The sequence below is a fragment of the Hasllibacter halocynthiae genome (assembly GCF_003003095.1).
Lineage (GTDB): Bacteria > Pseudomonadota > Alphaproteobacteria > Rhodobacterales > Rhodobacteraceae > Hasllibacter > Hasllibacter halocynthiae.
This window is the reverse complement of record NZ_PVTT01000002.1, coordinates 54,259-109,154: the sequence shown is the minus strand read 5'-3', so window position 1 is coordinate 109,154 and position 54,896 is coordinate 54,259. Positions and strand designations below refer to the sequence as shown.

At 74.1% G+C, this 54,896-nt stretch carries 54 protein-coding genes and 1 riboswitch (2 of these 55 only partly in view); of the genes, 29 read left to right on the top strand and 25 right to left on the bottom strand.

Annotation, left to right across the window (positions count from 1 at the left end):
- Window positions 1-33, top strand: partial view of an ATP-dependent DNA helicase gene (locus tag BCF33_RS07475; RefSeq protein ID WP_245883771.1) — the end only. 1,497 nt of this gene lie to the left of the window's left edge; the window shows 33 of its 1,530 coding nt (coding positions 1,498-1,530); its start codon lies off the left edge, out of view; its stop codon occupies window positions 31-33.
- Here the strand turns inward: BCF33_RS07475 and pcaD are convergent.
- From pcaD to fabA, 5 genes are read right to left on the bottom strand one after another with little or no spacing between them, the layout of a single operon-like run.
- The gene (gene pcaD / locus BCF33_RS07470; RefSeq protein WP_106160348.1) at window positions 30-815 is read right to left on the bottom strand and encodes a 3-oxoadipate enol-lactonase; all 786 of its coding nucleotides are present in this window, start codon (window positions 813-815) and stop codon (window positions 30-32) included. The genes BCF33_RS07475 and pcaD overlap by 4 nt on opposite strands.
- Window positions 812-1,807: a threonine ammonia-lyase gene (locus tag BCF33_RS07465; protein WP_245883770.1), complete on the bottom strand. Its 996-nt coding sequence runs from the start codon at window positions 1,805-1,807 to the stop codon at window positions 812-814. Before BCF33_RS07465 ends, pcaD begins: the two co-directional genes overlap by 4 nt.
- A complete protein-coding gene (locus tag BCF33_RS07460; RefSeq protein ID WP_106160347.1) occupies window positions 1,804-2,601 on the bottom strand; it encodes an enoyl-ACP reductase FabI in 798 nt (265 codons plus the stop codon). Before BCF33_RS07460 ends, BCF33_RS07465 begins: the two co-directional genes overlap by 4 nt.
- Window positions 2,602-2,605: 4 nt before the next feature.
- A complete protein-coding gene (locus BCF33_RS07455; protein ID WP_106160346.1) occupies window positions 2,606-3,859 on the bottom strand; it encodes a beta-ketoacyl synthase N-terminal-like domain-containing protein in 1,254 nt (417 codons plus the stop codon).
- Complete coding sequence (gene fabA / locus BCF33_RS07450) at window positions 3,856-4,374, bottom strand: bifunctional 3-hydroxydecanoyl-ACP dehydratase/trans-2-decenoyl-ACP isomerase (RefSeq protein WP_106160345.1); 519 nt, start codon at window positions 4,372-4,374, stop codon at window positions 3,856-3,858. Before fabA ends, BCF33_RS07455 begins: the two co-directional genes overlap by 4 nt.
- Before the next feature lie 135 nt (window positions 4,375-4,509).
- Here fabA and irrA point away from each other — a divergent pair, with 135 nt between their 5' ends.
- Window positions 4,510-4,935: an iron response transcriptional regulator IrrA gene (gene irrA, locus BCF33_RS07445; RefSeq protein ID WP_106160344.1), complete on the top strand. Its 426-nt coding sequence runs from the start codon at window positions 4,510-4,512 to the stop codon at window positions 4,933-4,935.
- A 57-nt stretch (window positions 4,936-4,992) separates the two neighbouring features.
- Window positions 4,993-6,048: a PAS domain-containing protein gene (locus BCF33_RS07440; RefSeq protein ID WP_106161449.1), complete on the top strand. Its 1,056-nt coding sequence runs from the start codon at window positions 4,993-4,995 to the stop codon at window positions 6,046-6,048.
- Window positions 6,049-6,052: 4 nt separating this feature from the next.
- On the opposite strand, the gene BCF33_RS07435 is transcribed toward BCF33_RS07440, so the two are convergent.
- Window positions 6,053-6,925, bottom strand: a complete 873-nt coding sequence (locus BCF33_RS07435; protein ID WP_245883769.1) for a hypothetical protein — start codon at window positions 6,923-6,925, stop codon at window positions 6,053-6,055.
- Between the two features lie 107 nt (window positions 6,926-7,032).
- Between BCF33_RS07435 and miaB the strand changes: the two genes are divergently transcribed.
- From miaB to metK, 8 genes are all read left to right on the top strand, one after another.
- Window positions 7,033-8,331, top strand: coding sequence for a tRNA (N6-isopentenyl adenosine(37)-C2)-methylthiotransferase MiaB (gene miaB / locus BCF33_RS07430; protein ID WP_106160343.1), 1,299 nt, complete (start codon window positions 7,033-7,035; stop codon window positions 8,329-8,331).
- Between the two features lie 139 nt (window positions 8,332-8,470).
- Window positions 8,471-9,061 carry an OmpA family protein gene (locus tag BCF33_RS07425; RefSeq protein WP_106160342.1) on the top strand — a complete coding sequence of 197 codons (591 nt, stop codon included), beginning with the start codon at window positions 8,471-8,473 and terminating at the stop codon, window positions 9,059-9,061.
- Between the two features lie 11 nt (window positions 9,062-9,072).
- Window positions 9,073-9,375, top strand: a complete 303-nt coding sequence (locus tag BCF33_RS07420; RefSeq protein ID WP_106160341.1) for a hypothetical protein — start codon at window positions 9,073-9,075, stop codon at window positions 9,373-9,375.
- Between the two features lie 149 nt (window positions 9,376-9,524).
- Window positions 9,525-10,529: a PhoH family protein gene (locus BCF33_RS07415; RefSeq protein ID WP_106160340.1), complete on the top strand. Its 1,005-nt coding sequence runs from the start codon at window positions 9,525-9,527 to the stop codon at window positions 10,527-10,529.
- 247 nt (window positions 10,530-10,776) lie between these two features.
- On the top strand, window positions 10,777-11,262 hold the full coding sequence (gene ybeY, locus BCF33_RS07410) for an rRNA maturation RNase YbeY (RefSeq protein WP_106160339.1): 486 nt from the start codon (window positions 10,777-10,779) through the stop codon (window positions 11,260-11,262).
- Window positions 11,259-12,095 (top strand): transporter associated domain-containing protein, encoded by an 837-nt coding sequence (locus BCF33_RS07405; RefSeq protein ID WP_106160338.1) that lies wholly within the window; start codon window positions 11,259-11,261, stop codon window positions 12,093-12,095. The genes ybeY and BCF33_RS07405 overlap by 4 nt, the downstream gene beginning before the upstream one ends.
- Entirely contained in the window at window positions 12,088-13,611 is a 1,524-nt protein-coding gene (lnt, locus tag BCF33_RS07400) for an apolipoprotein N-acyltransferase (protein ID WP_106160337.1), read from the top strand. Before BCF33_RS07405 ends, lnt begins: the two co-directional genes overlap by 8 nt.
- Before the next feature lie 11 nt (window positions 13,612-13,622).
- Window positions 13,623-13,671: riboswitch (SAM-SAH riboswitch) on the top strand.
- Between the two features lie 5 nt (window positions 13,672-13,676).
- Entirely contained in the window at window positions 13,677-14,870 is a 1,194-nt protein-coding gene (gene metK, locus BCF33_RS07395) for a methionine adenosyltransferase (protein ID WP_106160336.1), read from the top strand.
- Window positions 14,871-14,878: 8 nt separating this feature from the next.
- On the opposite strand, the gene BCF33_RS07390 is transcribed toward metK, so the two are convergent.
- Window positions 14,879-15,367 (bottom strand): SH3 domain-containing protein, encoded by a 489-nt coding sequence (locus BCF33_RS07390; RefSeq protein ID WP_170073286.1) that lies wholly within the window; start codon window positions 15,365-15,367, stop codon window positions 14,879-14,881.
- An 874-nt stretch (window positions 15,368-16,241) separates the two neighbouring features.
- On the opposite strand from BCF33_RS07390, the gene BCF33_RS14025 reads away from it, so the two are divergent.
- Window positions 16,242-16,985: a leishmanolysin-related zinc metalloendopeptidase gene (locus BCF33_RS14025; protein WP_158259375.1), complete on the top strand. Its 744-nt coding sequence runs from the start codon at window positions 16,242-16,244 to the stop codon at window positions 16,983-16,985.
- Here the strand turns inward: BCF33_RS14025 and BCF33_RS14020 are convergent.
- From BCF33_RS14020 to panC, 3 genes are all read right to left on the bottom strand, one after another.
- Entirely contained in the window at window positions 16,982-17,572 is a 591-nt protein-coding gene (locus tag BCF33_RS14020) for a M48 family metalloprotease (protein ID WP_158259374.1), read from the bottom strand. The two genes, BCF33_RS14025 and BCF33_RS14020, sit on opposite strands and share 4 nt — an antisense overlap.
- Window positions 17,573-17,856: 284 nt before the next feature.
- Complete coding sequence (gene panB, locus BCF33_RS07375; RefSeq protein ID WP_106160333.1) at window positions 17,857-18,675, bottom strand: 3-methyl-2-oxobutanoate hydroxymethyltransferase; 819 nt, start codon at window positions 18,673-18,675, stop codon at window positions 17,857-17,859.
- Window positions 18,672-19,541, bottom strand: a complete 870-nt coding sequence (gene panC / locus BCF33_RS07370; RefSeq protein WP_106160332.1) for a pantoate--beta-alanine ligase — start codon at window positions 19,539-19,541, stop codon at window positions 18,672-18,674. The genes panB and panC overlap by 4 nt, the downstream gene beginning before the upstream one ends.
- 86 nt (window positions 19,542-19,627) lie before the next feature.
- On the opposite strand from panC, the gene BCF33_RS07365 reads away from it, so the two are divergent.
- Window positions 19,628-20,263 carry a DUF2268 domain-containing putative Zn-dependent protease gene (locus tag BCF33_RS07365; protein ID WP_106160331.1) on the top strand — a complete coding sequence of 212 codons (636 nt, stop codon included), beginning with the start codon at window positions 19,628-19,630 and terminating at the stop codon, window positions 20,261-20,263.
- 439 nt (window positions 20,264-20,702) lie between these two features.
- Window positions 20,703-23,228, top strand: a complete 2,526-nt coding sequence (locus BCF33_RS07360) for a GcvT family protein (protein ID WP_106160330.1) — start codon at window positions 20,703-20,705, stop codon at window positions 23,226-23,228.
- A gap of 30 nt (window positions 23,229-23,258) precedes the next feature.
- Here the strand turns inward: BCF33_RS07360 and BCF33_RS07355 are convergent, their stop codons facing one another.
- From BCF33_RS07355 to xdhA, 10 genes are all read right to left on the bottom strand, one after another.
- A complete protein-coding gene (locus tag BCF33_RS07355; RefSeq protein WP_106160329.1) occupies window positions 23,259-23,699 on the bottom strand; it encodes a hypothetical protein in 441 nt (146 codons plus the stop codon).
- Between the two features lie 173 nt (window positions 23,700-23,872).
- Entirely contained in the window at window positions 23,873-24,559 is a 687-nt protein-coding gene (trmB, locus tag BCF33_RS07350) for a tRNA (guanine(46)-N(7))-methyltransferase TrmB (RefSeq protein WP_106160328.1), read from the bottom strand.
- 61 nt (window positions 24,560-24,620) lie between these two features.
- Complete coding sequence (locus tag BCF33_RS07345; protein WP_106160327.1) at window positions 24,621-25,694, bottom strand: BMP family ABC transporter substrate-binding protein; 1,074 nt, start codon at window positions 25,692-25,694, stop codon at window positions 24,621-24,623.
- Between the two features lie 107 nt (window positions 25,695-25,801).
- Entirely contained in the window at window positions 25,802-26,731 is a 930-nt protein-coding gene (locus BCF33_RS07340; RefSeq protein ID WP_106160326.1) for an ABC transporter permease, read from the bottom strand.
- Between the two features lie 31 nt (window positions 26,732-26,762).
- Window positions 26,763-27,035, bottom strand: a complete 273-nt coding sequence (locus tag BCF33_RS07335; RefSeq protein WP_106160325.1) for a hypothetical protein — start codon at window positions 27,033-27,035, stop codon at window positions 26,763-26,765.
- A complete protein-coding gene (locus BCF33_RS07330; RefSeq protein ID WP_106160324.1) occupies window positions 27,032-28,156 on the bottom strand; it encodes an ABC transporter permease in 1,125 nt (374 codons plus the stop codon). The genes BCF33_RS07335 and BCF33_RS07330 overlap by 4 nt, the downstream gene beginning before the upstream one ends.
- 343 nt (window positions 28,157-28,499) lie before the next feature.
- Complete coding sequence (locus BCF33_RS07325) at window positions 28,500-29,999, bottom strand: ABC transporter ATP-binding protein (RefSeq protein WP_106160323.1); 1,500 nt, start codon at window positions 29,997-29,999, stop codon at window positions 28,500-28,502.
- Window positions 29,996-30,889, bottom strand: a complete 894-nt coding sequence (xdhC, locus tag BCF33_RS07320; RefSeq protein ID WP_106160322.1) for a xanthine dehydrogenase accessory protein XdhC — start codon at window positions 30,887-30,889, stop codon at window positions 29,996-29,998. Before xdhC ends, BCF33_RS07325 begins: the two co-directional genes overlap by 4 nt.
- Window positions 30,890-30,892: 3 nt before the next feature.
- Complete coding sequence (xdhB, locus tag BCF33_RS07315; RefSeq protein ID WP_106160321.1) at window positions 30,893-33,304, bottom strand: xanthine dehydrogenase molybdopterin binding subunit; 2,412 nt, start codon at window positions 33,302-33,304, stop codon at window positions 30,893-30,895.
- A complete protein-coding gene (gene xdhA / locus BCF33_RS07310) occupies window positions 33,301-34,803 on the bottom strand; it encodes a xanthine dehydrogenase small subunit (protein ID WP_106160320.1) in 1,503 nt (500 codons plus the stop codon). The genes xdhB and xdhA overlap by 4 nt, the downstream gene beginning before the upstream one ends.
- Before the next feature lie 138 nt (window positions 34,804-34,941).
- On the opposite strand from xdhA, the gene BCF33_RS07305 reads away from it, so the two are divergent.
- The 3 genes from BCF33_RS07305 (at window position 34,942) to BCF33_RS07295 (ending at window position 39,518) form a co-directional block, all read left to right on the top strand.
- Entirely contained in the window at window positions 34,942-35,304 is a 363-nt protein-coding gene (locus BCF33_RS07305; protein WP_106160319.1) for a VOC family protein, read from the top strand.
- A 120-nt stretch (window positions 35,305-35,424) separates the two neighbouring features.
- Complete coding sequence (gene dnaE, locus BCF33_RS07300; RefSeq protein WP_106160318.1) at window positions 35,425-38,937, top strand: DNA polymerase III subunit alpha; 3,513 nt, start codon at window positions 35,425-35,427, stop codon at window positions 38,935-38,937.
- Window positions 38,938-39,008: 71 nt separating this feature from the next.
- On the top strand, window positions 39,009-39,518 hold the full coding sequence (locus BCF33_RS07295) for a vitamin K epoxide reductase family protein (RefSeq protein ID WP_106160317.1): 510 nt from the start codon (window positions 39,009-39,011) through the stop codon (window positions 39,516-39,518).
- Here the strand turns inward: BCF33_RS07295 and BCF33_RS07290 are convergent.
- Entirely contained in the window at window positions 39,515-40,630 is a 1,116-nt protein-coding gene (locus BCF33_RS07290; protein ID WP_158259373.1) for a sensor histidine kinase, read from the bottom strand. The two genes, BCF33_RS07295 and BCF33_RS07290, sit on opposite strands and share 4 nt — an antisense overlap.
- 101 nt (window positions 40,631-40,731) lie before the next feature.
- Window positions 40,732-40,923 carry a SlyX family protein gene (locus BCF33_RS07285; protein WP_106160315.1) on the bottom strand — a complete coding sequence of 64 codons (192 nt, stop codon included), beginning with the start codon at window positions 40,921-40,923 and terminating at the stop codon, window positions 40,732-40,734.
- Between the two features lie 79 nt (window positions 40,924-41,002).
- On the opposite strand from BCF33_RS07285, the gene hisS reads away from it, so the two are divergent.
- Genes hisS through hisG form a run of 3 tightly spaced genes read left to right on the top strand, consistent with a single transcriptional unit; the run spans window position 41,003 to window position 44,132 of the window.
- Entirely contained in the window at window positions 41,003-42,445 is a 1,443-nt protein-coding gene (gene hisS / locus BCF33_RS07280; protein ID WP_106160314.1) for a histidine--tRNA ligase, read from the top strand.
- 2 nt (window positions 42,446-42,447) lie between these two features.
- On the top strand, window positions 42,448-43,470 hold the full coding sequence (locus tag BCF33_RS07275) for an ATP phosphoribosyltransferase regulatory subunit (RefSeq protein WP_106160313.1): 1,023 nt from the start codon (window positions 42,448-42,450) through the stop codon (window positions 43,468-43,470).
- A gap of 29 nt (window positions 43,471-43,499) precedes the next feature.
- The gene (hisG, locus tag BCF33_RS07270) at window positions 43,500-44,132 is read left to right on the top strand and encodes an ATP phosphoribosyltransferase (protein ID WP_106161442.1); all 633 of its coding nucleotides are present in this window, start codon (window positions 43,500-43,502) and stop codon (window positions 44,130-44,132) included.
- A gap of 42 nt (window positions 44,133-44,174) precedes the next feature.
- Here hisG and BCF33_RS07265 read toward each other — a convergent pair whose 3' ends face one another.
- Window positions 44,175-44,606, bottom strand: coding sequence for a DUF1489 family protein (locus tag BCF33_RS07265; RefSeq protein ID WP_106160312.1), 432 nt, complete (start codon window positions 44,604-44,606; stop codon window positions 44,175-44,177).
- A 41-nt stretch (window positions 44,607-44,647) separates the two neighbouring features.
- On the opposite strand from BCF33_RS07265, the gene BCF33_RS07260 reads away from it, so the two are divergent.
- Window positions 44,648-46,936, top strand: a complete 2,289-nt coding sequence (locus BCF33_RS07260; protein WP_106160311.1) for an adenosylcobalamin-dependent ribonucleoside-diphosphate reductase — start codon at window positions 44,648-44,650, stop codon at window positions 46,934-46,936.
- A 6-nt stretch (window positions 46,937-46,942) separates the two neighbouring features.
- On the opposite strand, the gene BCF33_RS07255 is transcribed toward BCF33_RS07260, so the two are convergent.
- Window positions 46,943-47,746, bottom strand: coding sequence for a glycosyl transferase (locus tag BCF33_RS07255; protein ID WP_106160310.1), 804 nt, complete (start codon window positions 47,744-47,746; stop codon window positions 46,943-46,945).
- A 248-nt stretch (window positions 47,747-47,994) separates the two neighbouring features.
- On the opposite strand from BCF33_RS07255, the gene rpsD reads away from it, so the two are divergent.
- The 6 genes from rpsD to BCF33_RS07225 all read left to right on the top strand — a co-directional run bounded on the left by rpsD (window position 47,995) and on the right by BCF33_RS07225 (window position 53,018).
- Window positions 47,995-48,615, top strand: a complete 621-nt coding sequence (gene rpsD, locus BCF33_RS07250) for a 30S ribosomal protein S4 (RefSeq protein ID WP_106161440.1) — start codon at window positions 47,995-47,997, stop codon at window positions 48,613-48,615.
- A 447-nt stretch (window positions 48,616-49,062) separates the two neighbouring features.
- Entirely contained in the window at window positions 49,063-49,662 is a 600-nt protein-coding gene (locus BCF33_RS07245; RefSeq protein ID WP_106160309.1) for an NAD(P)-dependent oxidoreductase, read from the top strand.
- A complete protein-coding gene (locus BCF33_RS07240; protein WP_106160308.1) occupies window positions 49,659-50,252 on the top strand; it encodes a thioredoxin domain-containing protein in 594 nt (197 codons plus the stop codon). Before BCF33_RS07245 ends, BCF33_RS07240 begins: the two co-directional genes overlap by 4 nt.
- Before the next feature lie 107 nt (window positions 50,253-50,359).
- Window positions 50,360-51,451 (top strand): histidinol-phosphate transaminase, encoded by a 1,092-nt coding sequence (hisC, locus tag BCF33_RS07235; RefSeq protein WP_106160307.1) that lies wholly within the window; start codon window positions 50,360-50,362, stop codon window positions 51,449-51,451.
- Window positions 51,448-52,371 (top strand): prephenate/arogenate dehydrogenase family protein, encoded by a 924-nt coding sequence (locus BCF33_RS07230; RefSeq protein WP_106160306.1) that lies wholly within the window; start codon window positions 51,448-51,450, stop codon window positions 52,369-52,371. The genes hisC and BCF33_RS07230 overlap by 4 nt, the downstream gene beginning before the upstream one ends.
- Window positions 52,368-53,018, top strand: a complete 651-nt coding sequence (locus tag BCF33_RS07225) for an extensin-like domain-containing protein (protein WP_106160305.1) — start codon at window positions 52,368-52,370, stop codon at window positions 53,016-53,018. Before BCF33_RS07230 ends, BCF33_RS07225 begins: the two co-directional genes overlap by 4 nt.
- 22 nt (window positions 53,019-53,040) lie before the next feature.
- Here the strand turns inward: BCF33_RS07225 and BCF33_RS07220 are convergent, their stop codons facing one another.
- Window positions 53,041-54,024, bottom strand: coding sequence for a DUF2125 domain-containing protein (locus BCF33_RS07220; RefSeq protein ID WP_106160304.1), 984 nt, complete (start codon window positions 54,022-54,024; stop codon window positions 53,041-53,043).
- 59 nt (window positions 54,025-54,083) lie between these two features.
- Here BCF33_RS07220 and BCF33_RS07215 point away from each other — a divergent pair, with 59 nt between their 5' ends.
- Both BCF33_RS07215 and BCF33_RS07210 read left to right on the top strand, forming a co-directional pair.
- Window positions 54,084-54,653 (top strand): gamma-glutamylcyclotransferase, encoded by a 570-nt coding sequence (locus BCF33_RS07215; RefSeq protein ID WP_106160303.1) that lies wholly within the window; start codon window positions 54,084-54,086, stop codon window positions 54,651-54,653.
- A gap of 35 nt (window positions 54,654-54,688) precedes the next feature.
- Window positions 54,689-54,896: the start of a biopolymer transporter ExbB gene (locus tag BCF33_RS07210; protein WP_106160302.1), read on the top strand. Its footprint extends 971 nt past the window's final position; only the first 208 of its 1,179 coding nucleotides appear in the window; its start codon is at window positions 54,689-54,691; its stop codon lies off the right edge, out of view.

Here is a 54,896-nt window from a genome sequence, read left to right as displayed (position 1 = left end):
CCGCTCGAGCTGGAGGAGCCGGCGGAGGGCTAGGCCACGTGCCCCGTCGCGCGCAGGAACCCCGCGAGCGCGGCGGCGAACGCCTCGGGCCGCTCGACGCAAGGCAGGTGGCCGGCGCCGCGGATCAGCTCGAACCGGCTGCCGGGGATAAGGTCGGCCATCTCGCGGACGAGGTCTGGCGGCGTGGCCCGGTCCTCCGTCCCGGCGAGGGCCAGCACGGGCAGCCGCAGGTCCTGCGCGACCGAATGGAGGTCCGTGCCCGCGATGGCGGCGCAGGTGCCCGCATAGCCCTGGGCGAACTGCGTCTCGATCATGCGTCGCCAGGGAGGGACGGCGTCGCCCGCGCGGAAGGCGGGGGCGAACCAGCGCTCCAGGATGGCGGGTGCCATGGCCGCCAGCCCCTCCCGCCGGACCGCGTCGATCCGGTCCTGCCAGAGCCGCCGCGTCCCGATCTTCACCCCGGTCGAGGAGAGGGCCAGCACCCGCACGAGGTCCAGCCGCTTCGCCGCCAGCCCCTGCGCGATCATGCCCCCGACCGACAGCCCGACGAAGGCCACCTCTCGCGCGCCCGCCGCGTCGATCACCGCCTCGGCGTCCGCGACCAGCGTCCCCATCGCGTAGGGGCCCGGCGGCGCCTCGGACAGGCCGTGCCCGCGCTTGTCGTAGCGGATGATCCGCAGGCCCCCCGGCAGATGCGGCAGCACCGGGTCCCACAGGCGCAGGTCCGTCCCAAGCGAGTTCGCGAACACGACCGGCGCGCCGGAAGGGTCGCCGTCCTCGCGCCAGTGAAGGCCCCGGGCGGCGATCCACCTCATGCGATGGCCCGCGCGAAGAGGGCGGGATCGACGTTGCCGCCCGACAGGGTGACGATCACCGTCTCCGGCAGGTCCCCGCGGAAGAGCGCGGCGGCCAGCGCCACCGCGCCCCCGGGCTCGACCACGAGGCGCAGCCGCTCGAAGGCGTGGCGCACGGCGTGCATCGCTTCGCCATCCGTGACGACGAGGCCGGGGCCGGCGAGGCGGGCGAGGATCGGGAAGGTGATAGCGCCCGGCATGGGCGTCAACACCGCGTCGCAAAGGCTGCCCGCCGCCTCCGCGTTCGCCACCCGCACCCCGGCGGCGAGCGAGCGCGCCATGTCGTCGAAGCCATCCGGCTCGGCCGTGCGGACGCGGTGGCGGCCTTCGGTGGCCAGCGCGATCCCGGCCGCGAGGCCCCCGCCGCCGGCGCAGACGACGATCTCGGCCCCCTCGGCCCCGGCCCCGGCCCCGGCCCCGGCCGCCTGCTCGGCGATCTCGAGCCCTGTCGTGCCCTGGCCCGCGATGACGTTCGGGTGGTCGAAGGGCGGGATGAGGACGAGGCCCCGCTCGTCCGCGAGGGCGGCGGCGAGCGCGTCGCGATCCTCGGACGCCCGGTCGTAGGCGACGATCTCGGCGCCGAGGGCTTCTGTGGCGGCGCGCTTCGCGGAAGGCGCGTCCGTGGGCATGACCACCGTGCAGGGCAACCCGTGCGCCGCGGCGGCCCGCGCGACGCCCTGCGCGTGGTTGCCGGAGGACATCGCGAGGATGCCGGGCGGACGCCCCTCCTCGCAGAGCGCCGCGACGGAGTTCCAGCCGCCGCGGGCCTTGAAGCTGCCCGTGACCTGGAGGTTCTCGCATTTCAGCAGGATGCGCCGGCCGGCGAGGGCGTTCAGCCCCTCGTCCTCCAGCATGGGCGTGCGGCGGACATGGCCGCGGATGCGGGCGGCGGCGGTCTCGATGGCGGATCGGCGGCACCCCTCGGGCCCGGCGCGGGGCGAGGGCGGCGTCAATGCCCCGAGAGGTTGTCGAGGACGGGCATTCCCATGACGTGGTAGCCCCCGTCGATCATGATCGTCTCGCCCGTCGTGTGCCGTCCCCAGTCCGAGCAGAGCCAGACCGCCGTGCCCCCGATCGACCCGAGGGACGCGTTTTCGCGCAGGGGCGCGTTGGCTTCCGTGTGCTTGTAGGTCCGGCGCGCGCCGCCGATGGCCGACCCGGCGAGCGTCTTCATCGGCCCGGGCGACAGGGCGTTCACCCGCACCCCCTGCGGGCCCAAATCGTCCGCGAGGTAGATCACCGATGCCTCCAGCGCGGCCTTGGCCACGCCCATCACGTTGTAGTTGGGGGTGACCTTGTGGCTGCCGGCATAGGTCAGCGTCAGCAGCGCGCCCCCGCCCTCCATCATCGGCGCGAAGCGGCGCGCGGTGTCGATGAAGCTCCAGGCGCTGATCTCCATCGTCTTGAGGAAGTTCGCGCGGCTGGTCTCGCGGAAGGCGAAGCCGGAGGACAGCTCGGACTTGTCCGTGTAGGCGATGGCATGGACGACGAAATCGACCCCCGACCAGGACGAGCGGGCGTTCTCCAGCAGGGCGTCCATCGAGGCGGGATCGGTCACGTCCACATCGAAGGCCACCGCGTCCAGCGAATGGGCAAGGGGGGCTGCGCGCTTGCCGAACGTCTCGCCCTGGTAGGTGGTGATCAGCTCCGCACCCTCGGCATGGAGGGCGCGGGCGATGCCGTAGGCGATGGAATGGTCGTTCGCGACGCCCATCACCACGCCGCGCTTGCCGTCCATCAGCCCCATCGTCTCACTCCGCCTTCGAGAGGATCATCGACCCGTTCGTGCCCCCGAAGCCGAACGAGTTGGTCATTACGTGGGCCAACTCGGCCTCCCGCGTCTCGGTGACGATCTCCGAAGGGTCGAGGCCGGGATCGAGGTCGAAGACGTTGATCGAGGGCGCGATGAACCCCTCCCGCATCATCAGGAGGCAGTAGATCGCCTCCTGCGCGCCGGTGGCGCCCTGGGAATGGCCCGTCATCGACTTGGTGGACGAGATCGGCGGGCCGGACCCCCGGTCTTCGGAGCCGGCGCCGAAGACGCGGCGCACGGCCTCGACCTCCGTGACGTCGCCGACGGGGGTGCTGGTGCCGTGGGCGTTGATGTAGTCGATCCCCGGGGTCCCGGCCATGTCCCGGGCGATCCGCATCGCGCGCTCGCCCCCCTCGCCCGAAGGGGCGACCATGTCGGCCCCGTCGGAGGTCGCCGCGAAGCCCGTCACCTCCGCATGGACGGTCGCGCCGCGCGCGCGCGCGCGTTCGAGGTCCTCCAGCACGACCATCGCGCCGCCGCCTGAGATGACGAACCCGTCGCGGCCCGCGTCGAAGGCGCGGCTGGCGGTCTCGGGGGCGTCGTTGTACTTCGAGGACATCGCCCCCATCGCGTCGAAGAGGCAGGAGAGGGTCCAGTCCAGCTCCTCCCCCCCGCCGGCGAGCATGACGTCCTGCTTGCCCATGGCGATCTGTTCGGCGGCCGAGCCGATGTTGTGCAGCGAGGTCGAGCAGGCCGAGGTGATCGAGTAGCTCATGCCGCGGATGCCGAACGCCGTGGCGAGGTTCGCCGAGACGGTCGAGGACATGCATTTCGGCACTGCAAAGGGCCCGATCCGCTTGGGGCTGCCCTTCTGCGTGACGATGTTGTGCGCGGTGAAGAAGGTCGAGGTGGAGGGCCCGCCCGATCCCGCGATGAGGCCCGTGCGCTCGGAGCGGACGTCCGCCTCCCCCAGCCCCGCGTCCTCGATGGCTTGCCGGGCGGCGATGTAGGCATAGGCCGCGCCCGGGCCCATGAAGCGCAGGACGCGCTTGTCGATATGCTCGGCCGGGTCGAGGTCGATCGCCCCGTGGATCCGGCTGCGGAAGCCGTGCTCGGCGTAGCTCTCCGCGCGCACGATGCCGGAGCGGCCCGCGCGCAGGCTCTCCGTGACCGCCTTCGCGTCGTTGCCGATCGAGGACACGATGCCGAGGCCGGTGATCGCGACCCGGCGGCCGTTGGGCGTCAGGCTCATGCGCGAGCCTCCTCGCTGGACAGGCCGACCTTCATGCCCGTGACCTGGGCGACGACCTCGCCGTCGGCCCTCACCGTGCCGTCGGCCACGCCCATCTTCAGGCGCCGGTCGATGACGCGGGTGAAGTCGACCTCGTAGCTGACCAGCTTGCGGTCCGGCCGGACCATGCCCTGCAGCTTCACCTCGCCCGCGCCGAGCGCGAAGCCTTGGCCCTGCCAGCCGCGCCAGCCCAGGTTGAACCCGGTGAGCTGCCAGAGGCCGTCCACCATCAGGCAGCCGGGCATCACCGGGTTGCCCGGGAAGTGGCAGGGGAAGAACCAGAGGTCCGGACGGATGTCGAGCTCGGCGCGGATGTGGCCCTTGCCGTGCGCGCCGCCATCGGCCGAGACATCCGTGATCCGGTCCATCATCAGCATGGGCGGCTCGGGAAGCTGGGCGTTTCCGGGCCCGAACAGCTCCCCCCTGGCGCAGCGGAGGAGGTCCTCCCGATCGAAGGAAGTCTGCCCGTTCGTCATTCTCGGCCCCTGCCTGGCGTTTCCCCGCACCTAGCAGCGGCATCGGGCGAGGCCAAGGCGGGGGCCCGTTGTCGGGCGCGCATTGAAGTCGCGCCCGCATTGAAAACGTCTCGCAGGCGCGGCATATTGGGGGGGATGGACCGGAACGACGACATCGAAGCGACCCGCGCCGCCCGCTGGCTGGCCGGCGCCGACCTTCGCCCCACGCGCCAGCGCGCCGCGTTGGCCGCCCTTCTCGTGGGCGACGGGCGCGACCGGCACGTCACGGCCGAAGGCCTCCACCAAGCCGCCGCCGAGGCGGGCGAGGGGGTGTCGCTCGCGACGGTCTACAACACGCTGAAGGCCTTCTGCGCGGCCGGCCTGATGCGCGAGGTGACGGTGGACGGCGCGAAGAGCTGGTTCGACACGCGCACGGACGACCATCCCCATTACTTCTGGGAAGGGGAGGGTCGCCTCTCCGACGCACCGGCCGAGGACCTGCGCATCGCCGCGCTGCCGGATGCCCCCGAGGGCACGGAGATAGCCAGCGTGGACGTCGTGATCCGCCTTCGGGACGCCTGACGTTACGCGACGTTTCAGCAGATTGCGCTTTCCATATCAGTCCACTTTATGGGGCCCATGGCCGACGATTTCCCCTCTTTCGCCGCAGCGGATTTCCCCGACGGCATCGCGCTCAGCGCGTTGACGCGGGCGCCGTTCTCGCTGGTGATCACGGACAGCTGGCAGGACGACAACCCGATCGTCTACGTGAATCGGGCCTTCACCGACGTGACGGGCTATGGCGACAACTCGGCCCTGGGGCGCAACTGCCGCTTCCTGCAGGGCGATCTGACCTCTCGCGAGGCGGTCCAGCGCCTGCGCGACGCCATCGCCGGAGGCGACAACGTGACGGTCGAGCTGGTGAACTACCGTGCCGACGGGTCGCCCTTCCGCAACCGGCTGATGATCGCGCCCCTCGTCTCCGAGGGCGCCGAGCAGGAGGACGAGGGCGAGCCGCGCTACTTCCTCGGCGTGCAGATGGCGCGCAGGATGGAGGAGGAGACGGCCGAGGGGCGTGCCGACACGCTCGACCGGGCGCTGTCCGAGGTCCAGCACCGGGTGAAGAACCACCTCGCGATGATCGTCGGCATGATCCGCCTGCAGGCCCGGCAGGACGGCGCCGACGGCAAGCCGGCCGGCGGCTACGATGCCCTTTCGCGCCGGATCGAGGCGCTTCAGCTCCTCTATGCCGAGATCACGGAGGCGTCCGCCGCGGACGGCCCGGTGCCGCTGGGCGCGTACCTCTCGCGCATGGGGGCGGCGATCGCGAAGATCGACGGGCGGCCCGGCGTGCGCTTCGACATCGAGACGCTGCACGTGGAGGCGCCGTTCCAGACGGCGACGCACCTGGGCCTCCTGATCTCGGAGGTGCTGACGAACGCCTTCCAGCACGCGTTCGAAGGGCGCAGCCAGGGCCGCGTCGCGCTGCGGATGGAGCAGCGGGAGGGTCGTCTCTGCATCGTCGTCAGCGATGACGGCAACGGCCTCGGCGAGGACGTGGAGTGGCCGCAGCAGGGCAGCCTCGGAAGCCGCATCGTCCACGGGCTGCAGGCCGATCTGGGGGCCGAGCTGACGGTGGACACCGGCGACGGCGGAACCACGGTCACCTTGCTGCTGCCCGAGGACGCGCCCTAGCTTCTCAGAACCATTGCCCCGGCTCCATCAGGCCGAGGTCCAGCAGTTGCTGCGCGTCCCAGCGGAACGGCTCGGACCCGTGCCAGGCGAACCGCTCGATCTCGTACATCGAGCCGGGGTTGGTCTTCAGCGCCTTCGCCGTCCGGAACGAGCAGATCGCCGCCGTGGGGTTGTTGTGCCACGGGCAGGCATAGGTGTTCAGTTCCGGCTCGGAGAGGGTGTGATCCGGGTTCAGCCGCAGCCCGGGCAGGGCGCGGAAGAGGCCGATCCGGTCTATCCGCCGGCGTTTCCTCGGCACGTGCTCCTCGAAGCGCCAGCGAAGCCCGCCGTGGAAGTCGAGCTGCCGCTCCAGCGGCTCGCCGTCAGGCCCCCGCCGGGCCTGCGCGTAGTAGCCGAACCCGTCGAGCAGCGCGCCCTCGACGTCCACGGCGTCGGGATGGGCGCCGAGGTCCCCGGCGTAGAGGTCGACGACGTAGCACAGCACGCTGCCGCGCCTCTCCTCGGCGACGAAGGAGAGCATCTCGCCCACCGTGCGGCTGCCGTGGAAGGGATGGAACAGGTACTCGGCGTTGAAGCAGTAGTGCAGCCACTGGCCCGGGCAGGCCGCCGCGACCCGCGAGACGACGGCCGCGAAGTCCATGCCGCGGGGCCAGGGTACCTCGTCCGTGCCGGAAAGGGCCGGCCCCTCCACGCCCCGAGCCAGCACGGCGACGACCCGGCCGAACCCGTCCGCCAAGAGGTGCCGCAGCGTGCCCGCGACCTCGGCCCCGTCCTCGCACAGGACGATCGCGGCCGGCCCCGTGCCGAGGGGCGCGCGGCCCCCCAGGAGGGCGTCGAGGCTTTCGTGCCGCGCGGCGGGACGGTCGGGCGAGGGCATGCGCCCTTCATCGCCGGTCGGCCCGGGGGCGGCAAGCGGCCGCCGTTGCGGAAGGGCGCCCGGCGCTGTAGTGCCGCCGCACCCCCCACCGGCGCGGAACCGAGGTCATGAAGAAGGTCCACCTCAAGGCCTATGGCTGCCAGATGAACGTCTACGACGGCGAGCGCATGGTCGAGGCGTTGGTTCCCTCGGGCTACGCGCCGACGGACGATCCGGCCGAGGCGGACCTGATCCTGCTGAACACCTGCCATATCCGCGAGAAGGCCGCCGAGAAGGTCTATTCCGACCTCGGCCGCCTGAAGCCCCTCAAGGCGGCGAGGCCCGATCTGAAGGTCGGCGTCGCCGGCTGCGTCGCCCAGGCCGAGGGCGGCGAGATCGTGCGCCGTCAGCCGATGGTCGACTTCGTCGTCGGCCCGCAGAGCTACCACCGCCTGCCGGACCTCGTGGCGAAGGGCGGCGTCGACACGGACATGCCCGAGGAGAGCAAGTTCGACCACCTTCCCGCGCGCCCGAAGGTCCGCCGCGCGCCGGCCGCCTTCCTTACAGTGCAGGAGGGTTGCGACAAGTTCTGCGCCTTCTGCGTCGTGCCCTATACCCGCGGCGCCGAGGTCTCGCGCGATCCGGGCCGGATCGTGGCGGAGGCGGAGGAGCTGGCCGCGCGCGGCGTGCGCGAGGTCACGCTGCTGGGCCAGAACGTGAACGCCTATCACGGCGGCGGCGCGACGCTGGCCGACCTGATCGGGCGGCTCGCGCGGATCGAGGGGATCGCGCGCATCCGCTACACGACCTCGCATCCCAACGACATGGGCGAGGATCTGATCGAGGCCCACGCCGCCGAGGCCAAGCTGATGCCCTACCTGCACCTTCCCGTGCAGTCCGGCTCGGACCGGGTGCTGAAGGCGATGAACCGCAAGCACACGGCCGAAGCCTATCTGCGCCTTCTCGAACGCATCCGGGCCGCGCGCCCGGACATCGCCCTGTCCGGCGATTTCATCACCGGCTTTCCGGGCGAGACGGCGGAGGATTTCGAGGCGACGCTCGCCCTCGTGCGCGAGGCGCGCTACGCGCACGCCTTCTCGTTCCGCTACTCGCCCCGGCCCGGCACCCCCGCGGCCGAGCGCGCGGGGCGGGTCGACCCGGAGGTGGCCGCCGAGCGTCTCCACCGTCTCCAGGCCCTCCTGACCGGGCAGCAGCGCGCCGCGCAGGAGGCGATGGTCGGGCGCGAGGCAGCCGTGCTGGTCGAGAGGGACGGCCGCCTGCCGGGCCAGCGCGCCGGCAAGTCCGAGCATCTGATGGCCGTCCACGTCGAGCCCGACGGCGCCGAGCCCCCCGCCATCGGCGCGATCGTCCCGGTCAGGATCGCCGCCGCCGGGCCCAACAGCCTGTCGGCCGTGCGGACGGGCTGATCGGGCGGCCGGCGGGGGCCCGGATGCGGCGCCTTCACTCCCCCGCCGCATCCGCTACTATCGGGGGAGAGTCGGATCGAAGCCGCGCCGAGCGCCCGGCGTGGCGCCGCCCAGGGACATCAACGGGGGACAGGAGCGCATGAAGCTCGCAATCACAGCATCGGCCGCGGCCGCCGTCATCGGGGCCGCCGCCGCCGCGCATGAGATGGATGGCATCTCGCACCACCACATGCCGGGCGGCGCGGGCGTCTACACCTTCGCCCAGGGCACGGCCGCGCCGGGCGGCGCCGTGCAGGGCGAGCGCTACACCGCCACGGTCTGGATCGACCCCGACGGGTGCGAGCACTGGATCATGGACGACGGCTTGGAGGGGTACATGTCCCCCCATCTCGACCGGGAGGGTCGGCCGGTCTGCCGCCGGGGCGGCGCCTGCGGCAGCTTCGCCACCGCGCAGCTGCTGCAGGGCTCGGGCCTCACCCAGGCCGGCGCCGCCCGCCTTCAGGCCTTCCTGGCCGCGAACCCGTCGCGCGGCTACGTGGTCACGGGGCACAGCGCCTCGGGGCGCAGCGACGGCGCGCGGATGGACCTCTCGCTGCGGCAGGCGAACGCGGTCGCCGCCGCGCTCTCCTCGGCGGGCGCGCGCATAGCCGGGGTCCGCGGCCAGGGCGGCAGGGCCCCCGGCACCCGGGGAGAGCCCGGCGACCGGGTCGAAATCGTCTGCCTGCGCTGAGGAAATACCACATGAACATCAGGATCGACATCGCCCTCGCGGCCGGGGCGCTCGCGCTCACTGGGTGCGCGGGGACCACGGACCAGACCCGGGACGGCGGCCTGCTCGACCGGGGCGACGACCTCTCGACCCTGCAGGCCGGCATCTGGATCGACCCGAACGGCTGCGACCACTGGATCATCGACGACGGGGTCGAGGGCTACCTCTCGCCGCGCCTCGCACCCGATGGCCGTCCGGTCTGCTCCGGCGCCGGCCAGCCCGGCTTCGCCGTGGGTCCGTTCCGCCAGGGCTTCGACCGCGGCCGGCTCTTCTGATCCACGCCCTGGGCGCCCCGGGCGCCGCGGGGGGGGCGCCGGACCGCACCGGCGGCTCCTCCGCACGGCGGTTTCGCGCCCGCCCCCTTGATCCGTCCGTGGCCCGGGCCCACCATCGTCTGCAGAAGCACCGCTGACGGGAGAGCCGCTTGGCCGACGCCGCCACCCGCAAACCGCCCGAGACCACCGCGCTCGAGTTTCCCGACAACCGCCTGCTGCCCGCGCTGACGGGCGCCTACGGGGCCAACCTCGCCCTCGTCGAGGACCGGCTGGACCTGCAGATCGTCCAGCGGGGCAATCAGATGGTCCTGCACGGGGACGAGGGGGCCCGCACCCGCGGGGCCGAGGTGCTGAACGCCCTCTACGCCCGGGCGGAGGCGGGCCGCCCGCTCGAGCCCGCGGACGTCGAGGCCGAGATCCGCATGATGCGCCCGGAGGACGGGATCGGCGTCCGGCCCGGCGACCAGCAGGAGCTGCTGCCCCGGGGGCGCGTCCAGATTGCCACGCGCAAGAAGACCGTCGAGCCGCGCACCGAGGCGCAGGGCGAGTACGTCCGCTCGCTCTACGAGGCGGAGCTGAACTTCGGCATCGGCCCGGCGGGGACAGGCAAGACCTATCTCGCCGTCGCCGTGGGCGTGTCGATGTTCGCCGCCGGCCAGGTGGACCGGATCATCCTGTCGCGCCCCGCCGTCGAGGCGGGCGAGCGTCTCGGCTTCCTGCCCGGGGACATGAAGGACAAGGTCGATCCCTACATGCAGCCGCTCTACGACGCGCTGAACGATTTCCTGCCCGGCAAGCAGATGCTCAAGCTGATGGAGGACAAGCGCATCGAGATCGCGCCCCTCGCCTTCATGCGCGGGCGCACCCTGTCGAACGCGTTCGTCGTGCTGGACGAGGCGCAGAACGCGACGACCATGCAGATGAAGATGTTCCTGACCCGCCTGGGCGAGGGATCGCGCATGGTGGTGACGGGCGACCGCTCCCAGGTGGACCTGCCCCGGGGCGTGCAATCCGGCCTGCGCGACGCCGAGCGCATCCTGCGTGGCATCCCGGGGGTCGGCTTCTCCTACTTCACGGCGAAGGACGTGGTCCGCCATCCGCTGGTGGCACGGATCATCGAGGCCTACGACCGGGAGGACCCGGCGCGGGGCTAGGGATTCCCAAGGGCCGTCCGGAGGACCGAGGGCGCCGCCTACGTCTCCCGCGACGGGCCGCGCGGAGGCGTCCGGAACCGCCGGTTCATCGGGCAGGGCAGGGCAGGGCGCGGCCCGGTCCCTCTGCGCGCGGCCACGAGGAGGTCGCCCGCATCCCGGGCTACTACGGGCCGGGCGAGGCGAAGGCGATCTTCCGCGCCGCCCTGTGACTTGACCCGGGCGGCGGCGGGGTCCACCCGCCGCCGCCATGACCGTGGACGTGATGATCGAGGACCCGCGCTGGGCCGGCCTGCCCGCCATCGCCGAGCCTGCCGTGCAGGCCGCGCTGGAGGGGCTGGGGCTCGACCCGGACGATCACGACGTCGCTCTGCTCGGCTGCGACGACGCGCGCATCGCGGCGCTCAACGCCCGTTTCCGGCGGAGGGACGGCCCTACCAACGTCCTCTCCTTCCCCGCCGCCGACCTCGCCCCCGGCGAGACCCCGCCGGAGGAGATGGGGGACGTCGCGATCGCCTGGGACACCTGCGCGCGCGAGGCCGAGGCGCAGGGCAAGCCCTTCGAGGCCCATGTCGCCCACCTCGTCGTCCACGCGGTGCTCCACCTCGCCGGGCACGATCACGACTCGGACGGGGAGGCGAGGTTGATGGAGCGGCTCGAGCGTCGCATATTGGCTGGGATGGGCGTGCCCGACCCCTACCGGGACGGCGCCGGCGCCCCGGATGAGGAACGATGACCGACCCTGCCGCGCCGGACGCCCCGGCGGACGAAGAGCCACAGTCTAGGAACCTGATGCGACGCCTGATCGCCGCCCTCTCCCACGAGGAGGAGGGGGGCGGGGCCGCGGCGGCCTCGCCGCTCGGGATGCCGGGGCTCGCCAACCTCGCGCGGATGCGGGTCGAGGACGTCGCCCTGCCCAAGGCCGAGATCGAGGCCGTCGGCGACGACGTGACCCTTCCCGAGCTGATCGAGGTGTTCCGGCGCACGCAGCTGTCGCGCATCCCCGTGTTCGAGGGCACGCTCGACAGCCCGCTGGGGTTCCTCCACCTCAAGGACGTCGCCCTGCGCCACGGCTTCGGCGCGAACGGGGCCTTCGACGCCCGCGCCGAGGTCCGGCCCCTGATCTACGCGCCCCCCTCCATGCCCATCGGGGTGCTGCTGGCCAAGATGCAGGCCGACCGGATGCACATGGCCCTCGTCATCGACGAGTACGGCGGCGTCGACGGCCTCGTCACGCTGGAGGACCTGGTCGAGCAGGTCATCGGCGAGATCGAGGACGAGCACGACATCGCCGAGGGCCTGACCTTCGTGGAGGAGGGGCCGGGCGTCTGGCTCTGCCAGGCGCGCACCTCGATCGAGGAGCTGGAGGCCGCCGCCGGCCGTCCCCTCGTCCCCGAGGACGCCGACGAGCAGCCGGACACGCTGGGCGGCCTCGTGTTCCTTCTGGCCGGGCGCGTGCCCGCGCGGGGCGAGATCGTCCCCCATCCGTCCGCCGGCGCCGAGATCGAGGTGGTCGACGCCGACCCGCGCCGCGTCAAGCGGCTGCGGCTGCGGCTGAAGGATGGCTGAGGAGGGGGCGGCGGCCGGGCGCCTGCGCCCCCTGCTGCCCCTCGCCCTCGCCCTCGGCGCCGGCTTCGCGCTGGGCCAGGCGCCCTGGGGGCTCTGGTGGCTCGCCATCCCGGCCCTCGCCGCCGCCTTGTGGCTGGCGGGCCGCGCGCCGCCGCGGCGGGCGGCGTGGATCGGCCTGGGCTTTGGGATCGGCTGGTTCGCCCTCGCGCTGCACTGGATCGTCTTTCCCTTCCTCGTGGATCCCTGGCGCCATGGCTGGCTGATCCCGCTGGCGCTGCCGGCGCTGGCGGGGGGGCTCGCCCTCTTTCCCGCGGCGGCTTTCGGCCTCGCCGCCCGATACCTGCCCCGGGGGCCGCTCTCGCCGGCGCTCGCGCTCGCGGCGGCGGAGGTGCTGCGCGGGCATCTCTTCACGGGCTTTCCGTGGGCCGCGCCGGGCCATGTCTGGATCGACACGCCCGCCCTTGCGCTCGCGCCCCTCGCGGGGGCGGAGGGGCTGACCCTGCTGGCCGTGCTCGCCGCGGCGCTCCTCGCGGCGCTCTGGTCGCGGCTCCCCGCCCTCGCGGCGGCGGGCGGGGCGGCCCTCGCGGCGGGGCTTCTCCTCACGCCCTCCCCGGCGCCTCTTCCCGCGGCCGCCGCCGCGCCCTCGGTGCGCCTCGCTGCCTCGGGGGTCGCGCAGACGCTGAAATGGGATCCCGAAGCGGCCGCCGCCCGCGTCTCGGCGCTGACGGCAGCCGCGCGCGGCGCGCCCGGCCCGGTGATCTGGTCCGAGACGGCGCTGCCCTGGGACCCCGCCCTCTTCCCGGAGGTCGCCGCCACCGTCGCCGAGGCCGCCGGCCGGCCCGTCCTGACCGGAACGGTGCGGCGCGAGGGTGGCCGGCCCTACAACGCGGTCGTCGCGATCGGGGCCGGGGGGGGCGTCCTCGCGACCTACGACAAGCACCACCTCGTCCCCTTCGGCGAGTACGTTCCCCTGGGCAACCTTCTGGGGCGGATGGGCATCCGCGGCCTCGCCGACACGGACGGGATGGGCTTCGGCGCCGGCCCGGGGCCGCAGGTGATCGAGGTGCCGGGCCTGGGGTCGGTGCTGCCCCTCATCTGCTACGAGGCGATCTTTCCGCGGAACCTCCGGACGGACCGGCGCGCTGACGTGATCGTCCATCTCACCAACGACGGCTGGTTCGGCCGCGGCGCGGGGCCCGACCAGCACTTCGCCCAGGCCCGGCTGCGCGCGGCCGAGACGGGGCTGCCCATGCTGCGGGTCGCGAACCGGGGCTGGACCGGGGCGATCGACGCGCGCGGCGGGGTGGTGCGGGCCGCGAAGGCGACGCCGGGCGGCATCGGGGGCGGCTTCGGCGGCGCGGTGATGGACGTCGCGCTGCCGCCGGCGCTGCCGCCCACGCCCTATGCCCGCCTAGGCGACTGGCCCTCGCGGGCGCTGTTGCTCCTCGCCCTCGGGGGGTTGGCGATCGGCGGCGCGCGGGAGGGGCGGCTTGTCCCCGCCCGCGAGGAGGGCTAGCCGGCGTCCTCAGCCCGCGCCAACGGCTTCCTGGCGGCGCGGGGACACCGCAACGGAGCACCCCCATGAACATCCCGGCCCTTCGCAAGAGCTACGTCTTCACGTCCGAATCCGTGTCGGAGGGCCATCCCGACAAGGTCTGCGACCGCATCTCGGACGCCGTCCTCGACGCCTTCCTCGCCGAGGAGCCCGAGGCACGGGTCGCCGCCGAGACCTTCGCCACCACCAACCGCGTCGTCCTGGGCGGCGAGGTGGGGCTGACCGACAAGGCCCGGCTCGGCACGATGAGGGACCGGGTCGAGTCGATCGTGCGCGGATGCGTGCGCGACATCGGCTACGAGCAGGACGAGTTCCACCACGCCACCTGCGAGGTCACGAACCTCCTGCATGAGCAGTCCGCCCACATCGCCCAAGGGGTGGACGCGTCGGCCGGCAAGGACGAGGGGGCGGGCGATCAGGGGATCATGTTCGGCTACGCCACGGACGAGACCGAGCAGATGATGCCGGCGCCGATCCACTACGCCCACGCGATCCTTCGGCGGCTCGCCGAGGTCCGCAAGGACGGCACCGAGCCGACGCTGCGCCCGGACGCCAAGTCGCAGCTGAGCGTCCGCTACGAGGACGGCCGCCCGGTCGGCGTCACCTCGATCGTCCTGTCGACCCAGCACGAGAGCGAGAGCCAGACCAGCGCCGACATCCGCGCCATCGTCGAGCCCTACATCCGCGAGGTCCTGCCCTATGGCTGGATCACGGAGGACACGGTCTGGCACGTGAACCCCACGGGCGTCTTCGTGATCGGGGGGCCCGACGGCGACGCGGGGCTGACGGGGCGCAAGATCATCGTCGACACCTATGGCGGCGCGGCGCCCCATGGCGGCGGGGCCTTCTCCGGCAAGGACCCGACCAAGGTCGACCGCTCGGCCGCCTATGCGGCGCGCTACCTCGCCAAGAACGTCGTCGCCGCGGGGCTGGCGCGGCGCTGCACGCTGCAGCTCTCCTACGCGATCGGGGTCGCGCGGCCCCTGTCGATCTACGTCGACACCCACGGAACGGGCGAGGTCCACGACGGCGAGATCGAGCGCGCCGTGACCGGCTTGATGGACCTGACCCCGCGCGGCATCCGCACGCATCTGGACCTGAACCGGCCGATCTACCAGCGCACGGCCGCCTACGGCCATTTCGGCCGCGCGCCCGATGCCGACGGCGGCTTCTCATGGGAGCGGACGGACCTGGCGGAGGCCCTGCGGGGGGCCGTCTGAGGCGGCGGTCAGTCGAAGGTCTCGCCCGGCCGCACCCCCCAGAGCGCACCCGCCGGCAGCCAGCCCGTCTGGCCCGCGACCCGCACCCGGCAATGGACGGGCGCGCATTCGGGAACGCGCACGACGACCCCGGCCTCGAGGCGGGCGACCTCGCGCCCGCCGCCGGGATGGGTCCGCATGGCGGCGAGGTCGTCGAGCACGATGGCCGTCCGCACCCCCGAGAGGAGGGCGTAGTGCACCCAGCCGCCCACGCCGTCGATGTCGCGCACGCGGCGCCAGTGCTCGTACTCGGCCACGACCTCGAGGGGCATGCCGGCGCGGCGGAACACCCAGTCCACCGCATGCGCGGTAGAGGGGCCGCGGCGGGCGTTGGCCTCGCCCGCCTTCAGCGAGACGAAGCGCGGCATGGGAAGGCCGGTCACGGGGCCCTCGGCCGGCTCGGCCGGCGCCGTGCCCGCGACGAGGGCGAGGACGAGGGCGATGATCCGCGCGCGCATCGTCCCTCCCCGTCGCCGGCTCCGCATGCGGCCCTTCTGCGCCATGCCGCCGCGGGGAGGGAGGGCCGGCGCCGCGAGAAGGGTGGCGGTGTTGTCGCGGGGCGACGTCGCGCGGAAGGCGGCGGGGCCGGGAGAGGCGGGCGAGGCGCGCCGCCCGGCGTGAGGGGTTCGCTTCCCGATCAACGGGATACGCCGGAACCGGACCCTGCGCGCGCTGCGTTAACCGCCCCGCAAGGTTCGTGGTGTCCAATGGCCCCCGTGAACCGCGTCGGCCGAATCCCGCGCCGCCCGCACGGGCGACGAAGCACCCCCATCGCGGGGCCTTTCTTCCCGGCCCGGGGCAGGGCGGCGGCGGAGCCTTGCGCGCCCGTCCGGCGGGGCGCGGCGATCGGGGATGGGTCCGGCCCATCGGCGGGGCGCCGCCTCGGTCCCTCGCGCCGTGGATCGCGGCCTGCCATGTGGCCGGCCCGGCCCGCCATGCGCCCGGTCCGGCCCGTTCGCCCGACATGGCCCCCCATGCGCCCGACTCGGCCCGCCATGCGGCGGGTGCGGCTGGCCGGCGGGGCGCGGTGCGACATGGATGAAGGGCGGGACGCGGTGCCGGGCGCTGCGTGGCGGATTGCGCCCTGGGGCCCCTGGGGCCGTGGGTGGTCGCCGCTGGCCGGCAGGGCCCGCCTCGTGCGCGATGCGGGCCGGTGCGCGGCCGGCACGGCCCGCAGCCCGGCTGCGGCCGGGCGCGGCCGCCTCCCCATGCGCGGCCCCTGCGCCCGCGCCGGGCGGCGGGGCGCGGCGTGCGGCGGAACCCCGCCGCGGGCCGGCGGGGCGGCCTTCGGAGCGGGCTGCGGCCGGGGCCATGGACGTGCTAGGCAGGGGCATGATCGATCTGCGACTCGAAGGGGCGTTCACCCCTGCCCGGACGGACGCCTTCAAGGCGGCGGCGGCGCGCTGGGACGCGCTGCTCGACACCTCCTTTCCCGTGCTGGAGACGTCTCTGGGCCCGCTCTCCGGGCTGCGGATCGAGGCGCGGGTCGCGCCGCTCGACGGGCCGGAGGGGGTGCTGGGGCAGGCCGGGCCGACCCTCCTGCATCCCGGGGACGAGCGGCCCGTGGCCGGGATCATGGAGTTCGACAGCGCCGACCTGGGCCGGCTGGAGGCGGAGGGAAGCCTCTCGGACGTGATCCTGCACGAGATGGGGCACGTCCTGGGCTTCGGCACGCTCTTCGCGCGGCGCGGCCTCGTCGAGGGGTCGGGCGGCTTGGACCCGCGGTTCACGGGGGCCGCGGCGGGCCGGGAATGGCACGCTCTGGAGGGGGCGGACGGCGCGGGCGCGCCCCTGGCGAACACCGGCGGGGCGGGCACGCGCGAGGGGCACTGGCGCGAGCTGGTCCTGGGCGACGAGCTCCTGACCGGGTTCCTCTCGGGGGCGAGCCGCCCGATCTCGCGGCTTTCGCTCGCCGCGTTCGAGGATCTGGGCTACCGCGTGGACTACGCCCGCGCCGACCCCTACCGCCTGCCCGACTTCCGCGCCCTCGTCCTGATGGGCGTGGTCGAGGCCGTGCGGAGTTGCGAGCTCTGCCGCGTGCTGCGCCCGATCCCGCGCGTCGTGGGGGAGGGCTAGTCCGCCCGCGCTGTCGCCATAACCGTCGCGACCCGGACGTCGTCGGGCGGGTGGGTGCCCCAGAAGGAACGGTGTCCGGACGGCGCGCTCACGGGTTCGGGGCGGGCGAAGAACCGCGCGCCGCGCACGGGGTCGTAGCCTGCCGCGGCCGCGATCCGGGCGCCGAGGGTATCGGCCTCGAGCTCGTAGGCCTGGCTGTAGGCCCGCTCGCCCACCGCCGCCCCGAGATGGAAGGCACCCTCGACCGCCCGCCGCTGCGCGGCCGTCTGCGTGCCGTAGGGGTCGGCCGAGGCCTGCCCGTAGGCGACCGCCAGGCCGAGCACCAGCGCGCCGGCCAGGGCCTGCCGCTCGCCCTTGGCGATGTGCCGGGCGACGTGGTGGCCGTACTCGTGGCCGATGACGAAGGCCATCTCGTCGTCGTTCCGGAAGTCGGCCGCCATCGGGAGGGTCATGGTGATGACCGGCGCGCCGCCGACCTCGTGCGCGAAGGCGTCGCGGTCCGGGACGGTCCGGTCGAGGCGGACGGCCACTTCGCAGCGCAGATCGGGAAGCGCCTCGATCTGCGAGAGGCAGAAGCCTTCGGCCACGGGGCGCACGCGGCGGACGACGCGCGCGAACCGAGCCTCCGCCGCGGCGGCCGGGACGGGTGCGCGGGACGACGCGCGCTCCTCCGCGAAGAGCTGGCGTGCGGCGGCGAGGTCGGCCTCGCTCGCGGGGGCACGTCGAAATGGGTGCCGCAGGCGGCGAGCGCGAGGCAGCCCAGAAAGGCGGCGGGGGACTTCATAGGCATGCGATTCTCCTTCACGGAGAGGTGCATAGCGCCGCTCGGCGGCCCGCGGCAGCCACCGAGGCCGCCGATCCAGTCCGTGTCCTATCGGTAAACTTGGTCCTCGCCGGGGAAGGCGCGGGCGCGGACGTCCTGGGCGTAGCCCTCGATCGCCTCCTCGATCATCGGGCCGAGGCGGCCGTAGACCTTCACGAACTTCGGCACCCAGGGGTTGAGGCCGAGCATGTCCTCGAGGACGAGGATCTGGCCGTCGCACCGGGCGGAGGCGCCGATGCCGATGGTGGGGATCGGCACCGCGTCCGTGATGCGCCGCGCGAGCGGCTCGACCACGCCCTCGACCACCACCGCGAAGGCGCCGGCCTCGGCGACCGCGACGGCGTCGGCGACGTGGGCGTCCCAGGTCTCCTCGTCCCTTCCTTGCGTCTTGAAGCCGCCCATCACGTGCGTGCTCTGCGGCGTCAGGCCGATATGGGCCATGACGGGCACGCCGCGCTCGGTCAGGAAGCGGATGGTCTCGGCCATCTGGGCGCCGCCCTCCAGCTTCACGGCGCCGCACTGGGTCTCCTTCATGATGCGGGTGGCATTGCGGAAGGCGATGGCCGGGCTCTCCTCGTAGGAGCCGAAGGGCATGTCGACGACGACCAGCGCCCGCGAGGTGCCGCGCACCACCGCCCGGCCGTGCAGGATCATCAGCTCGAGCGTGACGCCGGTCGTGTTCTCCATCCCGTGCATCACCATGCCGACGCTGTCGCCGACGAGGAGGAAGTCGCAGTGCCGCTCCGCCAGGGCGGCGGTGTGGGCGTGGTAGCTCGTCAGCGCGACGATGGGATCGCCCCCCTTGCGGGCCGCGATCTGGGGCGCGGTGATCCGGCGCTTGGGCGTGTCCTCGGGCTGGGTGCTCATGAGGGGGGCTCCTCGGGGGTGGGCGGCTCTGCCGTCATCTGGTCGATCAGTAGCACCTCGCCGAAGCGGGCCGCCAGCAGGAGGACGACCTCGGACGCGGGGCGGCCATCCACCGGCGCGAGGGTCGCGGCGTCGCGGCAGTCGGCGGACGCGAGGGCGGCGCGCGGCTCGGACGCGACCACGCGGGCCATGGCCCCCTCGGCCGCGGCGGCGGCGGCGCCCCGCTCGACGGCGGCGCGCCCGGCGAGGAGGGCGCGGTGGAGGACGGGCGCGGCGGCGCGGTCCGCGGCCGAGAGGCGCGCGTTGCGCGATGAGAGGGCGAGGCCGTCGCCCTCGCGCACGGTGGGCACGCCGTGGATCGCGACCGGCATCAGCAGGTCGCGGACCATCTTGCGGACGAGGGCGAGCTGCTGGAAGTCCTTCTCGCCGAACCAGGCCGCGTGGGGCCCGACCCCGTTCAGGAGCTTGGCGACCGCCGTCGCGACGCCCCGGAAGTGGCCGGGCCGGGTGGCGCCCATCAGGATGCCCTCGAGCGAGGGGACTGCGACGAAGGTGTCGGGGCCGCCGGGATACATGTGATCTATCGTGGGGAGCCACGCCGCGTCGACGCCCGCGGCCCTGAGCATGGCGAGGTCCGCGTCCTCGCGCCGGGGATAGGAGGCGAGGTCCGCGGCCTCGCCGAACTGGGTGGGGTTCACGAAGATCGTGGCGACCACGCGGTCCGACCCTTCGCGCGCGGCGCGGATCAGGGCCATGTGCCCCTCGTGCAGCGCGCCCATCGTCGTGACGAGGCCGACGCGCGCGCCCGCCGCGGTCCAGCCGGCGACGAGGGGGCGGAGCGTGTCGAGGTCGCGGGCGATCTTCATGCGCGCAGGCATGCCCGGCGCGGGGGGCAGGGTCCAGACGGGGGAACGCGGTTCCCGGCCCGCCCGGCCACCGGTAGGATCGGGGGATGTGGAGCGTCGACGAGGTCCCGCCGTCCGTGCGGCCGATCCTGCCGGAGGTCGAGGCGGCGCTGGAGGGCGTGTGGGGACGGATCGCCGCCCTGCGGGAGCCGCCGCCGATCCGGTTCGCGCTGGTGGCGGACCCGAGCCGCGCGCTGCCGGGCTACGGGTTCGGGGGGTTCTGCGGGTCCGCCGGCCGGGTCCGGCTGAGCTTCGACATGCGCAGCCCGAACCTGGAGGCGCATCTCGGCGAGGCGCTGGAGCGGACGGTGGCGCACGAGGTCCACCACGCGCTGCGATGGGCGGGCCCGGGCTACGGCACGCGGCTGGGCGCGGCCCTGGCGACCGAGGGGCTGGCGGGGCGGTTCGTCGGGCAGCTCTACGGCTCGCCCCCCGAGCCGTGGGAGGCGCGGGTGCCGCCCGGCGGCCTCGGGCCGTGGCGAGCCAGGGCGGATGCCGCGTTCGAGGACGCGGGCTACGACCATCCGGCATGGTTCTTCGGGACGGGCGAGCCGCCCCACTGGATCGGCTACGCGCTGGGCTATGACATGGTAGGCCGGCACCTGGAGCGGCACCCCGAGGCGACCGCGCTGTCGCTGGCGGACGCGCCGCACGGGATCTTCCGTGACGCGCTGCGGGGCTGACGCGCGGCCCGCACCCGCCCCGCACCCGTCCCGTACCCGCCCCGCACCCGCCATGGGGCGGGGCCGGGGCGGGGGCCGGGGCCGGGGCGGGGGCGGGGGCGACGGCGAGGGGTCCGGCGGCATGGCCGAAGCCATGGGAGGGCCGCGGCGCGTTCCCAGCCGGCGGCGCGTCCGGCCGCGGCCCACCGGCCGCCGTGGAGGGACGCGCCTTGGCCCTCTCGGGTCGCCGAAGCGGCGCCGAGGGGCGGCGGGTCGGGCCGTGCCGACGGGGGGCGCCCGCTGCGGGGCCGGCAGGGCCAGCGGGGGGGGTCCTGCATGCCCGTCGCGGCCGCCCGGGGCCGCGACGCTGTCGCATTCCGCCGCGAGCGGTCGCGGGCGATGGACCGGCGGGGCGGCCGCGGGGATAGTCCCGTGCGGGGACCTGCGCGGAGGGCAGATAATGAGGACGCACGTGAAGGCGCTGGTCGTGGGCGGCGGGGCGGTCGGGGCCTCGGTCCTCTACCACCTGGCGAAGCGGGGCTGGGACGTCATGCTGGTCGAGCGGGACGAGCTGACCGCCGGCAGCACCTGGCATGCCGCGGGCCTTCTGCCCTATTTCAACATGAGCTACGCCAGCACCCACATCCACGACTACAGCATCCGGTTCTACAAGACCTTGGAGGAGGAGACCGGCCTCGACCCCGGCTTCGCGGTGGTGGGCAACCTTCGCATGGCGCAGTCGCGCGAGCGGATGGAGGAGTACATGCTCTACGCCGCGACGGCCGAGAACGTGGACGTGCCCTTCGAGTGGCTGACCCCCGCGGACGTCGCCGAGCGCTACCCCCTCGTGCGGTCCGAGGACCTGGTGGGCGCGATCCTCCACCCCACGGACGGCTACATCAACCCCGCGGACGTGACGCAGGCCATGGCCAGGGGCGCGCGCCGGCGCGGCGCCCTGATCGAGCGGCGCTGGCAGGCGGACGGCTACGAATGGACGGGCTCGGAATGGCGCGTGACGCTGACGCGGATGGCCGAGCGGGGCGGGAACCTCGTGCCTACGGAGGAGCGGGTCGTGGTGACGGCCGAGCACGTCGTGACGGCCACGGGCAACCACGCGCAGCGCACCGCGCGGCTTCTGGGGATCAAGACGCCCGCCGTGCCGGTCGAGCACCAGTACGTCGTGACCGAGCCCGACCCCGCCCTCGTCGCGTGGCGGAAGGCCGGCAACCCCGAGCACCCGGTGCTGCGCGACGTGGACGCGCGCTGGTACGTGCGCGAGGAGCGGGGGGGCTGGATCCTGGGCCCCTACGAGGACGGCGCGCCGGCGCGGTTCCGGCACGCGGTCCCCGCGGGGTTCCGGGCGGACCTCTTCCCGCTGGACCTCGAGCGGATCGAGGAGGAGTACATGGGGTTCATCCACCGCATCCCCTCGGTGGAGGAGGTGGGGCTGAAGGACGACTTCAACGGCCCGATCTGCTACACGCCGGACGGCAACCCCCTGCTGGGCCCCGCGCCGGGGCTGCGCAACATGTGGCTGGCCGAGGGCTTCTCGTTCGGGATCACGGCGGCGGGGGGCGCGGGGAAGTACCTCGCGCAGGTCATGGACGCCGGCGAGGCCGAGATCGACATGGCCTCGCTCGATCCGCGCCGGTTCGGGGACTGGGTGACGACCGAGTACGCGGTCACGAAGAACGAGGAGGCGTATCCGTTCCTCCTCAAGCTCCACTGGCCCGACGAGGAGCGGCCCGCCGCGCGGCCCCTGCGCACCGCCCCGGCCTATGACCGGCAGAAGGCCCTGGGCGCGCAGTTCGGGCAGGCGGGCGGCTGGGAGCGGCCGAACTACTACGCGCCCGAGGGCTTCGACGACATGGCGTCCTGCAGCTTCCGCCGGGGCGGTTGGTGGCCCTTCGCCCGGGCCGAGGCCGAGGCGGTGCGCAATGCGGCGGGGCTGATCGACGCGTCGGCCTTCGCCAAGCACGAGGTCCGGGGACGGGACGCGGCGCGTTTCCTCGACCGGTTCACCACGAACACCTTGCCGAAGGTGGGGCGGATCGCCCTGACCTACGCCTTGACCTCGGCCGGGACGGTGCGGTCGGAGTACACGATCCTGCGGCTCGGCGAGGACCGGTTCCGCCTGATCTCGGCCGGGGCGTGGCAGACCTATGACGGGGACTTCCTGCGCAAGGCGGCGGAGGATTGGCTCTCGGAGTTCGGGGGCGACGTCGCCATCCACGATGTCACGAACCAGTGGGGCGTGTTCGCCTTGGCTGGTCCGAACAGCCGCGCGATCCTGCAGGAGCTGGTGGACGACCCCGAGCCCGCGACCGCGCTGGGCAACCGGCGGTTCCCGTGGCTTGCCATGCGGGAGTTGGAGCTGGGGATGGCGCCGGTGCAGGCGGTGCGCGTCGCCTACACGGGCGAGCTGGGCTGGGAGCTGCACCATCCGGTCGAGTTCGGGCGCCATCTCTGGGACCGGCTGATGGAGGCGGGCGCGCGGCATGGGATGAAGCCCGTGGGCGCGCGGGCGCAGAACTGGCTGCGGCAGGAGAAGTCCTATCGCGCCTTCGGCACGGAGCTGGGCCGCGACGCAAGCCCCCTGGAGGCTGGGCTGGACCGGTTCGTGGACCTCGGGAAGGAGTTCCACGGCAAGGCCGCGATGGAGGCCCTGGGCCGCCGCTTCGCCTGCGTGACGATGCTGGTGGACGGGCCGGAGGACGCCGACCCATGGGGCCGGGAGAGCGTCTGGCTGGACGGGGAGCGGATCGGGCGGCTGACCTCGGGCGGGTGGTCGGCGGCGTTCGGCCGGTCGATCGCGATGGGATACGTGCGCCCCGACCTGGCGGCGCCCGGCACGCGGCTGAAGGTGCGGATGTTCCGGGACCTCTGGGACGCGGAGGTCACGGAGGAGTCGCCCTACGACCCGCGCAACGAGCGCATCCGCGCGGACGCCGCCGCCCCGGGGGCGATGGCGCAGGCGGCCGAGTAGGGCGCGGGCCCTTCCGGGGCGCGCGCCGGGCTACATGCAGGCCAGCATCGCCTGCATGTGCGCGGCCATGTAGCGGCCCGCCGGCGCGCCCTGCGACGCTTCGGGAACGCCGCATTCCCGCACGATGGCCAGCGTCCGCTCGTCCGAGGTCGTCGGCCCGACGAGGGCGGCCATGGAGGTCAGCGAGACGAACGCGCTCTCGGCGAAGGCCTCGGCCTCGGCGACGAGGGCCTCGGCGTAGTCCCGGCCGTGCCGCTCGAGCGCGCCCTCGATCACGCAGGCCTGCGCCGCGTCGGTCGCGTCGTCCCCGAGGCGGCCCGGAAGCGGCGGCAGGCCCGGGGCGCAGGCGGCGAACATGGTCGAGAGGGGCGCGCGCATCGCCTCGGCCGCGGCGAGGTAGCGGGCGGTCAGGTCCGCGTCGGCGAAGGCCGGGGCGGCGGCGAGAAGGGGCGCGAGGAGGGCAGGGCGCATGGGGCATCTCCCTTGGGTCGCCATTCGGTGTGGCAGGGCGGGGGCGGCCGGGCAAACGCCTTCAGCGGAAGCGCGCCGGCGCGGGGGTCGGGGGTGCGCGGGGAGGGGCGGGTCCGCCGCCGATGACGCCGTGGTCCATTCGGCGGCGCGGGGCGCGCGGGATGGGCGGCCGCTCAGACCGCCGCGAAGCGCAGGTAGTGGGGGGTGCGCCCCTCGCGCAGGGCCTTGGCCTCGTAGCGGGTGCGGTGCCAGCCCTCCCAGGGCTCGCGCCAGTCCTCCGCCCGCTCGGCGAGCCAGCGGAAGCCGGCGCGGGGCACCTCCTCCAGGGTCTGGCGGACGTAGTCGCCGATGTCGGTGGCGACGCGCAGCTCGGCCCCCGTGGCCATGGCGCGGCGCAGGGGTTCGAGATGCTCGGGCGTGACGAAGCGGCGACGGTGGTGGCGCGTCTTGGGCCAGGGGTCGGGGTAGAGGAGGTAGGCGCGCCGGGCCGATCCTTCGGGCAGGACGTCCATCAGGTCGCGGGCGTCGCCTGGATGGATGCGGACGTTCTCGAGCCCCTCCGCCAGCGCGAGGAGCTTGGCGACGCCGTCGGCATAGGGCTCGGCCCCGATGAAGCCGATGCCGGGATTGGCGCGGGCGAGGGCGGCGAGGTGCTCGCCCCCGCCGAAGCCCACCTCCAGCCAGAGGGGGCGCCCGCCGAGCAGGGCGTCGAGGTCGAGCGGGGCGCGGCCGGGATTCTCCTCCCAGCCGATGCCGGGGACGGCGAGGCGGCCGAGGTCCTCCTCCAGGCGGCGGCGGGCGCCGCTCTTGAGGTGCTGGCCGCGGCGGCGGCCGTAGAAGTTGCGGCGGGGACGTTCCATGCGCGCCGGGTGCCGCGCCGGGCGGGGCCGGTCAAGCGGCGGGAACGCCCCCGGGGCGGGGTCAGTCGGGGATGTCGCCCTCGATCCCCTCGACGTAGAAGTTCATCCCCGCGAGGGTCTCGTCGTCGGCCGTCTCGCCCTCGGCCAGCCAGGGGGTGCCGTCTTGGCGGGCGATCGGGCCGGTGAAGGGATGGACCTCGCCCGCGGCGATGCCGTCGGCGAGCGCCTGGGCGGAGGCGCGCACCTCCTCGGGGATGCGGTCCGAGAAGGGGGCGAGCTCGACCATGCCCTCGGCGATCCCTTCCCAGGTGTCCTCGGAGGTCCAGGTGCCGTCGCGCACCTCCTCCGCGCGGCGGATGTAGTAGGGGGCCCAGTCGTCGATGATCGCCGTGAGCTGGGCGGTCGGGCCGGCGGCGGCCATGTCCGACGCCTGTCCGAAGGCGACGATCCCGGCCTCCTCCGCGGCCGTCATGGGCGCGGTGGAGTCGGTGTGCTGCATGATGACGTCGACGCCCTGCTCGATCAGGGCGCGGGCGGCGTCGGCCTCCTGCGCGGGGTCGAACCAAGTGTAGAGCCAGACGACGGAGAACTCGACGTCGGGGTTCACCTCCGAGGCGGCGAGGTAGGCCGCGTTGATGCCGCGGATCACCTCGGGGATCGGGTAGGAGGCGATGTAGCCGATCTTGCCGGTCTCGGTCATGTGGCCGGCGATGTGGCCGATCACGGCGCGCCCCTCGTAGAAGCGGGCCGAGTAGGTGCCGACGTTGTCCGCGCGCTTGTAGCCGGTCGCGTGCTCGAAGGTGACGTCCGGGAACTGCTCGGCCACGTTGGCGGTGGCGTCCATGAAGCCGAACGAGGTCGTGAAGATCAGGTCGTGCCCCGTGAGGGCCATCTGCTGGATCACCCGCTCGGCGTCGGCGCCTTCGGGGACGCTCTCGACGAAGGTGGTCTCGACCCCGTCGCCCAGCGCCTCCTCGAGGGCGAGGCGGCCCTGGTCGTGCTCGTAGGTCCAGCCGCCGTCGCCGACGGGGCCGACATAGATGAAGCCGACCTTCAGCGGGTCGTCGCCCGCCGACTGGGCCAGGGTGGCGAGGGGCAGGAGGGCGGCGGCCCCTGCTAGCAGCAGTGTCTTCATGGTGGTGGCTCCCCGGTTGGAATCGCCCGGAGGATGCGCGACGGCCGCGCCCTTGGCCAGAGGGCGGGGCTGGCCGGGGGCCGCCCGCCGGGGCCGGTGCCCGCCCCTCAGGCGCCCGCGCGGAAGGGCTGGCCGAGGCAGGCGGGGGCCGCGCCGCCCGCGCGGCGGCGGACGGAGATGGCGACGAGCACCGCGATGGTGATCAGGTAGGGCGACATGGAGAGCAGCTCGACCGGGACGGGGACCTGCGCGGCCTGGAGGCGCAGCTGCAGCGCCTGCGCCCCCCCGAAGAGCCAGGCCCCGAGGAGCACCCGCCCCGGCCGCCAGCCGCCGAACACCACGATGGCCAGGGCGATCCATCCCGCGCCGGCCGTCATCCCGTCCGTCCAGGAGGGCACCCGCACGAGCGTCAGGTAGCCCCCCGCGAGGCCCGCCATGGCCCCCCCGAAGGCGATGGCCGCGACGCGCGTCGCGCGCACCCGGTAGCCCAGCGCGTGCGCGGCGTCGTGGCCTTCGCCCACCGCGCGCAGGATCAGGCCCGAACGGGTGCGGAAGAGGTAGAGCCAGACCCCGAGCGCCGCGAGGAGGCCGAGGTAGACCACCCAGTCGCGGGCGAAGAGCGCGGGCCCGAGGATGGGCACGTCCCGCAGCGGGCCGAGGTCCGGGCCGCCGATGGTCGGGGCGGGCACGCCCACGTAGCCCTGGGCGAGAAGGGCGGAGAAGCCCAGCCCGAACAGCGTCAGGCCGAGGCCGGTGGCGACTTGGTTCGACTGGAGGCCCTGGGTCAGGAGGGCGAAGACGAGCCCGAGCCCGAGCCCGCCGAGCGCGGCGCAGAGGAACCCCGCCCAGGGCGATCCGGTCTCGATGGCGACGACGATCCCTGCGGCGGCCCCGGTGATCATCATCCCCTCGACCCCGAGGTTGAGGACGCCCGCCCGCTCGACCACGAGCTCGCCGAGGGCGGCGAGGAGGAAGGGCGTCGAGACGACGAGCACGGAGGCGAGGAACGCGGTCCAGTTGAGGTCGATCACGGGCATGGTCCCTGCTGTCCGGGGGAGGATCGGGCCGTCATGCGTGCGCCCCGCCCGAGAGCCAGCCCGCCGCGCCCCCCGCCCCCCCGAGCGACAGCGGCCCCCAGGGCGGCGCCCGGCGCCCGTCCCGCACGCGGCGGACCCTCACGGACGGGCCGAGGAGCCACTGCCCGAGGACCTGGAGGGCCACGACCGCGAGGAGCGTGCCCGCGACGACGAGCGCCGCGCCCGGCCCGGCGGCAGCAAAGCGGCCGAGGCCCCAGCCGAGCGCGAAGAGCAGGGCGCCGAGAAGGGCGGCGCGGGCGGTCACTCCGCCGCCTCCGCGGCGCGGGGGGCGGCGGCGACGTCGGCCGGGCGGGCGCGGCCGAGGCGCACGCGGTATCGCGAGAGGACGTCGACCCCGAGGAGGAAGAAGAGGAGCATCCCCTGCAGCGCCTGGATCGCCGCGAGCGGGATGCCGACCATCATCTGCGCCAGCTCGCCCCCGATGTAGGTCAGCGCCATCAGAAGGCCCGCGAGCACGATCCCGAACGGGTTCAGCCGCCCGAGGAAGGCGACGATGATCGCCGTGAACCCGTAGCCGACGCCGAAGTCGATGCCGATCTGGCCCGAGGGGCCCGTCGCCTCGAAGATGCCCGCGAGGCCGGCGAGCCCCCCCGAGACGGCGAAGCAGAGGATCACCAGGCGCGGCGGCGAGACCCCGGCGAAGCGCGCCGCGCGGGGCGCCTCGCCGGCGAGGCGGATGTCGTAGCCGAGCTTGGCGCGCGCGAAGAGGGCGTAGGCCAGCACCACCGCGAGCATGGCTGCGACCACGCCCCAGTGCGCGCCGGTGCCGGCGATCAGCTCGGGGTTGCTGGCGGCGTCCCAGCGGCTGAGCTGGCGCGAGCCGGGGAAGCCGCCCCCGTCGGGGTTGCGGAGGGGGCCGAGCGCGGCCCAGGCGACGACGTTCTCGGCCACGTAGACGAGGAGGAGCGAGACGAGGATCTCGTTCGTGCGGGCATAGGCCTTCAGGAGGGCCGGGATCATCGCCCAGAGGAGGCCGCCCAGGAGGCCGCAGAGCACCATCAGGGGGAAGATCAGCCGCGACTCGGCCGGGAAGAGGGCGAGGCCCGCCGCCGCCCCGAGGACGGCGCCGATCAGGTACTGCCCTTCGGCCCCGATGTTCCAGATGCCCGCCCGGAAGCCCAGCGAGAGGCCGATGGCGATGAGGATCAGCGGCGCGGCCTTCACGAGGAGCTGGGGCCGCGAGAACGCGGCGAGGCGCGGATCGAAGAGCGGGTCGAGGAAGATCGTGCGAAGGGCGGCGCCGGGGCCGACGCCGAGGGCGGCGAACATCAGCGCCCCCGCAGCGAGCGTGAGCGCGACCGCGAGGAGCGGCGTGAGCGCGTTCCAGAGGCGCGAGGGCGCGGGGCGGGGCTCGACGCGGATCATGCGCCCTCCCTCGGGCCGGGCCACCCGGTCGCCGGGGCGCGGGCCGTTCCCGGGCGGGATCGCGCGGGGCGGCGTGCGCCTCCGGCGGGCATGCTTTCGGGGCGAGGACGGGCGGGGAGCGCATCGTGCCGGACCGTCCGGCCGGCAAGCGGAGGTCCGGACGGGCGTCTTCGCCCGCCGCGCGAAGGGCTTCCACCCTGCGCAGCCGCGCCTTCCCGGCACGAGGAGGGCGAGGGCGGATCGAGGGCCCCCTTCGCCCCCCCGGCGTCGCCGAGGGGCGCGGGGAGCGGGGCGTCCCCATCGCGCCGGGCCCCTTCGGCGGGGGAGAGAGGGACGCCGGCCCTCACGCCGCCTCCGCGCCGCCGAGCATCAGGCCGATCCGGTCCAGGGTCAGGCCCGCCGCCGGGACGGCCGTCGACAGGCGACCGCCCGCGAGCGCGGCGAAGCGGGTCGCGATCTCGAGGAGCTCGTCGAGGTCCTGAGAGATGACGACAACCGCCGCGCCCCCTTCGGCGAGGTCCGTGAGCGCGCGGCGGATGGCGCTGGCGGCCGAGGCGTCGACGCCCCAGGTGGGCTGGTTCACCACGAGGACCTGCGGGTCTTGCAGGATCTCGCGCCCGATGACGAACTTCTGGAGGTTCCCGCCCGATAGGGCGCGGGCGGGGGTCTCCGTGCTGGGGGTGCGAACGTCGAAGCCCTCGATCACCTCGCGGGCGAAGCGGCGCGCGCCCTTCCAGGAGACGAGCCCCCGCCGCACGAGGCCGCGTCGGGCGGCGCCGGTCATCAGGGCGTTCTCGGTCAGGGTCATCGCGGGGGCGGCGGCATGGCCCAGCCGCTCCTCCGGGGCGGAGAGGAGGCCGAGGCGCCGGCGCGCGGGGGGCGGGAGGTGCCCCGCCTGCCCGCCGTCCATCAGCACCGCGCCGGGGGGCGAGCGCCGCTCGCCCGAAAGGGCGGCGAGAAGCTCGTCCTGGCCGTTGCCCGCGACGCCGCCGATGCCGAGCACCTCGCCCGCCCGGACCTGGAAGGACACGTCGCGCAGCGCGGTGCCGAACGCGTCGGGCGCGGGAAGCGAGAGGGCGCGGACCTCGAGCCGCACGGCGCCTGGGGCGGCCTGCGCGGGCCGGGCCTCGGGGATGGTGCCGCCGACCATCGCCTCGGCCATGGCGCGGGCGCTGTCGGCCTTGGGGTCCGCCGTGCCCACCACGCGGCCCCGCCGCAGGATGGTGGCGCGGTCGCAGAGCGCGCGGATCTCCTCCAGCTTGTGGGAGATGTAGAGGATCGCCGTGCCCTCGGCCGAGAGCTTGCCGAGGGTGGCGAAGAGGGCGTCCACCTCCTGCGGGGTGAGGACGGAGGTGGGCTCGTCCATCACGAGGAGGCGGGGCCGCCCGAGGAGGCATCGCACGATCTCGACCCGTTGACGCTCGCCCGCGGAGAGGTCGCCGACGAGGCGCGCGGGGTCGAGGGGCAGGCCGTACTCCGCGCTGACGTCGCGGATGCGCCGGGCGAGGTCCCGCAGGGGGGGCGGGTCCTCCATCCCGAGGGCGACGTTCTCGGCCACGGACAGGGCGCCCCAGAGGGAGAAGTGCTGGAACACCATGCCGACCCCCGCCGCCCGGGCCGCGTGGGGCGAGGCGGGGACGAAGGGCCGCCCCTCCAGCGTCATGGTGCCCGAATCGGGCGCGACGAGGCCGTAGATCGCCTTGACCAGCGTCGACTTGCCCGCCCCGTTCTCGCCGAGGAGGGCGTGGACCTCGCCGGGCAGGACGGTCAGCGATACGTCGTCGTTCGCGACGACGCCGGGATAGGCCTTGGTCAGTCCGTCGATCTGGAGGAGGGGCGTCATCCCGCCCGTGCTAGCCCGCCGGCGCCCGCGGGGTCCAGCATCGTCGCCGCGACGCCGATGGCGATGGCCTGTGGGTGCTTGCCGAGGCGGCGGTCCCCGATCGGGCAGAGGATGCGTTCGAAGGGCGCGGCGTGACCCAGGGCGGAGAGGCGCCGGTCGAAGCGGGCGCGCTTCGTCGCGCTGCCGATGAGGCCGCAGGAGAGGAAGCCGCGTCGCAGGAGCGCGTCGCAGAGCGCGAGGTCGAGGTCGTGCGAATGGGTGACGACGAGGTGATGGGCGTCCGGGGGCAGGGTCCGGGCGAGGGCGGGAAGGTCCGCGGCGGGCAGGGGGAGGCCCGCGGGCGCGGGGTCGAGGCGCGCCGGGGCGTCGGCGACGAGGACCTCCCAGCGGCGGAGGGGCGCGAGCGTTGCGGCGAGGGCGCGGCCCACATGGCCGGCGCCCCAGATCACCAGCCGTTCGGCGGGGCCTTCGGTGACGGTCTCGAGCAGGCACCCCCCTTCGAGGCGGACGCCCAGGCCCAGGGCGGGGGCGGGGGACGACGGGCCGGGCGCCGGGGCGGGGCCGAGGGGGAGGCGGCGGGGCCCGGGGGGCGGGGCCGCGCGGAGCGCTTCGGTGACGAGCCAGACGGCGCCGCCGCAGCACTGGCCCATGTCGGGGCCGAGGGCGTGCCGGGCGAGGCGGGGCGGCGCGCCTTCGGCGAGGACGCGCCTTGCGGCGCGCGCCGCCTCCCATTCGAGGGTCCCGCCGCCGATCGTGCCGTCCTGCCCGCCCTTCCAGACGAGCATGTCGGCCCCCGCCTCGCGCGGGGCGGAGCCCTTCGTCGCGGCCACGACAACGCGGGCGAGGGGGCCGTGGGCGTCCAGCGCAGCCTGGAGGGCGCGGCGGTCCATCCCTCAGCCCGCCGCGCGCTTGGCGGCCCAGTAGAGGGCCTCGGCCGTGGCGGGGGCGGAAAGGTCCGGCCAGCGGTCCCCGAAGGCCGCCGCCGCGCGCCCGAGCGCCAGCCAGGCCGAGATGCCGAGCATGAGGGGCGGCTCGCCCACGGCCTTGGAGCGGTAGACCGTCCGCTCCGGGTTCGGGCGGTCCCAGAAGCGGACGTCGAACGCGGGCGGCGCGTCCGATGCCGCGGGGATCTTGTAGGTCGAGGGGGCGTGGGTGCTCAGGCGGCCCTTCGCGTCCCAGACCAGCTCCTCCGTGGTGAGCCAGCCGGCGCCCTGGACGAACCCGCCCTCGATCTGGCCGCGGTCGAGCGCGGGGTTCAGCGAAGCGCCCGCGTCATGGAGGATGTCGGCACGCAGGATGCGGGACTCGCCGGTCAGGCGGTCGAGGACCACCTCTGTGACGGCGGCGCCGTAGGCGAAGTAGAAGAACGGGCGGCCGCGCCCCTTCTCGCGGTCCCAGACGATGTCGGGGGTCTTGTAGAAGCCCGAGGCCGACAGCGAGACGCGGTTCACGTAGGCGAGGCGCACCGCCTCGGCCCAGGGGATCGCGTGGGGTCCCGCGGCGACGAGGCCGCCCTCGAAGCGGACCAGATCCGCGGGGACGTCGTGGAGCGCGCCGAGGAAGCCCGCGATGCGGCCCCGGATGGCGTCGGCCGCGTTCATCGCCGCCATGCTGTTCAGGTCCGAGCCCGAGGAGGCCGCCGTGGCGGAGGTGTTGGGCACCTTGCCCGTGTCCGTCGCGGTGGGGCGGACATGGGAGGCGTCGACGCCGAAGCGGCTGGCGACGACCTGCGCGACCTTCCGGAACAGGCCCTGGCCCATCTCCGTCCCGCCATGGTTCACCGCGATCGAGCCGTCCTGGTAGACGTGGACGAGCGCCCCGGCCTGGTTCAGGTGCGTCAGCGTGAAGGAGATGCCGAACTGGACGGGCGAGAAGGCGATGCCGCGACGGAGCACCGGCTGGGCCGCGTTCCAGTCGGCGATGGCCGCCGCGCGCGCGCGGTAGTCCGAGGTCTCGAGCAGGCGCTCGGTGATGCCGCCCAGGGCGAAGTCGCGCACGGGCATGCCGTAATGCGTCGCGGGCCCCTCCGGGGGGATGTGGGGCGCGCGCCCCTCGACATGCCCGACGGCGCCGCGGCCGGCCATGTCGGTGTCGGTGCCGTCCGGGACCTCGATCCCCTCGGCCTCGGCGTGGGGTGCGGCGGCGTCGTGGTCGGGGAAGTAGTTGCGGCGCCTGATCTCCACCGGGTCGAGGCCGAGGGCGTGGGCGGCGTGGTCCATGATCCGCTCCATCCCCAGCATCCCCTGGGGGCCGCCGAAGCCCCGGAAGGCGGTGGCGGACTGGATGTCGGTGCGAAGGCGGTGCGAGGTCAGGCGCACCGCCGGAACGTCGTAGCAGTTCGCCGCATGGAGCATGGCGCGGTCGGCCACGGGCAGGGAGAGATCCTGCGACCAGCCGCAGGAGACCCAGTGCGTCACGTCCATCCCGAGGATGTCGCCCTCGGGCGAGAAGCCCGCGCGGTAGCCGATGCGGAAGCCGTGGCGCTTGCCGGTGACGACGAAGTCGTCGTCGCGGTCGTAGCGCATCTTCGCCGCCCGGCCCGTGCGCGCGGCGACGAGGGCGCAGGCGACGGCGAGGGCGTTGCCCTGGGATTCCTTGCCGCCGAAGCCGCCGCCCATGCGCCGCACCTCGACGCGGACGAGGGCCATCGGCAGGCCGAGCGCGTCGGCGACCTTGTGCTGGATCTCGGTCGGGTGCTGGGAGGAGGAGTGGACGACCACGCTGCCATCCTCCTGCGGCAGGGCGAGGGCGGCCTGGCCCTCGAGGTAGAAGTGCTCCTGCCCGCCGACCTCGAGCAGGCCCTCGACCACGTGGGGCGCTGCGGCGAGGGCGGCGTCCGGGTCGCCATCGGTCCAGACGCGCGGGCCGCCGTCGAAGTGGCGGTCGCCCGCGGTCAGCGCGTCGTCCACGGAGAGGATCGGGGGGCGCTCGTCGATCTCGGGCCGCACCTGCCGGGCCTGGCGCCGCGCCTCGTGGTGGGAGGCGGCGGCGACGAGGGCGAGGGGCTGGCCCATGAACCGGACCTCGCCGTCCGCGAGCAGGGGCTCGTCGTGGAGGGAGGGCGAGGTGTCGACGCCCTTCGCGTCCCGGGCGGTCCAGACCAGCGCGGCATCCCCGGCGCCGGAGACGTCCACGCCCCGCAGGACGCCGGAGGCGACGGGCGACAGGGCGAAGGCGAGGTGGAGCGTGCCCTCCGGCACGGGGATGTCGTCGACGTAGCGGGCCGCGCCGGTGACGTGCAGGGGCGCGCTGTCGTGCGGCAGGGGCGCGCGGACGCCGCGGGGGGTCTGGGCGGTGTCCTTCATGCCGTGACCTCCAGGACGGAGGTGACGGCGCCCCGGTCCTCCAGGAAGGTGCGGCGGAGCATGTTGGCGGCGGCCTCGGCCCGGTAGGCGGCGGAGGCGCGCATGTCCGAGAGGGGTTCGAAGTCGCCTGCCATGGCCGCGCAGGCGGCTTCCACGGTCGCCTCGGTCCAGGGGCTGCCGATCAGGGCGGCCTCGGCGTGCCGCGCCCGCGCGGGGATGCCCGCCATGCCGCCATAGGCGAGCCGGGCCGCGGCGACGATGCCACCTTCCACCTCGATCCAGTGGCAGCCGCAGACGGCGGAGATGTCCTGGTCGAACCGCTTGGAGAGCTTGTGGCACCGCAGGCGGTCCACCTCGTGGCGCGGCAGGGTCAGCGCCTCGACGAACTCGCCCGGCCTCCGGTCCTGGCGGCCGTACTCGAGGAAGAACTCCTCGAGGGGCAGGGCGCGGCGGTCGTCGCCGCGCCGGAGGTGCACGCTGGCGCCGAGTGCGATCAGCGCGGGCGGTCCGTCCCCGATCGGCGAGCCGTTGGCGACGTTGCCTCCGATGGTCGCGGCCGCGCGCACCTGCTCGGAGCCGTAACGACGCAGGAGCTCCCCGAAGGCGGGGTGGCGGGGGGCGATGGTGTCCCGCACCGCGCGGACGGTCGCGGCGGCGCCGATGCGGACCGCGTCGTCCCCGACCTCGATCCGGTCGAGGCCCCGGACGCCGTTCAGGAAGATCATCGTGCCGAGGTCGCGCATCCCCTTCGTGACCCAGAGGCCCACGTCCGTCGCCCCGGCGACGAGGGTGGCGCCGGGGTTCGCGGCGTAGAGGGAGGCAAGCTCGTCCGGGGTGGCGGGGCGGTGCCAGCCGCCGCCCCGAAGGGCGGGCGGGGCGGCGCCGGCGCCCGTGGAGGCCGTGGGCTCGCGGTTGCCCCAGTCGGAAGGGTGCTCGGCGCCGCGGAGGGGGTCGCCCGCGGCGGCGGGCGATCCCGGCGCCGGGTCGGGCGCCCGGGCGCGAAGGGCTTCGAGGGCCCTGCGGTCGCCTTCGATCCAGGCGGGGAGGGGCGCTCCCTCGAGATCCTTCGCCGCCTGCAGGATCGGCCTGTAGCCCGTGCAGCGGCAGAGGCACCCGGCGAGCCTGTCGTTCCAGTCGCCGGCCCCTTCCGCGTGGGCGGCGGCCATCGCGGCGACGAAGCCGGGGGTGCAGAACCCGCATTGCGAGCCGTGCCGCTCGACCATCGCCGCGGCGGCGGGATGCATCGCCTCGCCCTCGCCCAGCGCTTCGACCGTGCGGACTGCGCGGCCGTGGAGCTGGGGCAGGAAGAGGATGCAGGCGTTGAGGGCGACGACGCGCCGCTCGTCGACCACCACCACGGAGCAGGCGCCGCAATCGCCTTCGTTGCAGCCTTCCTTGGTGCCGGTCAGCCCGCGCGCGCGCAGCCAGTCGAGGAGGGTCCGCACGGGCGGCACGTCCCGCAGGGTCACGACCTCTCCGTTCAGGAGGAACTGGATCATGGGGCGGTCCGCCGCGTTACCGATTGGGGGTCCCGGCGGTCGCTCGATGCGGCGTAGAGCGCCCGCCCCCGTTCGGGAGAGGAAAGCGCGCGGGGCCGGGCTTGGCAAGGGCGGCGGGCATGCGCGAGGGTCGCGGGCATGATCGACGGCCTCCATCACGTGCAGCTCGCCATGCCGGAGGGAGGCGAGGACGCGGCCCGGGCCTTCTATGGCGGGGTCCTGGGGATGACGGAGGCCGCGAAGCCGTCCGCGCTGGTCGGGCGCGGCGGGGTCTGGTTCGAGGCGGGCGGGGCGCGGGTCCATCTGGGGGTCGAGCGACCCTTCGTCCCGGCCCGCAAGGCGCATCCCTGCCTGCTGGTGGCGGATGTCGGCAGGGCGCGGGCGCGGCTGGCGGCGGCCGGGGTCGCGTCCGCGGCGGGCGAGGACCTCCCGGACCTCCGGCGGGTCTACGTCGCGGACCCGTTCGGCAATCGGATCGAGATCGCGGAGATCCGCCCCTAGCGGCCCGGCGGGCCCCGCCCGCCGCCGACCCCGGGGGGCCGCTGCGGCATTCGCGCATGAAGCGCGGTGCGGCGCCTTCCCGGCGTGGCGACTCGGGCGGCGGCGCCATATCTTGCCTCCATGAGCAGCCCGTCCTTCGTCCACCTGCGCGTCCATTCCGAGCATTCGCTGCTGACCGGGGCGATCCCCGCCAAGGCGCTGCCGAAGATGGCGGCCGACGGGGGCATGCCCGCCGTGGCGCTGACCGACACGAACGCGATGTTCGCCGCGCTCCAGTTCTCGGAAGGGTGCGCCGCCGCCGGGGTCCAGCCCATCGTCGGGGTGGAGATCGCGGTGGAGCACGCCCCCGCCCGGGCCGGCGAGAAGCCGGTGGAGCCCGCGCCGCTCGTCCTCCTGGCGAAGGACGAGGAGGGATATGGCGGCCTGATGAAGCTGTCCTCGGCCCTCTACATGCCCCGGCACATGGGGCTGCCGAAGGTCGCGATGGAGGAGGTCGAGCGCCACGCCGGGGGCGTCATCTGCCTGACGGGCGGCGCGGACGGGCCGGCGGGGCGGCTGATCCGGGCCGGCAAGCGCGAGCTGGCCGAGGCGCACCTGCGGCGCCTCAGCGCGGCCTTCGGGGACCGCCTCTACGTCGAGCTGCAGCGCCATCCCGGCGAGGACGGGCCCTGGGCGCCCGAGGCCGCGACCGAACGGGCCTTCGTCGAGATGGCCTATGCGATGGGCCTTCCCCTGGTGGCGACGAACGACGCCCATTTCGCGAACCCCGCGCTCTACGAGGCGCACGACGCGCTGCTCGCGATCCGCGAGGGGGCCTATGTCGACCAGACCCAGCCCCGCCGGACGTTGACGCCCCAGCACGACTTCAAGTCCCCGCGCGAGATGGCCGCCCTCTTCGCGGACCTGCCCGAGGCGCTGGAGAGCACCGTCGAGATCGCGCGCCGCTGCCACTACCGCCCCACCACCCGCGCCGAGATCCTGCCCCGCTTCGCCGAGGACGAGGTCGAGGAGCTGCGCCGCCAGTCGCACGAGGGCCTTCGTGCCCGGCTGGAGGTGATCCCCCATGCCGCGCCGGTCGAGAAGTACGTCGAGCGCCTCGACTACGAGCTTTCGGTCATCGAGGGGATGGGGTTCCCGGGCTACTTCCTGATCGTCGCCGACTTCATCAAATGGGCCAAGGACGAGGGCATCCCCGTCGGGCCGGGGCGGGGATCGGGCGCGGGGTCGCTCGTGGCCTACGCGCTGACGATCACCGACCTGGACCCGCTGCGCTACGACCTTCTCTTCGAGCGGTTCCTGAACCCCGACCGCATCTCGATGCCCGATTTCGACATCGACTTCTGCATGGACCGGCGCGAGGAGGTGATCGACTACGTCCGCGAGAAGTACGGCGCGGACCGGGTCGGGCAGATCATCACCTTCGGCGCGCTGCTGTCCAAGGCAGCCGTGCGCGACGTCGGGCGCGTGCTGCAGATGCCGTTCGGGCAGACCGACCGGCTCTCGAAGATGATCCCGGTCGAGGGGGTCAAGCCCGTCTCCATCGACAAGGCCCTGGCCGACGAGCCCCGGCTGCGCGAGGAGGCGCGCGATCCCGCCGTCGCCCGCCTGATGGACTATTGCGGCAAGCTGGAGGGGCTTCTTCGCAACGCCTCGACCCATGCCGCGGGCGTGGTGATCGGGGACCGCCCCCTCGACGAGCTGGTGCCCGTCTATCGCGACCCGAAGTCGGACATGCCGGCGACGCAGTTCAACATGAAGTGGGTCGAGAAGGCCGGGCTGGTGAAGTTCGACTTCCTCGGCCTGAAGACGCTGACGCAGATCCGGAACGCCCTCGACATCCTGAAGGAGCAGGGCGAGCCCCTGATTCAGCCGGAGGACGTCGCGAGGCTTGGCAAGGCCGCGCAGCGCGCGCTGGGGCGCGACCCCTACGACATCTCGGCCATCCCTTTGGACGACCGGGCGTCCTACGACCTCTACGCCTCCGGCAAGACGGTCGCGGTGTTCCAGGTGGAATCGGCCGGCATGATCGACGCGCTGCGCCGGATGCGCCCGACCTGCATCGAGGACATCGTGGCGCTCGTCGCGCTCTACCGGCCGGGGCCGATGGAGAACATCCCGCAATACTGCGACGTGAAGAACGGCCGGGCCGAGCGGGCGCGCCTGCACCCCCTGATCGACGACATCCTCGACGAGACGCAGGGCATCATCGTCTACCAGGAGCAGGTGATGGAGATCGCCCGGAAGATGGCCGGGTACACCCTGGGCGGCGCGGACCTGCTGCGCCGGGCGATGGGCAAGAAGATCCAGGCCGAGATGGACGCCCAGCGGCCCCTGTTCCTGGAGGGCGCGAAGAAGAACGGGGTGGACGAGCGCAAGGCGCTGGAGGTCTGGGACCTCCTCGACAAGTTCGCGAACTACGGCTTCAACAAGTCCCACGCCGCCGCCTACGGCGTGGTGAGCTACCAGACCGCCTGGCTGAAGGCGAACCATCCCGTCGCCTTCATGGCCGGGATCATGAACTCGGACATCCACCTGACCGAGAAGCTCGCCGTCTATGCCGAGGACGTGCGGCGCAACCTCAAGATCGAGATCGTGCCCCCTTGCGTGAACCGCAGCGCGGCGCGGTTCACGACAGACGTGGTCGAGACGGGCGAGAAGGGGCGGATCGTCTACGCCCTGGGCGCGCTGAAGAACGTGGGCGTCGAGGCGATGGAGATGATCGTGGCGGGAAGGGACGGGCGGCCCTTCGCCACGCTCTACGACCTCGCGCGGCGGGTGGACCTCAAGCGGGTGGGCAAGCGCCCGCTCGAGATGCTGGCCCGGGCGGGGGCGTTCGACCAGCTCGATCCGAACCGGCGGCGGGTCCTCGGGTCGCTGGACGCGCTCGTCGCCTATTCGGCGGCCGTGCACGAGCAGCGGGCCTCGGCGCAGGTTTCGCTCTTCGGCGAGGCGGGCGAGGACCTGCCCGAGCCGCGCCTAGCCCCCGTGGAAGACTGGCTGCCCGCCGAGCGGCTGGCCGAGGAGCACGTCGCGATCGGCTTCTACCTGTCGGGCCACCCTCTCGACGACTACATGGGCGGATTGCGGCGGAGCGGGGTGGCGACCTACGAGGCGACCGCCGCGCGCGCCAATGCCGGGACGGCGCATGTCGCCAAGATCGCCGGGACCGTCGCCTCGCGCCAGGAGCGGATGAGCGCGCGGGGCAACCGCTTCGCCTTCGTCCAGCTCTCGGACCCGACGGGCCTCTACGAGGTGCGGGTCTTCTCGGAGGCGTTGGAGCGGGACCGCGAGCACCTCTCGCCCGGCACGAACGTGGTCCTGACGGTCGAGGCCTCGGCCGGGGACGGGCGCCTCGACCTGATCTGCCGCGCCGCCGCGCCCGTCGACACGGCCGCCGGCACCCTGGAGGAGCTGATGGTCTATGCCGACCGCCCCGAGGCGGTGGAGGCGGTGGCCGCCCTCCTGGCGCGCCTGCGGAACGAGGCGGCGCGGGCACGGGCCGACATCACGCTGCGGCTGATGGACCCTGGCCTGCCCGGCGAGGTGGAGATGTCGCTGGGCGCGGACTGGCCCGTCTCGCCCCAGGTGAGGTCCGCGCTGAAGTCGCTGCCGGGGGTGGTCATGGTCGAGTGAGGCGGCGGCCCGGGCGCAACCGGTTCGGGGGCCGGGGCGTTCGGGGGATGCACGCCCTTCGGAGGACCGCCATGCAACCCGCCCGTCTATCCCGCGAGCTTCGCCTCGGAACCTCGCCCGACCTGACCCGCCGCCGCTGGGTCGTCGGCCTGAACCTCGCCTGCGCCGCGATCGGGGGCGTGGTCGGGGCCTACCAGATCGGGATGCTGCGGCATCTTCCCGATCCGCCGGTCGGCCCCTTCGACAGCGACCGGGTGGACGCCAGCAACTACGGCTACAAGCGCCTCGACGTGCCCGACGGCTTCCTGATGACCCTGACCTATGCCGGCAGCGCCGCCCTCGCCGCCATGGGCGGGGAGGACCGGGCGGAGGAGCAGCCGCACCTGCCGATCGCGACGAGCGCCAAGGCGGTCTACGACCTCGCCACGGCGGCCAAGCTCGCCCAAGAGGAGTGGAGCGAGAACCGCGCGCTCTGCGCCTGGTGCCAGGCGGCGACGGCGCTGACGGCGGTGGCCGCGGCGCTGACCCTGCCCGAGACGGCAAGGGCCGCGCGCAGCCTGGCCCGGCAGGCGGGGGGCTAGAACACCACCCTCACCCGTGCACCGCCCCCTTCGGCGGCCCCCGTCTCCACCTCCGCGCCGAGCTTGGCGGCGTAGGAGAGGACGACCTTGCTCCCGAGGCCCTCCGCCCGTCGCAGGTCGAAGCCCTGCGGGAAGCCGGCGCCGTCGTCCTCGACGGTCAGGACGGTCCGGCCCGTGCCGGCGGGCTCGCAGCCGACGCGGACGGTGCCGCGATGCTTCGCGAAGGCGTGGCGCAGGGCGTTGGCGATCAGCTCGGACACGATCAGGCCGAGGGCCAGCGCCTCGCCGCCGGTCAGGGTGCGCTCGCATATCGCGTGCTCGACCTTCACGTCGCCCCCCGCCAGCGAACGGGAGAGGGCCTCGGCGAGCGTGCGAAGGTAGTCGCGCATCTCGATCCGCTCGGCCCGGTCGGCAGCGTAGATCGCGCCGTGGACCTCCGCGACGGCGCGCACGCGCGACGCGGCCGTCGCGAGGGCCTCCGCGGCGGCGGGCGCCGAGCGGGCCTGCGCGTGCAGGATGGCCGACACCATCGCGAGCGAGTTCTTCACCCGGTGGTCGACCTCGCGGAGGGCGACGTCCTTCTCGCGAAGCTCGTCCTCGCGGTCGCCGAGGCGGCGGCGCAGGCGGGCGGCGCTGGCGGCCAGCAAGGCCTCCTGCTCCTCGATGCGCAGCAGGTGCTCGGCGCGTTCGGTGACGTCGCGCGAGACCGCTAGGACGCGCACCACCCGTCCGTCCGCCTCCGCGATCGGCGAGACGGAGACCTCCCACCGGCGCAGGGCGCCCCCGGCCGCCTGGCAGGGCCCCTCGAACCGAGCACGCTGGCCTTGCCGCGCGGCCCCGACGGCGGCATCGACCGTCTCGCGCGACGCCTCCGGCCAGAACGAGGACCACGGGACGCCGCGCATCTCGGCGACGTCCCCGATCCCCATGGCGTCGAGGCCGTTCTGGTTCATGAAGGAGATCGTGCCGTCGGCCTCGATCACCTTGATGCAGTCCGGCGTCGCCTGCAGGAGCGAGAAGAGAAACGCCCCACTCGGCGCTTCGCCCTCGGCGAAGACGCGGTCAGGCTGGTTCGGGACGGGCAGCAGGTGCAAGTCGGCGATCGTGGTCATCAAGATCATCCCCCGTAGGGAGCATGCACGCATTCCGCGGCGTCAGGCAATCCTGTTTTGCAGTAATGCACCATCCGCAGCCCTGGGGGGCCGTGCCGGGGCTACCAATGGGGCGGCCGCTCGTCGCCCATCACTACCCCGCCGCCGCCTTCGGCCCGCCGGTCCGCCTCCGCCCGCGCGAGGCGGTCGGCCAGTGTCGCGAGGCGGGCGATCTCGGCGTCCTGCCGGGCGACCACCGCGGAGAGGTCGGCGAGATCGCGCTCGAGCCAGGCGATGCGTTCCTCGTGGTCCATGGGCGGGCCCTCCTCCGGGGGCGGTTTGCACCGATCCGGGGGCCGGGGTAAGGCCCCGCGCGTCCCTCCGGAGGCCCAGATGGCGAAGGCGAAGAAGACCCCCCGGCCCAAGGCGCAGACGCCGAAGGGCTTTCGCGACCATCTCGGCGAGGAGGTGGTGCGGCGGCAGGCCATGCTGGGCCGCATCGCGGAGATCTACCGCCTGCACGGCTTCGAGCCGCTGGAGACCAGCGCCGTCGAGACCGTGGAGGCGCTGGGCAAGTTCCTTCCCGACCTCGACCGCCCGAACGAGGGCGTCTTCGCGTGGGAGGAGGACGAGGGCTGGCTGGCGCTGCGCTACGATCTGACGGCGCCGCTCGCGCGGGTGGCGGCGCAGCACCGGGCGGACCTGCCTAGCCCCTATCGCCGCTATGCGATGGGCCTGGTCTGGCGGAACGAGAAGCCGGGCCCGGGGCGGTATCGCCAGTTCTACCAATGCGACGCGGACACGGTGGGATCGGCGCTGCCGGCGGCGGACGCGGAGGCGGCCGTGATGTGCGCCGACGCTCTGGAGGCCGCAGGGATCGCCAGGGGCGACTACGTGGTCCGGCTGAACGACCGCCGGGTGCTGAACGGCGTGATGGACGCCGCGCAGGTGCCGGAGGGCGCGCGCGGCGCCGTGCTGCGGGCCGTGGACAAGCTGGACCGGCTGGGCCCGGAGGGGGTGCGCGCGCTGCTCGGCGAGGGCCGGGTGGACGAGAGCGGCGATCGGACGGAGGGCGCGGGCCTGGCGCCGGACCAGGCGGCGCACGTGCTGGCCTTCACCGGCGCCGGAGGGGACGACGCTGGCGCGACGCTGGCCGCCCTGCGCGGGCTGGTTGCCGGCCCCGAGGGCGTCGACGCCCTGGAGAGGGTGTTCGCCGCCGTCGACGCGATGGGCGGCGCGGGCCGGGTCCGCATCGACCCATCGGTAGTGCGGGGCCTCGGCTACTACACCGGCCCCGTGATGGAGGCCGAGCTCACCTTCGAGGTGGTGGACGAGAAGGGGCGCCCGCGGCAGTTCGGCTCGGTCGCGGGGGGCGGGCGCTACGACGACCTCGTGAAGCGCTTCACCGGGCAGGAGGTGCCGGCGGTGGGCGTCTCGATCGGCGTGGACCGGCTGCTCGCCGCGCTGGAGGCGCGGGGCGCGGCCCCGGCCCCGGCGGGCCCAGTGGTGGTGACGGTGATGGACCGGGACCGAGTGGCGGATTCCATGGCCCTCGCGGCCGATCTGCGCGCAGCGGGCATCCGGGCGGAGGTGTATCTCGGCAACCCGCGGAACTTCGGCAACCAGCTGAAATACGCGGACCAGAGGAACGCGCCCGCGGCGATCATCGAGGGCTCCGACGAGAGGGCGCGCGGGGTGGTGCAGGTGAAGGACCTCGCCCTCGGCAAGGCCATCTCCGAGACCGCGACCCTGGAGGAGTGGAAGGAGCGGCCCGCCCAGCGCGAGGTGCCACGCGAGGGGCTGGTCGCCGCCGTGCGGGAGATCGTCGAGCGGTGAGGATGGCCCTGGAGGTCCGGCCCGAGGAGCCCTCGAGCGCCCTGCGCGCGGAGGCGGAGCGTGTCGCCGCCCTCTTCGCCGCGCGCGGGGCCGAGCCCTTCGAGACGTCGGTCCTGCAACCGGCGGGCCCGCTCCTCGATCTTTATGGCGAGGACATCCGCGCGCGCGCCTTCGTCACCGCCGACCCCCTGCGGGGCGAGACGATGCTGCGCCCCGACTTCACCGTTCCCCTCGTGCGGGACCATGTCGCCGGGGGCCGGGGGGCGGCGCGCTACGCCTACGCGGGCGAGGTGTTTCGCCGGCAGGAGGTTCCGGGCCGAGCGCGCGAGTACGTGCAGGTCGGCTTCGAGCTGTTCGGCGGCGGCGTGGAGGCCGACGCGGAGGCGTTCGGCGCCGTCGCCGAGGCGGTGGGCGGCGCGGCGGCGCCCGTGATCGGCGACATCGGCCTGCTGCTCGCGGCGGTGCGGGGGCTGGAGACGTCGCCGCGGCGGCGCGCGGCCCTCCTGCGGCACGTGTGGCGGCCGGCGCGGTTCCGCGCGCTGCTGGCCCGCTACGCCGAGCGGCCGCCGATGCCGGGGCCTGCGGGCGCCGCCGAGGAGATCGGTGCCCGGAGCCGGGCCGAGGTCGAGGCGCGCCGCGCCGCGATGGAGGCCGACGCCGCCGTGCCGCCCCTCGCGCCCGGGCAGGTCGCGCCGCTGGAGGCGTTGATCGCCCTGAGGGGCCGGGCGGGGGACGCGCTGGAGGCGGCGGGCCGCCTCGACGCGCCCGGCCTCGCCCCGGCGGTCGAGCGGCTGGCGGCGCGGCTGGACGCGATGGGCGCGCGCGACCTTCCCTTCGAGGCGACGCTGGGCCGGGCGTCGATGGAGTACTACGACGGCTTCACCTTCGTCTTCGCTGCGAAGGGCGGGCCGCCCGTGGCGACGGGCGGGCGCTACGACGCCTTGGTGCGCGCCATGGGCGGCGACGTTCCGGCGGTGGGCGGCGTGGTGCGTCCGGCGGCGCTGGTCGGGGCGGGGACGTGCTGACGCTGGCGGTGCCCTCCAAGGGCCGGCTGATGGAGCGGACGGCCCAATGGCTGGCTGCGCGAGGGCTGCGCCTGCGCCGGACGGGGACGGCGCGGGACTACGCGGTCGCGCTGGACGGGATCGAGGGGGTCGAGGCCCGCCTCATGTCCGCGGGCGAGATCGCGGGCGCGCTGGCGGCGGGCGAAGTGAACCTCGGCGTGACGGGGCGCGACCTGATCCGCGAGGGGGCCGTCCGGGCCGAGGAGGTCGCGGCGCTGGGCTTCGGGCACGCGGACCTGGTCATCGCGGTGCCGGACTTCTGGTCCGACTGCCGGACCCTGCACGACCTCGACGCGGTGGCGGCGCAGTTCCGCGAGGGGCACGGCCGCCGCCTGCGGATCGCGACCAAGTACCACCGCCTGACCCGTGCCGCGCTGCGCGAAGCGGGGGTGGCGGACTACGTGCTGGTCGATTCCCAGGGCGCGACGGAAGGCACCGTGGCAGGCGGCGGGGCCGAGGCGATCGCCGACATCACGTCGACGGGCGAGACGCTGCGCGCCAACCACCTGCGCGTGCTGGAGGACGGGATGGTGCTGCGTTCGGAGGCCTGCCTCTGGCGCTCGCAGGTCGATGGCGGGGACGAGGGGCCGTTCCGCGACCTGGCGGCGCGGGCGGCGGGGTGAGCCCCGCCCCATGGGCGGCGTGAGGCGGAGCCCGCTCCGCCGTCAGAGGACCCCGATCTCCGACAGGGCCGCAGCCAGTTTCGGGGGCAGCGCCGTCTCGGCCGCCGCGCCCGCGGGCAGGTCGCGCGGCGCGTCGGCGGGCACGAGGTAGCGCCAGCCCTGGAACGCCTTCCGGGGCTGCGCCGCAGTCGGGACGAGCTCGGGATCGAGGACGAGGCCGCAGCGGCGGATGCCGTCGGCGCGCACCACCTCCTCCAGCCGCAGGATGCGCTGGCGGCAGAGGACGACGCCCTTTATCACCCAGTAGATCGAGCCGCCCGCGACGATCTCGGCCTCGCGCCGGGGCCACATGCGGGTGACGTGGCGCGGGTGGCCGTCCGCGGTGCGGACCTGCGGGCGCTTCTGCCACTTGGCGAGCCCCTCGACGGACTTGGTGCCGACGCTTAGCTTCAGGATGTTGACGTGCCCGGCCATCGCGCCACCAGATAAGGGCCGGAAGGGGAGCCGCAAGGACCATGCCCGACACCGCCCCGCCCCATGCCCCGCCTTCTGACGGCCCCGCCTCGGTGGGCTTCGAGACGGCGATCGCCGCCTCGATCTGGGACCTGAAGTACCGGCTGAAGGAGGGGGGCGCGCCCCTGGACGCGGATCTCGCCGCGACGCGGGACCGGGTGGCGCGCGCCGTGGCCGCCGCGGAGCCCGAGCCGGAGGTCTGGGCGGCGCGCTTCCGCGCCGTGCTGGAGGACGCGGCCTTCCTGCCCGCGGGCCGCATCTGGGCCGGGGCGGGCACCGGGCGCGCGGTGACGCTGTTCAACTGCTTCGTGATGGGGACGATCCCCGACGGCATGGGGGGCATCTTCGACGCCCTGCGCGAGGCGGCGCTGACGCTGCAGCAGGGGGGCGGGATCGGCTACGACTTCTCGACCATCCGGCCGAAGGGGGCGGCCGTCGCCGGGGTCGGGGCGGACGCGTCGGGGCCGCTCTCCTTCATGGACGTCTGGGACTCGATGTGCGCGACGATCATGTCGGCGGGCAACCGGCGGGGCGCGATGATGGCGACGCTGCGCTGTGACCACCCGGACGTCGAGGCCTTCGTCGACGCCAAGCGGGACCCTGGGCGGCTGCGGAACTTCAACCTCTCGGTCCTGGTGACGGACCCTTTCATGGCCGCCGTCGATGCGGACGGGGACTGGGCGCTCTCCTTCGGGGGCCGTACGTTCCGCACCGTTCGGGCCCGCGCCCTCTGGGACCGGATCATGCAGGCGACCTACGACGTGGCCGAGCCCGGCGTCATCTTCATCGACCGCGTCAACGCCCAGAACAACCTGAACTACGCCGAGACCATCGCCGCGACGAACCCCTGCGGGGAGCAGCCCCTGCCGCCCTATGGCGCCTGTCTGCTGGGGTCGGTGAACCTCGCCGCGCTGGTGCGGGACCCGTTCGGGACGGAGGCGGCGCTGGACGGCGCGCGCCTCGGCGCGACGGTCCGCACCGCCGTCAGGTTCATGGACGACGTCGTGGACGCCTCGCGCTTTCCGCTGCCCGCCCAGGCCGAGGAGGCGCGGGCGAAGCGGCGGATTGGGCTGGGGGTCACGGGCCTGGCCGACGCGCTGATGATGCTCGGGCTGCGCTATGGCACGCCGGAGGCCGCGGAGCGTGCGGGCGGATGGATGCGCGATGTGGCGCGGGAGGCCTATCTGGCCTCCGCCGCGCTGGCGGGCGAGAAGGGCGCCTTCCCGCTCTACGACGCGGAGGGCTTCGGCCGCGCGCCGATCCTGGACCGGCTGGGCGCGGACGTGCGGGAGGCGGTGGCGAGGGACGGCATCCGCAACGCGCTGCTGACCTCGATCGCGCCGACGGGGACGATCTCGCTCTTCGCGGGCAACGTCTCCTCCGGGATCGAGCCGGTGTTTGCCTCCGCCTACCGGCGCAAGGTCCTCATGCCCGACGGCGCGCGCGAGGAGGTCGAGGTCGTCGATCACGCCGTCCGGGTCTGGCGCGAACAGGGGAACGAGGGCCTGCCGCGGGCCTATGCGGATGCCCAGACCCTCTCCCCGGAGGAGCACGTCGCCATGCAGGCAGCGGTTCAGCCCTTCGTGGATTCCTCGATCTCGAAGACCGTGAACCTACCGGAGGGCATCTCCTTCGAGGCGTTCAAGGAGGTCTATCGCCTGGCCTGGGACACGGGCTGCAAGGGCTGCACGACCTACCGGCCGAACGCGGTCACGGGCGCGGTGATGTCCGTCGCCGACGCCCCCCGCGCCGCCGCGGGCGGCGGGCCGCCGGCAGCACCGCACGCCGATCCCATGCCCCGGCCCGCCGCGCTGGAGGGGACGACCTACAAGCTGGTCTGGCCGGAGAGCGCGCACGCGATCTACCTGACGGTGAACGATGCCGTGGTGGACGGGCGCAGGCGTCCGTTCGAGGTGTTCGTGAACTCGAAGAACATGGAGCACTACGCCTGGACGGTGGCCCTGACGCGGATGATCTCGGCCATCTTCCGGCGGGGCGGCGACGTGTCGTTCGTGGTGGAGGAGCTGAAGGCGATCTTCGACCCGCGCGGCGGGGCCTGGGTAAGGGGGCGCTACGTGCCCTCGCTCCTGGCGGCGATCGGCGGCGCGCTGGAGGAGCACATGCGCGCCATCGGCTTCCTGGACGGCCCTGCCGCGCCCGCGACCTTCCCGAAGGCGACGCCCGCCCCGGCGGTGCCCGGCGCGGCCTGCCCCCGTTGCGGCGAGACGGCGCTGCACATGGCCGAAGGGTGCGCGACCTGCACGAACTGCGGCTTCTCGCGCTGCGGCTAGCGCGCGCTACTCGCGCCAGGCCTCCTCGATCCAGGGTGCGGGGGCCATGTAGGCCAGCAGATGCCGGCGCGGCGAGACGTAGCGCCGTCCGCGGTCGAAGGTCGCGGCGAGGTGCTCGCGCGGCGTGGCGGGGCCGCCCGCGCGGTACCGCCCCTCGATCGCCTGGGGCGGGTTCAGGTGCCCGGCGAAGATCACGATCCGCGCGTCCTTCGGGGGCTTGGGCGGGAGCGCGTAGTTCAGGGGGAACGTCCTGCGGCAGCGGCGGCGGTAGTGGACGACCCAGTCCCGCGGCCAGAAGCGGACCCCGCCCGGGGCCATGCGCGTGACGTAGCGCTGCTCGTAGCGGAAGCGCCGCTGGGTTCCGAGCGGATCGGCGAGAAACGCGGCGCGGATCGAGGCGAGCTTGCCGACCGGCGCACGGTAGACGGAGGTCTGCCCGATCCGGTGCAGCGGCTTGGCCGGGTCGCGGGCGAGGATCACGTCCTGAGGCGAGCCGCGGTCGAAGAAGTCCCCCAGCGGGCCGATCACCACGCAGTCGAGGTCGACGAAGAGGAACGGCCCCTCGAGGTCGCCCAGCTCCGCCGCCCAGAGCCGCGACTTGCCCCATTGCCCGGGGCTCGGCAGCACGTTCGCGTCGAGGGGCGGGAGCGGCAGGCAGTCGACCTCCGGCCGGATCCCTTCCGCGTCGTCGGTGAAGCAGACGAAGCGGAACGGCCGGTCCATGTTCCGCGCGCACATGCCGTAGAGACGGTTCACGTAGAGCGCGGGGTACTTCGTGCCCCACTTGATGCAGACGATCTGGGCGGTCATTCCCGCCGGCTAGTGCGGTCGCCGTCCCGAGGCAACGGCCCGCGTCCGGCGCGCCCGCCGTCCGGTTGACCCGGTTGACAAGGGCCCGGCGCGGGCGCAGACGCCCGCCCGTCCCGGAGCGCAGCCTTCGGGCGTTTCACTTTGGTGTTGGGGGCCCCGGCAACGGGATGCCTGTCGCCCTTCGGGGAGAGGACAACGCCCTTCACGCAATGCCGCCCCGGGGGCGGCAGATCGAAGGAGATCAGACGGTGACCAAACGCACCTCTGCCAAGTACAAGATCGATCGCCGCATGGGCGAGAACATCTGGGGCCGCGCCAAGAGCCCCGTGAACCGCCGCGAGTACGGCCCCGGCCAGCACGGCCAGCGCCGCAAGGGCAAGATGTCCGATTTCGGCCTGCAGCTCCGCGCCAAGCAGAAGCTGAAGGGCTATTACGGCGATCTGACCGAAAAGCAGTTCAAGCGCATCTTCGCGGACGCCGCGCGGGTGAAGGGCGACACGGGCGAGCAGCTGATCGGCCTTCTGGAGCGGCGCCTCGACGCGGTGGTGTACCGCGCGAAGTTCGTACCCACCATCTTCGCCGCCCGCCAGTTCGTGAACCACGGCCACGTGACGGTGAACGGCCAGCGCGTGAACATCCCCTCCTACCGCGTGAAGGAGGGCGACGTGATCGCCGTGCGGGACAAGTCGAAGCAGCTCGCCTCCGTGCTCGAGGCCGTGCAGCTCTCCGAGCGGGACGTGCCGGACTACGTCGAGGCGGACCACTCGAAGATGACCGCGACCTTCGTGCGGACCCCCGGCCTCTCCGACGTGCCCTACGCCGTCCAGATGGAGCCGAACCTCGTCATCGAGTACTACGCTCAGAACTGATCCGCGGCCCCGGGGCCGTTCCGGAGGGCCGTCCCGGGGGGCGGCCCTTCTTCGTCGGGACAGGGTCCCCGACGCCCGGATCGCCACCGCCTCGAACACGGGCGCGAGCGCGGCAGCCCGCGCCGTCAGGCCGTACCGCACGACCGGCGGGGCGGCGTCCTCGGCCCGGTGCCGTATCGGCCCGTCCCCCTCCGGCCCGCGCAGCGCGCCTGTAAGCACGCGAGGCGTGATGGGCGCCGGCGCCGGCGCAGGACGCCTCGGCGCCTCTCGCCGCCTCTGAGGTGGAGCAGGATCGACAGCCGCCATTTCCCCGGCAGGGGCCGCAGCGTGCGTTCGACGGAGCAGTCCGGACCGGTCGGCGTGGGGCGGTATCCTTCAGCTGCGTACTTGCGCCGATGCGCCCGTGCGGCATGATCCCCTCGGCACGCACGATGCAAGGAGGGCGCGATGCACATCCTTCTCCTCGGGGCGACGGGACGGACGGGGCGCCGAGTCTTCGCGGCCGCGAAGGCCGCCGGGCACCGGGTCACGGCGCACGGCCGCAGGGCCGTGGCCGGTGCGGACGAGGAGATCGGCGGCGCCTGGACCGATCCCGCCATCGCCGAGGCGGCGCGCGAGGCCGACGCGGTGGTGTCCTGCCTCGCCTCCTCGAACGGCGAGGGCGTGTGCTCCGCCGCGGCGGAGGCCGTGCTGCGCGCCGATCCGGGGGTCCGCTACGTGACCGTGGCCGGCGCGGGCGTGGACCGGCCGGAGGACGAGAAGGGCCTGGGCGACAAGGCGATCGGCCTCGTCATGCGGCTGACGGTCGGGAAGATGCTCGCGGACCGGCAACGGGAGGTGGACATGCTGGCCGCCTCCGGCGCGGAATGGACGGCGATGCGTCCGCCGCGGCTGACCGAGGGCCGTGCGACGGGGCGATGGACCTTCACCTTCGACCGCCCCGCGGCGACGTCCATCGACCGCGAGGATCTAGCCGGCGCGATCCTCGAGGTCCTCGGGCGGGAGGACATGGTGCGTCGCGCTCCCTTCGTGTCCGCCGCCCGATGAGCGCCGCACGCGAGCTGATCTACGGCTACGACCCGATCTGCGGATGGTGCTACGGCGCCGCTCCGGCGGTGCGCGCCGCCGCGGAGGTGGTGCCGGTGCGCGTCGTCATGGCCGGGCTCGTCACCGGCGATCGGGTCGGGCCCGCGGCGGCGATGGAAGGCTACGTACGCGGCGCGGCCGGCAGGCTGCGCGCCGTGACGGGCCGTGCCCCCTCCGAGGCGTTCTTCGAATGGATGCGCTCGCCGGGCGCTGTGGCCGACAGCGGCCCGCCCGCCGTCGCCGTGGATGCGGTGCGCCGCGAGCGGCCGGGGAGCGCGCTCGCCTTCGCCTGCGCCGTGACGGAGGCGCACTATGCCGAAGGCATGGACCCCAACGATCCGGGGGCATACGCGCCGCTTCTGGACAGGCACGCGCCGGGGGTCGTGCTGCCGGACATCCACGATCCGGGCCTGCAGGACGCGGCCTTCGCGGAGGGGCGCGAGATGGGGATCACCGCCTTCCCCACCTTTGCGCTTCGGGACGGGGGGCGGATCGCGGTCCTTCCGACGATCTACGATCCCCCCGCGCTGGTGGCGGCGCTCGGGGCGTGATGGCCCGGGGGGCTTCGGATCGATCGGTTATTCCGCCTCCGCGGCCGCCTTTCGGGTTCCGGCGGGCGCCCGCGGCCGCTAGAACCGCAGGCCGGGAGGACGTTCACATGGTCCAGCAGGTCACGCCGAAGCCGGGGGTGCAGCGGATCGCCCCCTACGTCGGCGGCGCCGCCCCCGAGAAGGGGCAGGAGGGGGTGGTCAAGCTTTCCTCCAACGAGAATCCGTTCGGTCCGTCCGAGGCGGCGAAGACGGCCTACCGGCACGCCGGGCGTGACCTGCACCGCTATCCGGACACTTCGCACCGCGCCCTGCGCGAGGCGATCGCCGAGGTCCATGGCATCGACGCGGGGCGGATCGTCTGCGGCGCCGGGTCGGGCGAGATGCTCGCCCTCGTGTGCCAGGCCTTCGCCGGGCAGGGCGACGAGGTCCTGCTCACCGAGCACGGCTTCGCCATGTATCCGATATACGCCAACGCCGCCGGGGCGAAGCCCATCGTCGTCCCGGAGCGCGAGCGGACCGTCGACGTGGACGCGATCCTGGCCCGTGCCGGAAAGCGCACGAAACTGGTCTTCGTCGCCAATCCCGCCAACCCCACCGGCACCATGATCGGCGGCAACGAGATCGGCCGTCTCGCCGCCGGGCTGCCGAAGGGGTGCCTGCTGGTGCTGGACGGCGCCTACGCGGAATACGCGGAAGGCTACGACGGCGGCGCGGCCTTGGTGGAGCGGTCCGAGAACGTGGTCATGACGCGCACCTTCTCGAAGATCCATGGGCTGGGCGGGCTGCGCGTGGGGTGGATGTACGGCCCAGCGCGCGTCGTGGACGCGGTGAACCGCATCCGGGGGCCGTTCAACCTCTCGGACGTGCAGCAGGCCGTGGCCGAAGCGGCGATCCGCGATGCCGCCCACGCCGTCCGCTCGCGCGAGGAGAACGCCCGCCTGCGGGCCTGGATGGCCGAGGCGCTGGCCGAGCTGGGCCTGCCATCCGACACCTCGACCGCGAACTTCGTCCTCGTGCGCTTTCCCTCGGAGGGCGCCGCCCGCGCCTGCCTCGCCTTCCTGAAGGAGGAGGGAATCCTCGTGCGGCACGTCGCGAACTACGGGCTGCCGCATGCCTTGCGGATCACCGTGGGCGACGAGGCGTCCTGCCGCCGCGTGGTCCACGAGATCGGGCGCTTCCAGGAAGCGCAAGCCGCGTGAGCGGGGCGCATGGCTACGAGAGGGTCGCGCTGATCGGGCTGGGCCTCATCGCCTCGTCGATGGCGCGCGCGATGCGGCGCGCCGGCATGGGGGCCGAGATCGTCGGCCATGCCCGGTCGGAGGCGACGCGCGAGGCGGCGATGCGGATCGGCTTCGTCGATCGGGTGACGGGCACGGCCGCCGACGCGGTGGAGGGCGCCGACCTCGTCGTGCTGGCGACGCCCGTGGGCGCGATGGGCGCCGTGGCCGCCGAGATCGGGCCCCGGCTGAAGCCGGGCGCGACCCTCACCGACGTGGGCAGCGTGAAGCGGGCGGTGATCGACGCGGTCGGCCCCCACCTGCCCGAATCGGTCCACTTCGTGCCCGCCCACCCGCTTGCAGGGACCGAGCATTCCGGGCCCGGGGCGGGCTTCGCCTCGCTCTTCGACGGGCGCTGGTGCCTCATCGTGCCGCCCGATGGCGACGGGGGGCAGGCGGCCGCCGATCTGGCGGCGTTCTGGCGGCGGCTTGGCGCCAAGACCGACGTGATGGACCCCGATCACCATGACCTCGTGCTCGCGGTGACCTCGCACGCGCCGCACCTCATCGCCTATACGATGGTGGGCGTGGCCGACGACCTGAGCCGGGTCACGGACGGGGAGGTGATCGAGTATTCGGCCGCGGGCTTTCGGGACTTCACCCGGATCGCCGCCTCCGATCCGACCATGTGGCGCGACGTGTTCCTCACGAACAGGGATGCGACGCTCGAGATACTGGGACGCTTCACGGAAGAACTCTTCGCCCTTCAGAGGGCGATTCGAACGGGGGACGGGGACTTGCTGCACGACTATTTCAGCCGGACGCGCGCCATTCGGCGCGGCATCCTCGAGGCGGGCCAGGACATCGATGCGCCCGATTTCGGCCGGGCGGGCGGTCGATGAGGGCGCTCGCGCTGGTCGCGCTGCTGGCGCTGGCGGGCTGCGGCCAGGCGGAGGCGCCCGATGCCTCGCCCCGGCCGGAAGGGCGCGCCGGCGTGTTCGGCTTCCTGCCCCTCGGCGGCGAGAGGGAGCGGACGCTTCCGCCAGGCCTCTTCGGTCGGCCGGGCCTCATCGGCCAGCGGATCGATCCCATCCCGGGCCGAGGGCGCTGCGGCATCGCGATTGCCTATCGCGTGACGGGCGCGGGCGGCGCGGTGCTGTCCCCACCGGCCCGGATCGCCGAGCCGACGGCGCGCGCCTTCGACCGCTGGATGCGCGACGTGGCCCAGCCGGCCTTCGACGGCCAGATCGCGCAGGTCCGCGTCGCCGCGAGCTATGCCTGCCGGGGCCGCAACAACCGCGCCGGCGCCCGCCTGAGCGAGCACAGCTTCGGCAACGCGATCGACATCTCGGCCTTCGTCCTGCGCGACGGCCGGACGGTCACGCTGTTGGACGGCTGGAACGGAGCGGACGGCGCGGCCCTGAGGGAGATGTGGCAGGGCGCATGCGGCATCTTCGGCACCGTCCTCGGCCCCGAGAGCGACCGCCACCACCGGGACCACTTCCACTTCGACGTGGCCGGCTACCGTTCGGGCGCCTACTGCCGATGACCGGGCGGCGGCCCTGGGGTGGTCAGTAGCGCAGCCGCGGCGCCGGCCCGAGGGGGATGGGCCCCAGCGTCGCGCGGCCGCCTTCGAAGACCAGCGCGGTCTCGATCCCGTCCGCACCGCCGTCCATCGCGTCGAGCACCGTCATGGCCTGCCTGACGAGCGGCGCGTAGTCGGGCGGCACCAGGCCCAGCTCCTCGCCGAGGGCGAGGAGATCCTCCCACCCGGCGAGGCGCAGGACGACCCGCCCGGTCGGCACACCCGCCGCGTCCATGTCCAGCGCGCCCTCGGCGTTCAGCTCGAGCCGCCCCCACTCGAAGGAGAGGCTGTCGAGGGAGAGGCGCGTCGGCTGCGGCAGCCGCGGCGAGAGGAGGGTGTGACGGTCCCAGGGCCGATCGAACCCGACGACCGCGTCGAGATGGAGCCGCTCGACCCGCTCGGGGAAGCGGCCCGAGGGGTCGACCACCTCGCGCGCGAAGGCGGGCAGGAGGAGGTCCGACAGGAGGAGGCCGACATGCTGCCCGTTCCGCGCGAGGGGGCTGGCCTCGCTGGCGGCGCGCATCTCGGCGGCGCTGGCGCGCCATCCCGCCCCTTCCGCCGCGACGGGGGCCGCGTTCGCCGTCAGGCGGCGCAGCGGCAGGTCCGCCGACGCCCCGAGCGCGAGAGAGGCGCGCATCGTGTCCGAGATCACGACGACATCGCCCACCCGCCATTCCGGCGGCCAGACCGCGATCGCCCGGTTCGGCGCGTAGGCGAGCATCAGCGTCTGGAAGAAGGGAAGCGAGACCTCGGGGCCGTTCGGCGCCGCGAGGAGCAGCCCGTCGGCCGTAGTGTCGAAGCGCGACGGAAAGCCGCGGGTGTCGAGCCCGTCGTAGCGCACGGTCCAGCCCTCGGCCTCCATCCTGCCGAGGAACGCGCGCAGGCCCCGCTCCGTCGCGGTCGCGCCCACCCACCACCACGCGCCCCACAAGGCGGCGAGGACGACGACGATCACGGTCAGGCGGCGCATGGGGCGGGTTTCCTTCGGGGGGCGACCGGTGTCTAGGGCGTGCGGACGAGGAGACGCGCATGACCGCCGACGCACCGGACGGCCCCCTCTGGGTATTCGCCTACGGCTCGCTCATCTGGAGCGCGCCGTTCGAGCCCGTCGAGACCCGGCGCGCCGTGCTACACGACTTCCGCCGCAGCTTCTGCATGTACTCGGTCATCTACAGGGGCACCGAGCAGGACCCGGGCCTCGTGCTCGCGCTCGATCACGAGGAGGGGGTTCGCTGCCGCGGCCTCGCCCTGCGGGTCCGGGACGAGGAGCGGGACGCCGTCCTCGCGGAGGTCCGGCGGCGCGAGCTCGTGTCCTCGGCCTACTTGGAGAAGCGCGTCGCCCTCGAGACGGAGGCGGGGCAGGTCGAGGCGACCGCCTTCGTGATCGACCGTACGCACGCCCAGTATGCCGGCGGCCTGCCACTCGACGTCCAGGCCGAGAGGATCGGCCGCTGCGCCGGCGATCGAGGGCCGAACGCCGCGTACCTCTTCGAGACGGTCGACGCCCTCCGCCGCTGGGGCATCCGGGATGGGGAGCTGGAGCAACTGGCCCGGCGGGTGCGCGCGGACCCGGTTCCCTTCCGAGGCGCCGGAGAGTAAGCCCGGCCGTGGAACCAGGGTGGGGGACACACCCGATGGCGCGCGCGCCCGAGGCCGAGCCGATCTTCACGCAGCCGGTCCGCCAGATCGTCACGATGATCCTCGTCCTGGGTCTGGTGGCGGCCGGCGGCTGGCTCGCGCTGCCCGCCGTGCTGCCGGTGTTCCTCGCGAACCCCTGGCTCAACGGGTTCATCGGTCTCGTCTTCGTCATAGGCGTCTTCGCGACCTTCTGGCAGCTCTGGC

Excerpts from the sequence above, each read along its gene's own strand:
- BCF33_RS07265 (WP_106160312.1), bottom strand. The coding sequence starts at position 44,606 with ATGGCCGGGCACGTCAACATCCTGAAGCTAAGCGTCGGCACCAAGTCC.
- BCF33_RS07325 (WP_106160323.1), bottom strand. The coding sequence starts at position 29,999 with ATGACGCCCCTCCTCCAGATCGACGGACTGACCAAGGCCTATCCCGGC.
- metK (WP_106160336.1), top strand. The coding sequence starts at position 13,677 with ATGAACATCCCGGCCCTTCGCAAGAGCTACGTCTTCACGTCCGAATCC.
- BCF33_RS14025 (WP_158259375.1), top strand. The coding sequence starts at position 16,242 with ATGATCGATCTGCGACTCGAAGGGGCGTTCACCCCTGCCCGGACGGAC.
- ybeY (WP_106160339.1), top strand. The coding sequence starts at position 10,777 with ATGACCGTGGACGTGATGATCGAGGACCCGCGCTGGGCCGGCCTGCCC.
- BCF33_RS07290 (WP_158259373.1), bottom strand. The coding sequence starts at position 40,630 with ATGACCACGATCGCCGACTTGCACCTGCTGCCCGTCCCGAACCAGCCT.
- fabA (WP_106160345.1), bottom strand. The coding sequence starts at position 4,374 with ATGACGAACGGGCAGACTTCCTTCGATCGGGAGGACCTCCTCCGCTGC.
- BCF33_RS07420 (WP_106160341.1), top strand. The coding sequence starts at position 9,073 with ATGAACATCAGGATCGACATCGCCCTCGCGGCCGGGGCGCTCGCGCTC.
- BCF33_RS07425 (WP_106160342.1), top strand. The coding sequence starts at position 8,471 with ATGAAGCTCGCAATCACAGCATCGGCCGCGGCCGCCGTCATCGGGGCC.
- dnaE (WP_106160318.1), top strand. The coding sequence starts at position 35,425 with ATGAGCAGCCCGTCCTTCGTCCACCTGCGCGTCCATTCCGAGCATTCG.
- BCF33_RS07460 (WP_106160347.1), bottom strand. The coding sequence starts at position 2,601 with ATGGGGCTGATGGACGGCAAGCGCGGCGTGGTGATGGGCGTCGCGAAC.
- BCF33_RS07455 (WP_106160346.1), bottom strand. The coding sequence starts at position 3,859 with ATGAGCCTGACGCCCAACGGCCGCCGGGTCGCGATCACCGGCCTCGGC.
- BCF33_RS07260 (WP_106160311.1), top strand. The coding sequence starts at position 44,648 with ATGCCCGACACCGCCCCGCCCCATGCCCCGCCTTCTGACGGCCCCGCC.
- BCF33_RS07355 (WP_106160329.1), bottom strand. The coding sequence starts at position 23,699 with ATGCGCCCTGCCCTCCTCGCGCCCCTTCTCGCCGCCGCCCCGGCCTTC.
- BCF33_RS07225 (WP_106160305.1), top strand. The coding sequence starts at position 52,368 with ATGAGGGCGCTCGCGCTGGTCGCGCTGCTGGCGCTGGCGGGCTGCGGC.
- BCF33_RS07305 (WP_106160319.1), top strand. The coding sequence starts at position 34,942 with ATGATCGACGGCCTCCATCACGTGCAGCTCGCCATGCCGGAGGGAGGC.
- BCF33_RS07340 (WP_106160326.1), bottom strand. The coding sequence starts at position 26,731 with ATGCCCGTGATCGACCTCAACTGGACCGCGTTCCTCGCCTCCGTGCTC.
- BCF33_RS07435 (WP_245883769.1), bottom strand. The coding sequence starts at position 6,925 with ATGCCCTCGCCCGACCGTCCCGCCGCGCGGCACGAAAGCCTCGACGCC.
- BCF33_RS07275 (WP_106160313.1), top strand. The coding sequence starts at position 42,448 with ATGGCCCTGGAGGTCCGGCCCGAGGAGCCCTCGAGCGCCCTGCGCGCG.
- miaB (WP_106160343.1), top strand. The coding sequence starts at position 7,033 with ATGAAGAAGGTCCACCTCAAGGCCTATGGCTGCCAGATGAACGTCTAC.
- xdhB (WP_106160321.1), bottom strand. The coding sequence starts at position 33,304 with ATGAAGGACACCGCCCAGACCCCCCGCGGCGTCCGCGCGCCCCTGCCG.
- panC (WP_106160332.1), bottom strand. The coding sequence starts at position 19,541 with ATGAAGATCGCCCGCGACCTCGACACGCTCCGCCCCCTCGTCGCCGGC.
- BCF33_RS07215 (WP_106160303.1), top strand. The coding sequence starts at position 54,084 with ATGACCGCCGACGCACCGGACGGCCCCCTCTGGGTATTCGCCTACGGC.
- xdhA (WP_106160320.1), bottom strand. The coding sequence starts at position 34,803 with ATGATCCAGTTCCTCCTGAACGGAGAGGTCGTGACCCTGCGGGACGTG.
- BCF33_RS07365 (WP_106160331.1), top strand. The coding sequence starts at position 19,628 with ATGTGGAGCGTCGACGAGGTCCCGCCGTCCGTGCGGCCGATCCTGCCG.
- BCF33_RS07285 (WP_106160315.1), bottom strand. The coding sequence starts at position 40,923 with ATGGACCACGAGGAACGCATCGCCTGGCTCGAGCGCGATCTCGCCGAC.
- pcaD (WP_106160348.1), bottom strand. The coding sequence starts at position 815 with ATGAGGTGGATCGCCGCCCGGGGCCTTCACTGGCGCGAGGACGGCGAC.
- BCF33_RS07255 (WP_106160310.1), bottom strand. The coding sequence starts at position 47,746 with ATGACCGCCCAGATCGTCTGCATCAAGTGGGGCACGAAGTACCCCGCG.
- BCF33_RS07345 (WP_106160327.1), bottom strand. The coding sequence starts at position 25,694 with ATGAAGACACTGCTGCTAGCAGGGGCCGCCGCCCTCCTGCCCCTCGCC.
- BCF33_RS07245 (WP_106160309.1), top strand. The coding sequence starts at position 49,063 with ATGCACATCCTTCTCCTCGGGGCGACGGGACGGACGGGGCGCCGAGTC.
- hisS (WP_106160314.1), top strand. The coding sequence starts at position 41,003 with ATGGCGAAGGCGAAGAAGACCCCCCGGCCCAAGGCGCAGACGCCGAAG.
- hisG (WP_106161442.1), top strand. The coding sequence starts at position 43,500 with ATGGAGCGGACGGCCCAATGGCTGGCTGCGCGAGGGCTGCGCCTGCGC.
- BCF33_RS07330 (WP_106160324.1), bottom strand. The coding sequence starts at position 28,156 with ATGATCCGCGTCGAGCCCCGCCCCGCGCCCTCGCGCCTCTGGAACGCG.
- BCF33_RS07295 (WP_106160317.1), top strand. The coding sequence starts at position 39,009 with ATGCAACCCGCCCGTCTATCCCGCGAGCTTCGCCTCGGAACCTCGCCC.
- BCF33_RS07440 (WP_106161449.1), top strand. The coding sequence starts at position 4,993 with ATGGCCGACGATTTCCCCTCTTTCGCCGCAGCGGATTTCCCCGACGGC.
- BCF33_RS07360 (WP_106160330.1), top strand. The coding sequence starts at position 20,703 with ATGAGGACGCACGTGAAGGCGCTGGTCGTGGGCGGCGGGGCGGTCGGG.
- lnt (WP_106160337.1), top strand. The coding sequence starts at position 12,088 with ATGGCTGAGGAGGGGGCGGCGGCCGGGCGCCTGCGCCCCCTGCTGCCC.
- BCF33_RS07390 (WP_170073286.1), bottom strand. The coding sequence starts at position 15,367 with ATGCGCGCGCGGATCATCGCCCTCGTCCTCGCCCTCGTCGCGGGCACG.
- BCF33_RS07405 (WP_106160338.1), top strand. The coding sequence starts at position 11,259 with ATGACCGACCCTGCCGCGCCGGACGCCCCGGCGGACGAAGAGCCACAG.
- BCF33_RS07220 (WP_106160304.1), bottom strand. The coding sequence starts at position 54,024 with ATGCGCCGCCTGACCGTGATCGTCGTCGTCCTCGCCGCCTTGTGGGGC.
- xdhC (WP_106160322.1), bottom strand. The coding sequence starts at position 30,889 with ATGGACCGCCGCGCCCTCCAGGCTGCGCTGGACGCCCACGGCCCCCTC.
- BCF33_RS07240 (WP_106160308.1), top strand. The coding sequence starts at position 49,659 with ATGAGCGCCGCACGCGAGCTGATCTACGGCTACGACCCGATCTGCGGA.
- trmB (WP_106160328.1), bottom strand. The coding sequence starts at position 24,559 with ATGGAACGTCCCCGCCGCAACTTCTACGGCCGCCGCCGCGGCCAGCAC.
- irrA (WP_106160344.1), top strand. The coding sequence starts at position 4,510 with ATGGACCGGAACGACGACATCGAAGCGACCCGCGCCGCCCGCTGGCTG.
- panB (WP_106160333.1), bottom strand. The coding sequence starts at position 18,675 with ATGAGCACCCAGCCCGAGGACACGCCCAAGCGCCGGATCACCGCGCCC.
- hisC (WP_106160307.1), top strand. The coding sequence starts at position 50,360 with ATGGTCCAGCAGGTCACGCCGAAGCCGGGGGTGCAGCGGATCGCCCCC.